The organism is Halomonas sp. DN3, from assembly GCF_024137905.1.
GTDB classification, from domain to species: Bacteria; Pseudomonadota; Gammaproteobacteria; order Pseudomonadales; family Halomonadaceae; genus Halomonas; species Halomonas litopenaei.
The window spans coordinates 863695-921365 of record NZ_CP099965.1 but is presented as its reverse complement, the minus strand read 5'-3'; the positions used below and the strand labels follow the sequence as shown (position 1 = coordinate 921365).

Sequence of the window (57671 nt, the reverse complement as noted above, 5' to 3'; positions counted from 1 at the left end):
AGACGTCCGTCTCGGCGTCCTTGCCAGCGCCACAGCCAATGGCGGCCAACGCGGTCGGTATCGGCCTCAAGTTTCAGCATATGCAGGCGCTGGTCCATCTGGCTCACTCGGCTCACTCAGTCCAGTCGCCCCAGGCCCCGGACTTTCTCGAACTGCACGCCGAGAACTACATGAACGCCGGCGGCCCCCTTCAGGATCGACTCGATGAACTGGCACGCTACTACCCGCTCTCGGTTCACGGCGTCGGCCTGTCGCTGGGCAGTGCCGAGGGCATCGACCCGGCCCACCTGGAACGTCTTGCACGCCTGGTCGATCACCTGAACCCCGCGCTGGTCTCCGAGCACCTGGCCTGGAGCCGTCTCGATGGCCACAGCTACAACGACCTGCTGCCGGTGCCGCTGACCGAGGAATCGCTGCGCGTCCTCGGCGACAATATCGCACGCACCCAGGACCGTCTCGGCCGCCGCCTGCTGGTGGAGAACCCGAGCCTCTACGTCAGCCTCGACAATCGCTTCAGCGAGACCGAGTTCCTCCAGCGGCTGGTGGACACGACCGGCTGTGGGCTGCTGTTCGACGTCAACAACGCCTATATCAGCGCCGCCAATCTGGGACGCGACCTGGATGCCTATCTGGACGAAGTTCCCTGGGCCGCCGTCGGCGAATGGCACCTGGCCGGCCACAGCCTCGATGCCGCCGGCGAGCTGTACATCGACGACCATGGCAGCGCCGTCAGTGAGCCGGTGTGGCAGCGCTACCGCCAGATGCTCGCCCGGCGTCCCGGCCTGCCCACTTTGATCGAGTGGGACAACCGGGTGCCGACGCTAGAGCGCTGGATGCAGGAGGTCGACCTGGCACGCCGGCATCAGCATGCTGCCCATGGCCCCGGCGCCGATGCGAGCACCGCCCTGGCAGCCAGCGCCTCGGCGCAAGCCACAGGGAGAGCGCCATGAGCGGCCTGCTAGATTGGCAGCGTAGCTTTATCGATGCCATGCATCGCCCCCAGGCGACGCCACCACAGCTTGGTCACAAGGCCGGGCTCGACGTCTACCGCAACAATATTCGCTCAAGCCTGATCGAGGCCCTGAAGGAAGCCTTTCCCCATACCCTGACCCTGCTGGGCGAGGGCTGCTTCAGCGCCGAGGCCGCGAGTTTCGTGGCCACAAGCCCCCCCGACGATCCCCGCCTGAGCAGCTACGGCCAGGGCTTTGCCGACGCTCTGGCGCGCGCACCGGCGCTTGCGCCCTATCGCTTCGTCGCCGATATCGCGCGACTCGAGCACGCCCGGCTTCAGGTCAGTCACGCAGCCGAGACAGCGCCGCTGGAGGCGTCCGATATCGGCGCCGTCCTTGACGACCAGCGGCTTGTCCAGGCCCGTCCGGCCAGCCGGGCCATCCGTTGCCAACATGACGTCGAAGCCCTGTGGCAGGCGCTGGAGCGCGGAGAGGGTGGCGCCCCCCTGGGCGAGCGAGGCGCCGGCCACTGGCTGGTGATCCGCTCGGGTCGCCAGGTCAGGCTTATGCCACTCGATGCGGCAAGCGCAGCCTTGTACGGCTTGCTGGACACACCGACCTCGCTGTCCCAGGCGCTGGGCGAACTGGCCGACAGCGGCGTGGCAGAGGATGCGCTCGGCCACGCTCTGGGCACCCTGGTCGGCCATGGCGCGCTCGCGGTACCGGACCCCGCCCCCACTTTGCTACGAGGCACCCCATGACACCGATGACAAACCTGCTGGACACTTACTATGGGCGACTGTGCCCCTGGCTCGAACGTCGTTCGCTGGATCTGGTGCTGGCGTTGATGCGCCTGGTACTCGGCGCCGTGTTCTTTCTGTCGGCGCTGACCAAGGTGGAGGGGTTCGGTATCGCCGACAGCACCTTCTTCCTGTTCGAGCACGAATACGCCCTGCCGTTGATTTCACCGGTGCTGGCCGCCTACCTGGCAACACTCGCCGAGTTCTCGTTGTCGCTGCTGCTGTGGGCGGGGCTTGCCACACGACTGGCGGCCTTGGGGCTGTTGATCATGACCCTGGTGATCCAGACCTTCGTCTATCCCGAGGCCTGGGTCACCCACGGACTCTGGGCGGCGAGCCTCGCCACCCTGATCCTGCGCGGCGGCGGCTGTCTCTCGCTGGAGTGGCTGCTATGCAGGATGAAGGGCAAAGGTCGCGAACCGGTGACGCAGCAGCAGGAACGCGTCGACGACGCATAGACGCATAAAAAACGACCCGCCGCCGAACAGGATTCGGCGGCGGGTCGATGTCGATGTCGGCTCAGCCTCGTCAGCGCAGCAGCAGCACCGGCAGCGAGGTGCGCCTGAGCACACTGGTGGTGGTGCTGCCCACCAGCAGATGACGAATCCGCGAGTGGCCATAGGCTCCCATCACCACCATCTCGATGGCGTGGTCCTTCTGGTAGGCGCGCAGGGTCTCCTCGACCTCTCCGGCGCGAATCTCGCCCTGGGCCTCGTGACCGGCGCCCTTGAGGCTGTCCAGCGCCCACTCCAGCTGGGTGCGGTTATCACCGGTATCGGCACCGACCATCACCACGTGACAGGCGATCCCCTTGAACAGCGGGCTCCTGGCCAGCAGCTCGACGCCCTTGCGGGTGGTCTTGCTGCCATCGAAGGCGATCATCACCCGGGTCGGCGGCGTGAAGCTCTCCGGCACCATCAGAATCGGCCGATGCAGACCGCGGACCACCCGCTCGAGATTCGAGCCCAGGTGCTCGCTGGCCTGCTGGGCGCTCTCGCCCCGCTTGCCGATCACCAGCAGGCGGATCTCGTCTTCCAGCTCCAGCAGTGTCTCCACCAGAGTGCCGTTGCGCTGTCGGCAATGCAGATCATCAACACCACTGGCGCTGGCGCGATCCTTGGCCGCCTTGAGCATCAGGCGGCCGTGCTCCTGGGCGACCTTGGCCCGCCGCTCATCGAGACTGGCCAGCTCCTCGAGCAGGTGCTCCCTGGCGCCGAGTCCCAGGTTACCGGACAGATCGGCCTCGGCGGTCTGGGGGTGGTTATCCACCACGTGAAGAAACGTCAGCGGCGCATCGAGGGCCTGACTGGCCCAGGCGGCAGAGTCGCAGACCCCTTCGGAAAACTGGGACCCGTCGATGGCGGCCATCACCTGTTCTGTCATGAAATCGTCCTGCCTGGCGTTGGGGGCGAACGCGCGTCCTCAGACGTCGCGTTCCATCGATTGTGGCCTTGTCGTCGCGCCCGAGCGGGGCGCGACCCTCAGACCTGTTGTCTAGCCCGATCCGGGTGTTACCTCCAGTTCTACACCAACTGGCACACACCCGTCACATCTTCGGCGCCTGCCTCAGTGACCACCCATCAGCTTTTCCACCGCCGCCGGGTTATCGTGGATGGCGTAGCGATCGACGATGGTGGCGCTGGCCTCGTTGAGCCCGATCAGCTCGACGTCGGTGCCCTCACGGCGGAACTTGATCACCACCATGTCCAGCGCCTGGACCGCGGTGATGTCCCAGAAGTGGGCACGTGACAGGTCGATGACCACCTTCTCGACGCTTTCCTTGAAGTCGAAGGCGGCGGAGAAACGCTGAGACGAGGCGAAGAACACCTGGCCGACCACGCGGTAGCGCCGTCCCTTGCCAAGCTCCTCTTGCTGTTCCAGCTCGTCACTGGCGATGTACAGGAAGTTGCCGACCTTGTTGGCGAAGTTGAGCGCGGCGATCAGCACACCGACGAACACACCGATCGCCAGGTTGTGGGTCCACACCACCACCGCCACGGTGGCGATCATCACCACATTGGTGGACATCGGGTGCTTCTTGAGGTCGCGCAGCGAACTCCAGCTGAAGGTACCGATGGACACCATGATCATCACCGCCACCAGCGCCGCCATGGGGATGCGCGAGACCCAGTCCGACAGGAACACCACCATCAGCAGCAGGAAGACCCCCGCCAGCAGGGTAGACAGGCGTCCACGCCCGCCGGACTTGATGTTGATCACCGACTGGCCAATCATCGCGCAGCCCGCCATGCCGCCGAGCAGACCGGTACCGATGTTGGCCAGACCCTGGCCCTTGCACTCGCGGTTCTTGTCGCTGGAGGTATCGGTCAGATCGTCGACGATGGTGGCGGTCATCATCGATTCGAGCAGACCGACCACGGTCAGCATGACCGCATAGGGGAAGATGATGCCGAGGGTCTCGAGATTCAGCGGCACGTCGGGCCACAGGAACATCGGCAGGGTATCGGGCAGCTCGCCCATGTCACCGACGGTGCGGATGTCCATGCCGGTCGCCAGGTAGACGCCGGTCAGCACCAGGATGCACACCAGCGGGGACGGCAGCAGCTTGCCGATCCTGGGCACGTAGGGGAACAGATAGATGATGCCGAGACCCGCCGCGGTCATCGCGTAGACGTGCCAGGTGACGTTGGTCAGCTCGGGCAGCTGGGCCATGAAGATCAGGATCGCCAGGGCGTTGACGAAGCCGGTCACCACCGAGCGCGAGACGAAACGCATCAGATCTGCCAGGCGCAGATAGCCAGCGATGATCTGCAGTACCCCGGTCAGCAGGGTCGCGGCCAGCAGATATTGAAGTCCGTGCTCCTTGACCAGGGTCACCATCAACAGTGCCATGGCGCCGGTGGCGGCAGAGATCATCCCCGGCCGACCACCGGCGAAGGCAATGATCACCGCCATGGAGAAGGAGGCGTAGAGGCCAATCTTGGGATCGACTCCTGCGATGATGGAGAAGGCGATGGCCTCCGGAATCAACGCCAGGGCCACGACGATGCCGGACAGCACGTCGCCCCTAATATTGGAAAACCAGTCTTGCTTGATCGATCGCATCATGAGGCGGTCCAGGGGGAGTGGTTGTGAGATATCGCGACAAGCGGCCCAGGGCCGACCGTTTCTCCACGACAGCAGCGCACCGGGAGGCGTTAGCCTGGCGCTGTCATGATGTAGTGGAGACACGGGAAGGGGCGCAGTTTACCAGAACCACCTGAGCAAGGCGACGCTGCTACCCAGCCTGTCTTTGCCTTGTCGCCGCCTTGTCGCCGCCTTGTCGCCGCCTTGTCGCCGCCTTGTCGCCACCCCAGTCTCGATTCGGCCAAGTCCGCCCGGTGGCATCTTCTGAAAAAAATGTGTAAGGATCGTTGCCCCCTGCCGACTCAGCTGACTACGTCCAAGGAACGCGACATGGAGCGATGCGCCTCGACGCCACCGTCATCGCGAACGGAGAGCCCATCGCCGGGCCCGCCGCTGATAGCGCTCGAGCATAGTCTCGCGCGCCATGGGTGGCCTCTGTCCGGGCATCGACTGGAACCGCTGGCCGATACCGGCCTGGCCCACTGGCATGTGCGCCTGGCCGGCGGCAGTGACAAGGGCGGCTGGCTGGCGCGGTTGCCCAAGCAGAGCCAGATGGGGCTGGACGCGGCGTCCAACCTGGCCTATCAGGTCGCCTGCTTCGATCGCGCCCAGGCCAGTGGCCATACACCCAGGCTCGATGACTGGCTGCCCTGCGACGACCTGCTGCCCAGAGGCGCGCTGGTGGTGGAGGCTATCGATGGCCGTCCCGCCAGCCTGCCCTCGGACCTGCCGGCCCTGACCTCGGCCCTGGCCAGCCTGCACCGGTTGCCGCTGCCCGATCAACGCGCCCCCCTGGCCTCACCGGTGGATCCCTGGCGAGAGATGCTCGACGAGATCGCCACCCAGGCCCGCTTTCTCCCCGGGGCCGGGCTGTCTCGCACCAGCACTGCCCTGATCGAACAGGCGCTGGCACAGCTCCCTGAGCGACTTCGCATCGCCGACGACGAGATTCACCTGATCAGCTTCGATGCTCACCCCGGCAACTTTCTGATCACGCCTCACGGACGCGCCGTACTGGTGGATCTGGAAAAGTGCCGCTATTCGCTACCCGGCTTCGACCTGGCCCACCTGAGCCTTTACACCTCCACCACCTGGGACCTCAACAGCCGCGCGGTGCTGTTCGTCGAGGATCTGGTGGCGCTGTATCGGCGCTGGCAGGAACTGATGGCCGAAGACAGTCATCACAGCGACTGGTCGACGCTGATCACCTGTCGTCGCGCCATGTGGCTATGGTCGCTGACCTGGTGTGCCAAATGGCGTGCCCAGCAGCGCCGCCAGGTCGACAGGCAGCACCGTGGTGAAGACTGGTCGGCACAGCTAAGCGACCATGCCTTGATCTCCCATGTGGCCGACCGCGTCGATCACTACCTCTCGGCCCCCATCATCAGGCGTGTCGCCGACGAACTCGAGGAACTCGCCCGTGCCGGATGACGCTCCCGGCGCTGTCCAAGCCTGCCCGGCACTATCCAACCCTGCCTATCCATCGTCACAAGGACGCGACCATGACCACGCCTTTTTCCTGTAGACGCCCGTTTGCCGACCTCCGCTTGACCTGGCTTCCCGGTGGCGCCTTCGTCCTCACCGCCCTGGCTGCCCTGGGGCTCGGCTCGCCCGCCTGGGCCCAGGATACGTCCACGCCTCTGAACCAGCCGTGGCAGGAGATCGAGCAGCAGGCCAGGGGGCAGACGGTCTACTTCAACGCCTGGGGCGGTGACCCCAACGTCAATGGCTATCTCGACTGGGTCGCCGGCGAGCTCGAACAGCGCCACGACATCGACCTGGTCCACGTCAAGCTCGACGACACCGCCGCTGCGGTCTCCCGGGTACTGGCCGAGAAGTCCGCCGGCAACGTCGACGAGGGAGCCATCGACCTGATCTGGATCAACGGCGAGAACTTCGCCGCGATGAAGGCCAATGATCTGCTGCTCGGGCCCTTTGCCCAGCGCCTGCCGAACTTCCCGCTGACCTCGCCGGACGCCAATCCCGAGATGACCACCGACTTCACCGTCCCCACCGAGGGATTCGAGTCACCCTGGGGCAAGGCCCAGCTGACCTTCTACTACGACAGCGAGCGTGTCGAGGCGCCGCCGACCAGCATGGCCGCCCTGCTCGACTGGACCGAGCAGCATCCCGGGCGCTTCACCTATCCACTGGTCCCGGACTTCCACGGTTCCACCTTTCTCAAGCAGGCGCTTATCGCACTGATCGACGACCCGGCGGTGCTTGCCCGCCCCGTCGGCGAAGCCGACGCCGAAGCGGCCATGGCACCGCTGTGGGACTATCTCGACGCCCTGCACCCCCATCTGTGGCGCCAGGGGCGGGACTTCCCCGCTTCAGGGCCTGCGCTCAGAAGCCTGATGGGTGACGGCGAACTGTCGCTGGCCTTTACCTTCAACCCTGCCGAGCCTGCCGCTGCGGTCAACAACTACCAACTGCCTCCCTCGATTCGCAGCTATGTGCTCGACGGCGGGACCATCGGCAACGTTCACTTTGTCACCATCCCGTTCAACGCCAGCCACCAGGCCGGCGCCATGGTCACCGCCAACTTCCTGCTCTCGCCCGAGGCCCAGGCGCGCAAGCAACGCCTGGACGTGTGGGGCGACCCCAGCGTGCTCGATCTCGCGCGCCTGAATGAGGCCGAGCGTCAGGCACTGACGCCCATGGATGACCAGCCAGCGCGACTGGCGCCACAGGCCCTGCAACAGACCCTGCCCGAGCCGCACCCGAGCTGGATGGAAGCGGTAGAGGCGGCCTGGCTCGAGCGCTATGGCAGCCGCTGATACCTCGGCCTTCTCCCGCCTGGTGGGGCTGGCGCCGGCGCTGACGGTACTGCTGCTGGTGGCCCCGGTGGTGGCCGGCCTGGCAGGCGCTGCGGCGCCGGCCTTCGGCTGGCTGCCGGTGCTCGGTGGAGAGCAGCTGAGCCTGGCGCCCTGGGTGAGTCTGGCGAACACCCCCGGGCTTTTCGAGATGCTGGTGCTCAGCTTCACCACTGGCCTGATCAGCACCGCCCTGGCCCTGACCATCGTGGTGCTGTTTCTCGGAGCCTTCGCCGACAGCGCCGCCTTTGTCTGGCTCAAGCGCCTGCTGTCGCCGCTCCTGGCGGTGCCCCACGCCGCCGCCGCCATCGGTCTGGCCTTTCTGCTGGCGCCCTCGGGCCTGGCTATGCGCCTGGTCTCCCCGGCCTTGAGCGGTCACACCACGCCTCCTGACTACCTGTTTCCCGGTGATCCCTTTGGCCTTGCGCTGATCGCCGGACTGGTGGTCAAGGAAGTCCCCTTTCTGCTGCTGATGAGTCTATCGGCGCTGCCTCAGTGCCAGGCCGACGATCGTCGGCACCTGGCACTGTCGCTGGGTTATTCGCCGGTGACCGCCTTTCTCAAGGCGGTCCTGCCGAGCCTGTACCCGCTGATTCGGCTACCGGTCTATGCGGTCATCGCCTTTGCCTCGTCGAATGTCGATGTGGCCATGATCCTGGGGCCGTCCACCCCACCGACCCTGGCAGTCAGCGTGGTCCGCTGGCTTGGCGATCCCGACCTGTCGATGCGCTTCATGGCCTCCGCCGCAGCGCTGAGCCAGCTCGGCATCACGCTGCTGGCACTGGCCTGCTGGTGGTGCCTGGAACAGGCCGTACGCTGGTGCGCCACGCCACGCCTGACCGACGGCCGACGCAACAGCGGTCAACGCCTCGGCAGCCTGCTGGGCGGCGGTCTGACCTGGCTCAGCGTCACCCTGCTCGGTGCCAGTCTGCTGGGGCTGACGCTGTGGTCGCTGGCGGCCTTCTGGCCCTTTCCCTCGGCCTGGCCCACGCCCCTGACCCTGGCCAACTGGGGTCGTGCGCTGCCAGGCCTGCTGCCGGCCGCCCTCGACACCCTGTGGCTGGCGCTGGCCGCCACCGCTCTCGCGACCATCCTGGTGATCGGCTGTCTCGAGAGCGAAGCGCTCAATCACCGCAGCATGGGAGCGAGCGCCACCCTGGTGCTCTACCTGCCGCTGCTGGTGCCACCGGTCGCCTTTCTCTACGGTCTGGTGCAGCTTCAGGCGCAGCTGTCGGTGGCACCGGGCTTCATGGTGGTGGTACTGGGACACTGCCTGTTCGTGCTGCCCTACGTCTTTCTGTCACTGGCCGAGAGCTACCGGCGGCTTGACCCCCGCTGGGCCCAGGTCGCCGCAGGGCTCGGCCATGGCCCGGCCGCCGCCTTTGTACGCGTTCGCCTGCCGCTGCTGCTGGCCCCCATCGCCACCGCCGCCGCCGTGGGGGTCGCCGTCAGCGTCGGCCAGTATCTGCCGACGTTGCTGCTGGGGGCCGGACGCCTGACCACCCTGACCACCGAGGCGGTATCGCTTGCCTCCGGCGGGGATCGTCGCCTGACGGCGGTCTATGCCCTGGCCCAGCTACTCTTGCCGGCACTCGGTTTCGCCCTCGCCATCGGCTTGCCGCGCGTACTGCATCGCCACCGACGCGCCCTGCTGACCTGAACCGCCTCAACGCCATCCGAGCCCACCATGTCACAGACACCAGACACACGATGCCACCTTCCCCCCACGTCTCCAGCGAACCCGACGGGCGCACTGGTCTTCGATCGGGTCGTGATCTCGCTGGACGGTGCCCCACTGGTATCACTGAATGCTCAGGTCGCCCCCGGCGAGGTGATCAGCGTCATGGGGCCTTCCGGTGTCGGCAAGTCCACCCTGCTGGCCTACGCTGCGGGCTTTCTCGCCCCCGCCTTTGACGCCCAGGGCGAGGTGCGCCTCGGCGACAGGCGAGTCACCGACCTGCCTGCCTCGGCCCGCCGACTCGGTCTGCTGTTCCAGGATGCGCTGCTGTTTCCCCACCTCAGCGTCGCCGGCAACCTGGCCTTCGGCATGCCGTCGTCTGCCAGCCGACGCGAGCGCCGCGAAGCCATCGAAGAGGCCCTGGCGGATATCGGTCTTGCGGGATTCGGTGAGCGTGATCCGGCAACGCTGTCCGGCGGCCAGCGCGCTCGCGTCGCGCTGATGCGCACCCTGCTGTCGCGTCCCCAGGCGATGCTGCTGGACGAGCCCTTCTCCAAGCTCGACGCCGCACTCCGCCAGGAGATGCGTGACCTGGTCTTCCAGCGCATCCGCGACCATCGTCTTCCGGCGCTGCTGGTCACCCACGACAGGGCAGACGCCGAGGCAGCGGCGGGTCCGATCGTCGAACTGGCGGCCGCCACCGAAGCCCCCGCCGGGGCCGCCTGGCAGGGTGCCCGCCGTGCCTCTCGCTGAACCAGGCTCCCCGACCGTCGCACCACGTCTGTGTGTGGTCATTCCCGTCCTCGATGAGGCAGCGACCATCGTCGCGGGTCTTGAGCGGCTATCCGAGTGGCGCCAGCAGGGCGTCGAGGTGATCGTCGTCGATGGTGGCAGCGAAGACGATACCCGGGCGCTTGCCCGTCCCCTGGCCGACCGGGTCATCGATGCCCCCCGCGGCAGGGCGCGCCAGATGAACCAGGGCGCCGCTGCGGCGAGTGCGCCGTCCTTGCTGTTTCTGCACGCCGACACTCGACTGCCCGCGGCGGCCATGCCGGCGATACTGAAGGCGCTGGAGAAACGCCATTGGGGGCGCTTCGACGTGCGCATCCTGGGCCGATCGCGCTGGCTATCATTGATCGCCGCCTGCATGAACCTGCGCTCACGCCTGACCGGCATCGCCACCGGCGATCAGGCGATGTTCATGCGTCGCAGCGCCTTCGACGCCGTCGGTGGCTTCCCCGACCAGCCGTTGATGGAAGACATCGAAATGTCCAAGCGCCTCAAGCGGCTGTCGCCGCCCGCCTGCCTTGGCTTCAAGGTGCTCACCGACGGTCGCCGCTGGGAGCAGGGTGGCGTGCTGACGACGATATTGCTGATGTGGCGACTGCGCTTTCGCTATTGGCGTGGGGCCGATCCCGTTCGCCTGGCCGAGGAGTATCGCCATGTGCGCTGACCACGATAGCGACGGGCTGGCAAGCAGCCTTGGCCAGGTTGGCCTGAAGCTGGCCATCCTGGCCAAGGCGCCGATTCCCGGCCTGGCCAAGACGCGGATGATCCCCGCCCTCGGCGCCGAAGGCGCCGCTCGTCTCCAGCACAGACTGATCGAGTACACCCTGAAGACGGCGCTGGAGACGACGTCCGCGCGCGACATCACGCTGTGGACGGCGCTTGAGCATGACCATCCGTGCTTTGTCGATATCCGCCAGCGGTTCGGCGTGACGCTGAGACCACAGCCTGAAGGCGACCTGGGGGTGCGCATGCACGCGGCGCTGTGCTCGGCAGGTGGCCCGAGCCTTCTAATCGGCACAGATTGCCCGATATTGGATAAGACATTACTAAAAACTTGTCATAAACGGCTTAAAGACGCAGATAGCGTCTTTCTTCCGGCCGAGGACGGCGGCTATGCTCTGGTTGGAGTTCGTCGCCCCGATCCCCGTCTCTTCCGAGGAATCGACTGGGGCACGTCCAGCGTCATGTCCCAGACGCGCACACGTCTTGCGGAGCTTTTGTGGACGCTGGAGTGTCCAACGACCGTATGGGACCTGGATACGCCCCAGGACCTGGCTCGCCTCGCCGACATGGAAGCCCTCGCCCTGGAGATTCTGCCGTGACCCAAGAAACGCTCACCGACCGCCACAAGAAACTCGCCGCCGTGCGCCCCCGCCTGGTGTCCTTCGCCCGCATGCACCTGCGCGATCATGCCGCCGCCGAGGACGCCGTGCAGGAAGCCATGATCGCCGCCATCGAGAAGAACGACAGCTTTTCGGGGCGCTCCGGCTACGAAACCTGGGTATTCGGCATCCTCAAGTACAAGCTGCTCGACCAGATGCGCCAGCAGAAGCGTCATGGTCGCTGGGAGCCCTTCGATGAAGAGCACAGCGACGACGCCATCGACCGCATGTTTCAACAGGATGGGCACTGGGCCGCCGACGCCAAGCCCCAGGCATGGAGCACCCCGGAGCAAGCGTTCGAGAACGAAAATTTCTGGAAAGTATTCGACGCTTGTATGCTGAGTCTTCCAGAAAACGTGGCTCGCGTTTTCTCCCTGCGCGAATTGATGGGCCTTTCCACCGACGATATTTGTAAGGAAGTGGGCATCAAGGAAAACAACGCTTGGGTGATCCTGCATCGGGCTCGCCTCAAGCTTCGCGCTTGCATTGAAAAGGGATGGAAGGAGGACGCGGCATGATGATGTGCAAGGCCGCTACGCGGCTGATGTCAAAGCAGTTGGATGCCCCCCTGACGGCCAGGGAGCGTATTTCGCTGCGGTTTCACTTGATGTTGTGCTCGGCCTGTCGCAACTGCGAAAAGCAGTTCGGCATGCTGCACCGGGTCGGCAATGCCTATAACGGCACAATTGATAAACCCCAGGACGGTACGTCCCCTGGCGCGACTACCGACAACGTCGCCAGTGATCAGGACCTGCTGAAGGTAAAGGAAGCGATGGCCGAGGCGGAGACCCGTCGCCAGAACTGAAGGACTCGGCTGACGGACTTGGCGCAAGGACCTCGACTGCCAGACCTCGACTGCCCTACCTCGAGGGGAGCATCTCGCTGGTCAACCCACCATTCTGCCTCCCCCTGGCGGGCCACCAAGGCAGCCCGCCGACGGGGCGCCAGTTACCCCCCACCTGAGTCAGCCTCAAGCGATTGCGTGCCAGATCCCCGGTAAAGAGGTCCCGAGCCGGACCCGGTGAGCAAGGCTCGGGAGATGCCTGGGCAAGACCAGGCCATCACTGCTGGCCCGCTGCCTCCCGCGCCAGCCCGGTCAGGGCCTCGGCGATCTTGTCCACGGGCAGCTCGCAGTCCTGCAGGCCGTGGCGCTCCACCAAGTAGTGAGGGTCGTTCCACTCGATCACCAGGTGATCATCCTGCTGGCGAACCAGCATCTTCTGGGGAAGGTCCAGCGCGACACTGCCCTCGCACTGCATCAGTCGAGTGCCCACCTCGGGCTTGCCGAAGATGTAGGTGCGTGTCGCTGGCAATTCCAGCTCCACCCCGGCGGCGTTGGCCTGGTGGTCCACGCTTGCCATCAGTCCCATTCCCCGTTTTTCCAGCCCCTCCTTGAAGCGAGATTCCACCGCCTCCAGGCTATCGGTCGACGTCAGACTGGCGATACCGCTGTCGCTCACCTCGACCTCGCCCTGCGCCCAGGCCATGGTCGCCATCGATCCCGCCAGCACGCTGCCCAGGCACAGGGTGAACATCTTGCGATAGCACTGCTTCATGATGGAGCTTCCTTTCCAGGTCAATGTGCCTACAGCATGGTCGCCGGTCCCCGACCACCACAAGGGGAAATCTCTCACAATCCGGGTTGACGCTGTGTAAGGTTCAACGCCGGGGCGACGACCCAGTACCCATAGCCGACGCGACTGGGCATAGTGCGCGCAATGCAGCTACACGATGTGCGCACAGCCGATGGCCGCCCACACGATTTGCACCTGATGGTTCATATCGTTCATATCGTTCGCGTCGTTTCAGCCGCTTCCCCGATTGCCGACGACAGGAGCCTGCATGGCCCGGATTCTTCCCCTTCGCCACCTCGCTGCCCCACCGCCGCGTACCCTGACCTGCGCCCTTGTCTCGGCTGCGGTCCTGATGGCCTCCTGCGCCCAGGCCCAGACCTTCAGCCCGCGCGCCATGCTCGACTGGCCAACCAAATCCTTCGCCGGCGAAACGGCCTACCGACTGGTCGAGCGCGATGGCGTCAGCGTGCTCGAAGCGCGCTCCCGGGGGCAGGCCTCGGCCCGCTATCTGGAGCGCGACATCGACCTCGGCGAGACGCCCTACCTGCGCTGGTGCTGGCAGGTATCCGGGGTCTATTCCGGGGTCAACGAACGCACAGAGAGTGGTGACGACTATCCCGCCCGGGTCTACGTGGCCAGACGCACCGGCCTTCTGCCCTGGCAGGTGGAGTCGGTCAACTACGTGTGGTCATCGAATCAGCCGGCAGGCACCAGCTGGCCCAATGCCTTTACCGACCGCGCCGTCCTGCTGGCGCTGCAAAGCGGAGGCGCCAAGGCTGGGCAGTGGGTCGGCGAGGTGCGCGACGTGGCCGCCGACTATCGTCGACTGTTCGGCGCGAGCCCCGACGGCGTCGATGGCCTGGCGCTGATGAGCGATGGCGACAACGCCGGAGGCGACGCCACCGCCTGGTTCAGCAAGATGGAGTTCAGCGCCTCGTCGTCGCCGCCTGTCTGTCCCTGACATCAGCGCTGGAAGACCACCGTGCGCGAGCCGTTGAGAAACACCCGACGCTGCAGGTGCAGGGTGACCGCCCGGGCAAGGGTGATGCACTCGATATCACGCCCCCGGGCCACCAGGTCCTCGGCGGTATCGGCGTGGGTGACCGGCTCCACCCCCTGGGTAATGATCGGGCCTTCGTCCAGGTCATCGTTGATGTAGTGGGCGGTCGCCCCAACCAGCTTGACGCCCTTCTCGAAGGCCTGGTGATAGGGCTTGGCGCCCTTGAAGCCAGGCAGCAGCGAGTGATGGATATTGATCGCTCGACCGGCCAGGCGTTCGCTCATCTCGCTCGACAGCACCTGCATGTAGCGCGCCAGGATCACCAGCTCTGCGCCACTGTCCTCGACGATCCGCCACACCTCGGCCTCCTGCTCGGCCTTGGTCTCGGCGCTGATCGGCAGATGGTGATAAGGCAGCCCGTGCCACTCGGCCAGCGGCGCCAGATCGGGGTGGTTGGACACCACCGCCTTGATGGCCACCGGAAGCTGGCCGGTACGATAGCGATAGAGCAGGTCATTGAGGCAGTGATCGGCCTTGGAGACCATGATTACCACCGGCGTGAGGCGCTCTGGTGAGGTCAGCTCGAATGCCATGGAGAACGGCGCCGCGCGCTCGGCAAAGGCCGCCTCGAAGGCGCCTGCATCGAACTCGCCCTCCTCGGGAGGGCGAAACTCGGTGCGGATAAAGAAACGACAGGAGCTGCTGTCGTCAAAGGACTGCTGCTCGGTGATGTAGCAGCCCTGCTCGCGCAGAAAGCGGGTGACCACGTCCACGGTGCCAAGACGACTGGGGCACTGGGCGGTCAGGATCCAGTGGGTCGTGCGCACGGCGCTCACGCTGATCGTCATGTCGTCTCCCCGGCGGTGACGTCACGCTCGACGCCGATGGCGAACTCCTCACCGGCATCGAGCAACCAACGATAAACGTAGTCGGCGAAACTGCGCCGCACCACCAGCTCCCAGCGTCGCTCGTCGGGGCGACGCAGGATGACGCTGGTCTTGGCAAGCACCGTGGTCACCCCCTTGCCCACCGCAAAGTGGCGCGGGTGGACGTCGTAGACCACCGACTTCATCAACAGCTCGCGCATGGCCTGGTCATCACCGGTCAGCTCGATCACCGTCTGACCGGCGCTGACGTCGGAGAAGGCCACGCTGGCGTCGCCCAGGGCGCTGCGCAGCGCCGTCTCCACGCGGAAGGCGTCACCCTGGGGCAGCACGGCAAGCCACTCGTCGGGACTTAGCCACTGCAGCGAAGCCCTATCTCCCTGACTGAGTTCCAGCGGACGCGCCGGCAACGACAACCCCAGCACCGCGCGCACCGCCTCGTCGAGCACGATGGCGCCTCCGCGCAGGATCAGATGGTCGTGCTGGCGTTCGCGCATCACTACCCGCGAGTGGGTGCCGGGCGCCGGGCAGCCGACGTGCTCAAACGACCAGGCCAGCGGCGACTCCAGGGGGATGCCTTCGTCCGGGAAGGCATCAAAGGTACGGGCACGTTCTATAGCTTCAGACATTCTGGCGCTCTCCCTTGGGGTCGAGAAAAAAGGGGGTGGAGGCGATGTCGGCCTCGTGGACCTTGCCGCTCAAGAGGCGGGAAGCTGGTACATGCCTAGACATTCTGGCGCTCCCCCTTGGGGTCGAGAAAAAAGGGGGTGGAGACGATGTCGGCCTCGTGGACCTTGCCGCTCAAGAGGCGGGAAGCTGGTACATGCCTAGACATTCTGGCGCTCCCCCTTGGGGTCGAGGAAGATGGTGGAAACGATTTCGGCCTCGTGGACCTTGCCGTCGACACAGGGTAGATAGACGGTCTCGCCCATCCGCTGGTGGCCACCCTTGACCACCGCCAGGGCGAAACCGGTTTCGAGCGTCGGGCTGTAGTAGCTCGAGGTCACGTGGCCGACCATCGGCATGGGAATCGGATGGTCAGGGTCGAGCACGATCTGGGCGCCCTCCTCCAGCACCACCGACGGATCCCTGGGTTTCAGCCCCACCAGCTGCTTGCGGTCCTGGCGCGCGGTGTCGCTGCGGGTCAGCGCCCGCTGGCCGACCCAGGAGAATGGCTTGTCGTAGCCTACCGCCCACTGCATGCCCAGATCCTCCGGGGTCACCGAACCGTCGGTGTCCTGACCTGCGATGATGAAGCCCTTCTCGGCACGCAGCACGTGCATGGTCTCGGTACCGTAGGGTGTCAGGTCGTACTTCTCGCCGTGGGCGAACAGCGCCTTCCACACGTGCATGGCGGCGTGGGCCTGGACGTTGATCTCGTAGGCCAGCTCGCCGGTGAAGGAAATCCGGAACACCCGTGCCGGCACCCCGGCCACCTTGCCCTCACGCCAGTCCATGAAGCGAAACGCCTCGCGATCCAGATCGATGCCCTCGGTAAGCTCGCTCATCAGCTCCCGCGCCCTGGGGCCGGTGACGGTCATGGTGGCCCAGTGGTCGGTGACCGAGGTAAAGCTCACGTCGAGCTCGGGCCACTCGGTCTGGTGCCACAGCTCCAGCCACTCGAGCACCCCCGCGGCGCCACCGGTGGTGGTGGTCATCAGGAAGTGATCCTCGGCCAGACAACTGGTGGTGCCGTCATCCATGACCATGCCGTCGTCCTTGCACATCAAGCCGTAGCGCACCTTGCCCACGCCCAGCTTGGCCCACTTGTTGGTGTAGATCCGGCCAAGAAACTCGCGGGCGTCCGGTCCCTGGATATCGATCTTGCCCAGGGTCGAAGCGTCGAGGATGCCGACGCCTTCGCGCACCGCGCGGCATTCGCGCATCACCGCCTCGTGCAGGGTCTCGCGCTTGCCGTTGACGGTTCTGGGGAAGTACCAGGGCCGCTTCCACTGGCCCACGTCCTCGAACTCGGCGCCCTGCTCGACGTGCCACTGGTGCAGCGCGCTGTAGCGCTCGGGATCGAACAGCGCACCGCAGTGACGACCGACGATGGCACCGAAGGTGACCGGGGTATAGTTGGGCCGGAACACGGTGGTGCCGACCTCGGGAATCGAACGCCCCAGGCAACGCGCGGCGATGGCCATGCCGTTGATATTGCCAAGCTTGCCCTGATCGGTACCGAAGCCCATGGCGGTGTAGCGCTTGACGTGCTCGATGGACTCGAAGCCTTCCCGGGTGGCCAGCTCGATCCCGGCAGCGGTGACGTCATTCTGCAGGTCGACGAACTGCTTGGGCGCCCGCAGGGTCGGCTTTTCGTGGGGCACCTGGAACAGCGCCACCGCCGCACCGTCGCGCCGCGAGGCCACCGCCGGCAAGGTAAGCTCGGTACCCTCGAAGCCGGCCTGGCTCGCCGCCTCGAGGCCGGCATCGTGGCCTTGTGCCAGCACCTCGGCCAGGCCAAAGGTGCCGCCGGCGGCGCCGGCCACCAACATGCCCCTGGGCAGATTGGGCACGAAGGCGATCAGGTCGTCGCGCCAGCTCGGCCGCGTCCCGGTATGGGAGGCCAGGTGAATCACCGGACTGAAGCCGCCGGAACTGGCCAGCGTGTCGCAGTCGAGCGTCTCGCTGGCGCCGATGACGCGAAAGGCCTCGATATCGATGGGCGCGACCCGCGCTGAGGCAACCCGCTGCTCGCCCCTGGCCTCGACCACGGCAGAGCCCGGCAGGATGCGAATACCGCGCGCCCGGGCGATCTCGACCAGTTCACCGTCGGGTGCAGGCCGGGCGTCGGCCACCGCCACCACCTCGCGGCCGGCGTCCAGCCAATCGAGCGCGGCACGGTAGCCGTCGTCGTTGCTGGTGGACACCACCAGCCGCTTGCCCGGCACCACACCGTAACGGCGGATGTAGGTGGACACCGCCGAGCACAGCAGATTGCCCGGCACGTCATTGCCGGCGTAGACCAGCGGACGCTCGTGGGCACCAGTAGCCAGCACCACGCGCGCGGCCCGCACCCGATGCAGGCGCGAGCGCGACTGACGGCGTCCCTCCACTCGAGGCGCGCAGTGGGCCAGGTGCTCGCTGCGCCGCTCGTGCAGGGTGACAAAGTTGTGGTCGTGATAGCCGTTGGCGGTGGTGCGCGGCAGCAGCGTCACCTCGGGATTGGCGGCAAGCTCCTCGAGCACCTCCTCGACCCACTGCAACGCTGGGCGATCATCCAGCAATTCCTGTCCGTCCAGCAGCGAGCCGCCAAAGCGCTCCTGCTCGTCGCACAGGATCACCCGGGCGCCGCTGCGCGAGGCGGCCAGGGCCGCCGCCAGTCCCGCCGGCCCTGCCCCGATCACCAGCACCTCGCAGTGGCGATTGATGTGGTCGTAGATGTCCGGATCGCGCTCTAGCGGACTGCGCCCCAGCCCCGCGCTCTTGCGGATATAGCGCTCGTAGGTCATCCACAGCGAGGCCGGCGCCATGAAGGTCTTGTAGTAGAAGCCGGGGGGCATCAGCTTGCCGCCAAGCTTGCCGATGGTCCCCATCAGGTCGCACTGGACGTTGGGCCAGCCGTTGGTGGAACGCGCCGTCAGCCCCTCGAACAGGGCCTGCTGGGTGGCGCGCACATTGGGTACCTGCTCGGCTTCGGCCTGGCCGAGCTGAACCACCGCATTGGGCTCCTCGGCGCCGGCGGCGACGATGCCCCGGGGACGCGAATACTTGAAGCTGCGATTGACCACGTCCACCCCGTTGGCCAGCAGCGCCGAGGCCAGGGTGTCCCCGTGAAAGCCGGTGTACTCCTTGCCGTTGAAGGTAAAGCGCAGGGGCGTGCTGCGATCGATCAGGCCCCCGGTGTCGAGGCGATTGGGCTGGCTCATGCGCGAACCTCCTGGGCGGCGGTGGCGATATCGCTGTCGTCAAGGGACTCAGGCGTTACGGCGCCAATCCCGTCGGGGTTGTCGCGGGTAAAGCGCGGTCGCTCACCGATGCGATAGGTCTCGAGGATCTCGTAGCTCTGGGTGTGGCGCGTCACATTGAAAAATTTGCGACAGCCCACCGCATGGACCCACAGCTCGTGGTGGATACCGCGGGGGTTGTCACGAAAGAACAGATAGTCGCCCCACTGCTCGTCGGAGCATCCGGCCGGGTCCTCGGGGCGTGCGATGTGCGCCTGCCCCCGGGGATGAAACTCTTCTTCCTCGCGCCACTCGTCGCAGTAGGGACAATGGATATGGAACATGTGAACCTCCTGAATCAGTGGGCGACACCGGCGGCGCCGTGTTCGTCGATAAGTGCGCCGCTGTGGAAGCGGTCGATCGAGAAGGGGGCGGCCAGCGGATGCATCTCGCCCTTGGCCAGGCTCGCCGCGAACACATGCCCGGAACCGGGGGTCGCCTTGAAGCCACCGGTGCCCCAGCCGCAGTTGAAGTAGAGCCCCTCGATCCGGGTCTTCGACATGATCGGACAGGCGTCCGGGCAGGTATCGACGATGCCGCCCCACTGCCGGTTCATGCGCACCCGCGAGAAGATCGGGAACATCTCGACGATGGCCTGCAGGGTGTGTTCGACGGTGGCGTAGCTGCCACGCTGGCCATAGCCGTTGTAGCCGTCGATACCCGCGCCGATGACCAGGTCACCCTTGTCGGACTGGCTGATATAGCCGTGCACGTGGTTGGACATCACCACGGTATCGAGCACCGGCTTGAGCGGCTCCGACACCAGTGCCTGCAGCGGATGGCTCTCCAGCGGCAGGCGCAGCCCCGCAAGCGATGCCATCACCCCGGAGTTGCCGGCGGTCACGCAGCCTACAGTGCTAGCCTCGATATCGCCGCGATTGGTATGCACCCCGAGGATTCGGCCGTCACGGATCTTGAACCCGGTCACCTCGGTCTGCTGCAGGATGTCGACGCCGAGGGCATCGGCACCACGGGCGTAGCCCCAGGCCACGGCGTCGTGGCGGGCGACCCCGGCGCGGGGCTGCCAGGAGGCCCCCATCACCGGGTAGCGCGCGTTCTTCGAGCAGTCGAGGATCGGCACGATCTCCTGCACGCCCCTGGCGTCGAGCACCTCGCCGTCGATGCCGTTGAGCCGGTTGGCGTTGACCCTGCGCTGGATGTCGCGCATGTCCTGCAGGGTATGGCCAAGATTGAGCACGCCACGCTGGGAGAACATCACGTTGTAGTTGAGATCCCGGGACAGCCCTTCCCACAGCTTCATCGAGTGCTCATAGAGCGCGGCGGCCTCATCCCACAGATAGTTGGAGCGCACGATGGTGGTGTTGCGGGCGGTGTTGCCGCCGCCCAGCCAGCCCTTCTCGATCACCGCGACATTGCGCACGCCAAATTCCTTGGCCAGGTAGTAGGCGGTGGCCAGGCCGTGGCCGCCACCACCGACGATGATCACGTCGTAGGCGGCCTTGGGGGTCGGGTTGCGCCACTGGCGCTGCCAGTTCTCGTGGTGACTCAGGGCGTGGCGGGCCAGCGCGAATCCGGAGTAGCGTTGCATAGGGTGTCCCTCAAAACTCTGGGCTAGAGCGTGTCTGAAAAGTGCCTGGGCGGTCGCACCGTGCGTCACGACCGCCGGGGGATCATCAGGCCGGCTCGGCAGCGGCTTGCCGAGGCGCCGGATAGACCGGGTGACGCGCGCATAGCTCGCCGACCCGCTGGCGTACGTCGGCCTCGATGGCGGCGGTGTCGTCGCCACGGGCCAGCACATCCAGCACATCGCAGATCCAGTCGGCAAGCCGCTCGCACTCTTCGGCATCGAAGCCTCGGGTGGTCACCGCCGGGGTCCCGATGCGCAGGCCCGAGGTGACGAAGGGGCTCTGCGGGTCGCCCGGTACCGCATTCTTGTTGACGGTGATGTGCGAGCGACCCAGGGCCGCGTCGGCGTCCTTGCCGGTGACGCCCTGGCGGATCAGCGAGACCAGAAACAGATGGTCTTCGGTGCCACCGGAGACCACGTCGTAGCCGCGCTCGAGAAAGGTCTCGGCCATGGCCTTGGCATTGGCGATGACCCGCTCCTGGTAGCGCACAAAGTCCTGATTCATGGCCTCGCGGAAGGCTACCGCCTTGGCCGCGATGACATGCATCAGGGGACCGCCCTGCTGGCCGGGGAAGACCGCGCCATTGAGCTTCTTGTACAGCGCCTCGTCACCGCTGGCGGACAGAATCAGGCCACCGCGCGGTCCGCGCAGGGTCTTGTGGGTGGTGGTGGTGACCACGTGGGCGTGGGGCAGCGGGCTTGGATAGAGCCCGGCCGCCACCAGACCGGCGACGTGGGCCATGTCCACCAGCAGCCAGGCGCCGACGCTGTCGGCGATGGCGCGAAAGCGGCGCCAGTCGACCACCTGGGAGTAGGCCGAGAAGCCGGCGACGATCAACTTGGGGCGATGCTCCCTGGCCAGACACTCGACCTCGGCGTAGTCGATCTGGCCGGTGGCCTCGTCCAGACCATACTGCACCGCGTGGTAGTGCTTGCCGGAGAAGTTCGGTGCCGCGCCGTGGGTCAGGTGGCCGCCGTGGGCCAGGCTCATGCCGAGCACGGTATCGCCGGGGGATACCAGTGCCATGAAGGCGGCGGCATTGGCCTGGGCACCGCTGTGGGGCTGCACGTTGGCGTAGTCGGCGCTGAACAGCGCGCAGGCCCGCTCGATGGCCAGCCGCTCCACCACGTCGACGTGCTCGCAGCCGCCGTAGTAGCGCTTACCGGGATAGCCCTCGGCGTACTTGTTGGTCAGCTGGGTGCCCTGGGCCTCCATCACCGCGGGACTGGCGTAGTTTTCCGAGGCGATCAGCTCCACATGATCCTGCTGGCGAACGACCTCGTCGGCGATGGCCTCGGCGATCTGCGGATCGAACCGGGACAGTGACGAGCTGGACAGATGAGCGCTGGGCATGGGGTATCTCCAGTAACGGCGAGGCGCCTCTTCGCGGCCGCTTTCGCCTGATCGATGTTGTCGTTGTGATGGCTGACGAAGACGGGCAGTCCCCCGCCTCCAAGGTAAGCCGCTATCCCGGCGCCGACATTCTGGAAACGACATCGGCGTCGCCGTCAGGGACATCGACGCTGCCGGGACCGGCCCAGACGGGCCCAGATGGGCAGAGCCCGGCCCAGACAAGCGCAGACGCCCGGCGGGATAAGGTCATTGAAGCCGAGCGGCCCCTCAAGAACTTGAACAAATGCGACAGCTTTGTTGGACGCAGGCATGATCCGGGCGCTGTGGACGAGCGCCAGAATGACGTTGCCAGCGGCACGTTCAGGGGAACTATCAGCGGCACGATCAGGGGCATTATCAGGGGCAATTGCGCCAGCGGGAGGCGCTCAACGATGTCCCAGGCGTGCACCGACATGCAGAAAGAAGGGATCGACGCCGGCCTCCTCGCGACCGACAGGATCGCGACGCAGACGTGAAGGTGACTGGCCGAAGGCGCTGCGGAAGTGGCGGGAAAAGTGGGCGGTGTCGGCGAAACCACAGCGCTCGCCGATCTCGGTGACGCTATGGTCGGTGAAGTACAGAAGCCACAGACCATAGCGCAGGCGCAGATCCCGGGCGAACTTCTGCGGGCCGACACCGAAGGCCTCGCGAAACTTGCGCTCGAGGCCTCGACGCGAGGCGCCGGCGCGCGTCGCCAGCTCATCCACCGACAGCGGCTCGCCCAGATGCTGCTCGAGAATCGCCACGGCGCGGCGTACGATGCGGTCCTCGATGCGATCGAAGACCACCGGCTGTGGCTGGGAGTGGTCGCCGCTTCGGTGGCCATCCAGCAGCATGATGTGCAGGCTCTTGCGTGCCCAGGCGCGCCCCAGGTGGCGCTCCACCAGATAGGCCGCCAGGTCCGCCGCCGCCGCGCCACCGGCACAGGTCAGGCGGTCGCCATCGTCGACATAGAGACGGTCGGCCACCGCGCTGACGGCGGGAAAACGCCGGGTCATATCCAGGTGGTGATACCAGCTGACGCAGCAGCGCCGCCCTTCCATCACACCAGCCTGGATCAGCGAGTAGACCCCGGTGCACACCCCCACCAGCGGCACGCCCAACGCCGACGCATGGCGCAGATAGTCGAGGGTGCCTCCATCTCGCTCAGGGCGGTTTCGCTCAGGGCGATCAGGTTCCTCGCCATCCCCCAGCACCCCGCCGATAACCACCAGGTAGTCGAACTGGCGGGGATCACAGAAAGGCTGCCCATGGCGTCCGCCAATCGGTTCGCAGGGCGAGATCACCGCACCACAGCTCGACGCAACCTCGGCGCCATCCTCTGACAGAAAGCGCCAGCGGCAACGTAGCTGACGACTGCGATCGCCCTCGTCGGACGCCAGCCGTAGGCAGTCGACGAAGGCAGCAAAGGGCAGCAGGGTAAAGCGCGACAGCAACACAAAGCCCACCGACAGCGCCGGCGTGAGCGGCTCGCCGCCAGAGACATCGGCCTGCCCTTGCTGTGCTGACGATGGTGCCGGCGATGGCCGTGATGGATGGAGCGGGTGCAGGGGCGAGGATGGCATGGCGTCCGAATACCAGCAAAAATCAGACTCCAGCCTAACCGAATTTCTCACGGCCCTCCTATTTATCAACGCCATACGGAGTCACCTGCACCGGACGGTTACACCACTGCCGCGCTGGGTGGCCTACGACCCTCCTCCGCCGGGAGCCACCGCCGCTACCAGTCCACCGTGACGTTACCCTTGGGCCGACTGCAGCAGGACAAGATGAAGCCCTCGGCCACGTCCTCGTCGGTGATGCCACCGTTGTGTTCCATGTCCACCTCACCGGCGACCAGTGGCACCCGGCAGGTGCCGCAGATGCCCATGCCGCAGGCCTTGGGAATATGCAGTCCGAGCTTTGAGGCCGCGGCGTGCACGGTCTCGCCCGGCTGGATGCGTACGCTCTTGCCCGCCGAGGCGAACTCGACACAGTGCATGTCGGCCGCCACGAGCTCCTCGGCCTCCGCCTCGGCCTGCTCCGCCAGCTCGTGGACGTCTTCCTGGACGTCGACCGGCGTGGCACCGAAGGATTCCTCGTGGTAGCGACTCATGTCGAAGCCACGCTGGGTCAACAGACGCCTGACCGCCGACATGAAGGGCGTGGGCCCGCAGCAGAAGACCTCTCGATCCAGAAAATCAGGCGCCATCAGCTCCAGCATGGGCTCCGACAGGAAGCCGCGGAAACCCGACCAGGCCTGGTTCAGCTCGTTGTCCCGCTCACACACGATATTCAGCCGGAACTCGGGAATCCGCGAGAAGATATGCTCAAGCTCACGGTGAAAGATGATGTCCCTGGGGGTCCTGGCGCAGTGGATAAAGGCCAGGTCCACCGCCGCATTGGTATCGAAGAACCAGCGGGTCATCGACATCAGCGGCGTGATGCCGACACCGCCGGAGAGCATCAGCACCTTGTCGGCGGTGTGGTCGATGCAGTTGAAGTCCCCCACCGGACCGTGCACCGCCAGTTCGTGGCCCACGTCCATCTGGTCATGCAGCCAGTTGGAGACGCGCCCCCCCGGCACTCGCTTGACGGTGATCGAGAAGCTGTAGGGGATGGAGGGTGAGCTGGCGATGGTGTAGGAGCGGAAGACGCACTCGCCGTCGATCTCCATCTCCAGGGTGACGAACTGCCCCGGCTTGAAGAAGAACATCACCGGCTGCTCGGCCATGAAGCAGAAGGTTCTGACGTCCCAGGTCTCCTGAATGACCTTGACGCAACGCACGACGTGGCGGCCATTGGCCCAGGTCTGGGTGGTCACCGGATTGAGAAAATTCGTCACCATGGCGGTTTCGCTCGCAGGCAGTCGGCGGTTCACCCAGGCCCCGAACGCCGCTCGAGGCCTGGTCATTGAGCGCATTCTGCCCCTCGCGCCTCGCGCGCCACTTGTCTGATCGCGACATCAGCATACTCGAATCCTCCGGCCACGCTCGCTGCGGCGACAAAGAGGTCGCAACGGCATCATCTGGTGTCGCCGCCAGATACCCAGCGTCATACCGCTTGCCCCAGACTGCGCTGCATGACAACCGCGACGCACGCCAGTTGATAGCGCCGCTCATGCTTTCCCCTGATCCATAGCGGCGCCCCTTGCCATGGGCCACCGCGCCCATCGACACCGCATCTATCGCATCACGAGGAGTGCACCATGGAGCCCATCGCCCATCTCAACCTTGAGGATCCCCTGGGGGACGCCCGCCGTTTCGCCCTGGAGACGATGTCACACCACCCCCACGGCTTCTCGCTGCCGCAGCCGTTCTACAACGATGAACGACTGTTCCAGCTCGACATGCAGACCATCTTCGAGCGCGAGTGGATCTTCGCCGGCATGAGCTGCGAAATTCCGGCCAAGGGCAACTTCCTGACCCTCGACATCGGCCACAATCCAGTGGTCATCGTGCGCGGCGATGGCGACGCCATCCACGCCTTCCACAACACCTGCCGCCATCGTGGCTCTCGCCTGTGCTCCACCGAAAAGGGCAAGCTGGCCAAGCTGGTGTGCCCCTACCACCAGTGGACCTACGAGCTGGACGGACGCCTGTTGTTCGCCGGCACCGAAATGGGCGAGGACTTTCGACTCGAGGACTACGGACTCGCCCCGGTCGCACTGACCGAGGCCGGCGGCTACCTGTTCGTCAGTCTCGCCGAGAATCCACCTGACGTGGGCGACCTCAAGGCCATCTTCGACAGCTATCTGAGCTTCTACGACATGGCCAACCTCAAGGTGGCCGTGACCACCACCATCGAGGAGCAGGCCAACTGGAAGCTGGTACTCGAGAACAACCGCGAGTGCTACCACTGCAACGGCTCCCACCCGGAGCTGATCAAGTCACTCTACGAGTTCGACGACACCGAGGACCCGCGAGCCACGCCGGAATACCGCAGCCTGGTGGCACGCAAGCAGCAGGAGTGGGATAGCCTCGGCATCCCCTGGAAGATGCGCTGGGCGGGAGGCAAGCGCAATCGCCTGACCCGCACCCCGCTGGTCGAGGGCACCGTGTCCATGACCATGGACGGCAGGGCCGCCTGTCGCCGTCCGCTGACCCATCAGGGCATCGAGGACATGGGCTCCCTGCGCATCCTGCATCTGCCCAACAGCTGGAATCACTTTGTCGGCGACCATGCCGCGGTGTTCCGGGTACTGCCGCTGGGGCCCCAGCGCACCCAGGTCACCACCAAGTGGCTGGTGCACAAGGACGCGGTGGAGGGTGTCGACTACGACGTCGAGAACCTGAGCCGGGTATGGGACGCCACCAACGCCCAGGACCGACGGCTTGCCGAAGAAAACCAGCGTGGCATCAACTCCCTCGCCTATCGCCCGGGCCCCTACTCCCCCACCTACGAATATGGGGTGATCGACTTTATCGACTGGTACCGCACCACACTGGCGGCCAACCTGGGCAGCAGCCCGGCGCTGAGCCTGGCCAGCGGCTAGGCACTGGCGGAAAAGCCCCTACGCTCGGCCCCCTGGGTGTCTCTCCGTCACGACCTGGTGTCTCGACCTGCTGACATAGCCTGTTGAAATAGCCTGTTGAAATAGCCTGCCCTGAAGCCCACCCCCGCGTCGTCTTCGAAACGACGCCGGGGGTGGTATTCAGGACCTGACGGCCGTTCACTCTCGGCGCGCCCCAGCCCCCGACAGTACCTGCCGATCCGTCGAGGCCTCCTGCTGCGGCGCCAGATGGGGGCGCCGCAGCAGGCCGGCAAGCTCCCGGAATGGCACCGGTCGAGCGAACAGATAGCCCTGGAAGGTGGTACAGCCCAGGTCCTTCAGGGCGGCGCAATGATGCGGTGTCTCGACCCCTTCCGCCAGCACCTCGAGGCCCAGTTCCTGGGCCAGGGTGATCACGCTACGACAGACCGCCAGGTCGGGCTCGCTGTCCAGGCACTGGGCAACAAAGCCACGGTCGATCTTGATCTTGTCGATGGGCAGCGACTTGAGATAGTCGAAGCTCGAGTAGCCCTTGCCAAAGTCGTCGATCGCCGTGGTGACCCCGCGGGCCGCCAGGGCCCCCAGCGTACGGGCCACGCGTTCCTGGTCGTCCAGCAACATGCCTTCGGTGATTTCCAGCTCCAGGCACTCGGCATGCAGGTGGGTCTGGTCCAGCGTCTGGCACACGCTGGAGAGAAAGTCCATGCGATGAAATTCCAGCGGTGACAGGTTCACCGCCACCCGACCTGGCTTGAGCCCGCTTCGCCACAGCCGCTTGGCGTCGTAGCAGGCCCTGCGCATCACCCAGCGACCCAGATCGATGATCTGACCGGTTTCTTCGGCCAGCGGAATGAACTCCGACGGTGGTACCCAGCCGAATTCGGGGTGGGACCAGCGTATCAATGCCTCCAGGCCGGTGACCCTGCCCTCGCCATCCACCTGGGGCTGATAGAACAACTGCAGTCGCTGCTGCTCCATGGCAATACGCAGCGCGTTGCGCAGAGTCACATGACGACCGGGAAGACCGTCCAGGGTGCGTGTGAACAACTGATACTGGTTTCGCCCGCGTTGCTTGGCCTGGTACATGGCGAGATCGGCCTGCTGGATCAGCCGCTGTGGCGACAGGGTGGTCCTGGTATCCAGCAAGGCAATCCCGATACTGGCGGATATCTGCAGTTGGTAACCGTCGACGCGGCAGGGTTCACGCAATTGGTCCAGCAGACGCTCAGCCACCGCGATGGCCTTGTCCTTGCCACCGATATCCACCAGCACCAGCACGAACTCATCCCCGCCCAGGCGCGCCAGGGTATCCGAGCGTCGCTGCCCTCGGCTCAGGCGCTTGGCGACCTGGACCAGTACGCGATCACCGACCTCATGCCCCAGGCTGTCGTTGATCGGCTTGAACGCATCCAGATCGATGAACAGCACCGCCAGCCCCTGCCGATGACGTGTCGCCAGGGCCACGTCGTGCTCCAGCCGGTCGGCCAGCAAGGTACGATTGGGCAGACCCGTCAGGGCGTCGTGGGTGGCCTGGTGGGCCAGCATCTCCTCCTGAACCTTGCGCTGGCTGACGTCATCGACGATGCCGATGTAATGACTCACACCTTCGCGCAGCGCGTGCACCGGCGAGAGCGTCAGGTCATACCAGCGACCGCCTCCCCCTTCCAGGCTGGCCTGCGCAGTGACCGACCCCGCCTGCTGGGACTTCATCCAGTGGCAGATCTCGGCTTCCGTCACCGGGTCCAGCCCCATGGTCCTGGCAAGCTCACTCGCCAGCAGTCCGGTCACCGCGGATGCCGGAACATCCAGCATGCGGCACAGGGCAGCATTGGCGTACATCACGGGCCCTCCCCTGGCCTGGGCGTCGAAGATCACCACTCCATTGCTGCTCTCCCTGAGACAGTGCTCCATGATCGACAGCCTGGCCTGCTCGCGCTGACGCAGGCTGATATCGGCGAAACTGGCGAAAAGCCCCACACAGGCCACCCCCACCCGGACCTGCTGCAGGCGTAGCCGGAAGGTGGAATCCGCGATCGAGCACTCGAACACTACGGACCGCTGTCGCCCGGTCATGACATCATCGAAGTGCTTCATCAATTCATCGGGCGCGTCACCGCATCCCAGCAAGCGACCGGCTACCTCGGCGAAGGGTCGAGCGATAGCCTCCCCTGCCCTGTCACCCAGCGCGTCGATGGCAGAGTCGTTGAGCGCACCGACCAGGCCCGAACGTCGAACCTGCAGCATCGGCACGGGGTTAAGTCCGAACAGGGACTGAAACTCCTGTTCACGCGTCGCCAGGGAGATCGCCTGCTCGCGACGCAATCGCGCCAGCGCAATCCAGGTCATCAGTTGATAGGTGACAAACAGGCCCAATGCCAGCAACAGCGCCGGCAACAGCACCCATTGAAGTGACAGCGGCTTCGATGCCTGAATCCGCAGCAGCGTACCGCCGGCCAGGGGAATATCGTCCCGCATCACGCCGGCCAGCCTGCCGCGCTCTACCCAGACCTCGCGGGCAGCATGGTCCAATACCTCTGCTTGTCGGCGCTCCAGCAGCGACAGGTTCGCCGACAGTCCTTCACTCAAGTGCTCAAGCCACAGCGTCGTGTCGACAAGTACCACCAGCCTGGGGCCCGCCACACCGAAGCTGTTGACCTCCAGCAGCGCCGCGCCTTTGTCCACCATCCACCAGCGCATGGCCTCGTCCTGGCGCTGATCAAGCCAGCCTCGAACCTCGTGCAGCGCCAGCACTTCTCCGAGGCGTGTGGTTGATTCGTGACCATCAGCGCGGTCCCAGCGCAGCGCGCCGTTATCCTGCCACCAGACGTAGGCAAGCACCTCTTCCCGGACCCCGGGACCGGTGGGTTCCGGGGAGCCTCCGGCCTGGGCCAGCGGAAGGCTCCACTCGCTCCAGCCCAGGCGGTAGCGCTCTTCCCAGTTGACGATGCGCTCGCCCAGGGCATCCAGCTGCGTGCTCAGATCCTGCTTCAGATCGAGTGAATAGAGGTGGTAGCCCCCGAAGCCCACCAGCATGCTGAGACTGGTGCCGATAAGCCCGACCTTGATCACCCTGGGCGCCAGCCGTCGCAAGCTCAAGCTGCGCTGGCGGGCGACCAGCCAGAAGATGACGCCGTAGGTAAACACCATGACGGTGCCAAGCGGTCGAGACTCGAACAGCACAAGGCGCCAGCGTGGAGCATCCTCCGTTGTCCACAGAATTGAAAATCCCAGCGCACCCGCCACCATGCACACTAGCCCCAGGGCAGCGTAGCGTCTGCGCCCGGCGCCTCGACCGTGCCACAGACAGAAGGCGAACAGCAGCATCAGCAGCAACGACATTGCCGGCAACGCCTCGATGCTCACCTGACGATTGACTTGATCAAGCAGCCACATGGCTTGCCCTAGGCTGAACGCCAGCAGGGCCAGCGAGGCCAGCTGCCTGACCCGACCACAGCCGATGACCAGCGCCAGAATACCGAGCGTTGCCAGCAACGACGCCACCGCTCCCGAGCGGCTGAAGGTAAGAAGGTCAAACAAGAACAACGAAGACGAGGAGGAGGCGAACAGGGTATGCAGTGCCATCAGTGCACCGAAGGTCAGCACCACCAGCAGCAATGGCGGGAAGCCCAGACTCCGTTCTTCCTCGGACTTCCAGTCACTCATCGGCCGGCCTCAGTGGTGAAGGAGCGTCCAGATGGGCGGCGCAAGCCTCCTGGGGGAACGGCATATATCGGCCCGCCACAGGGGAAAGCTGCACAGATTTGTCTCCCTGCTAATTATCCTGCACAAAATGCCGTGGCGACTCTTGGTAACTAATGCGTAATTTAATGTAAGAAAAAAACGACAACCGCAACGCTGCGGCTACCGTTCCAGGTCGCGGAAACGACCTGCCGACAGGGACAGCCGCGACCATCAGCGTGGCCACAGAGACCAGGCAGGCGCGATGCCCCACCCTGCGACAGGGGGACGGCTGGCGTCATGGCACTACCTCGCATGCGATAACTCGCACGCGATCGCCTGCTCGCGACAGCTCATAAGCCACCGCTCGCCACCAGCGAGAAAGATCGGCCTTGGGGTATCAGCGAGCGCTGTTGCCGGAAGACAGCTCCAGACCGAGGTACAGCTCCACCAGGCCGGTAAAGCGATGGGGAGAAAGGCCGGTGATCTTGTGGATGCGATCCAGCCGATAGCGCAGGGTGTTGCGATGGACATGCAGGGCATCGGCGCAGCGGCTCAGGTTGCCCTCGTGCTCGATCAGCATCGCCAGGGTCTTCAGCAGTCGCCCCTGGCTGTCGGCGCCACGGATGCGCTCGACCGCCTCGCGCAACTGTTCGCCTTGCCAGGCCTCGTTCAACGGTGACAGCAGCACCGGCAGGCGCAACTCATCGTAGTGATAGATCATTCGCTCGGGATACTGGCGCTTGCCGGTTGCCAGCACCTGCCGGGCGCTCTCGAAGGACAGGTGAAGGTCGCCTGGTGCGTCGAAGGCGCGCCCGACGGCAACCTTGACCCCGTGGATAGCGAGCAGTGCCAGGCGCGCCAGCAGGGCATCGATAGCCTCGCCAAGGCCTGGATGTGCGCCCGGCTGACGCTGTCCAGCCTGATCCGCCACAGGCTGAAGTACCAGAACGCGATGGGGTGACACCTGGGTGACCAGGCTGTCACGAGCCATTAGCTCCATCAGCCGCTGCATGGCGTCCAGGTCTGCGCTGGGCGACCCCCTGTCCAGCTCGATCAGTACCGCCAGGCGCTGACAGGCGACGTCGATCCCCAGACGCTCGGCCCAGTCGTGAAGCTGCTCGGAAGAAAGCTCGGCGTTGACCCACGACAGGATAAAACCTTCCCGATGGCGCTTGGCCCACTCAAGCTGACTGAGCATGTCGGCCTGCTCGACCAGCATCTCGGCGGTCACCTTGACCAGCCTCGCCGCCTGTCGCACCTGCGGTGGCGGACCGGTGATGCCGAGCACCCCCACCGTCTCGCCGGCGCACTCAAGCAGCAGATTGATGCCCGGCCGAGCCCCCTTGAAGGCATCGACGTCATGCTCGGATATCTCGAGTTCGCTGCCACGCTGAAGCGCCAGCACCGCACCGTCGTGCAGGGTACCCAGGCGAGCGTGATCACCGCTGGCGATGATCACCCCACGCGCGTCCATCACGTTGATGTTGGCGTCGAGAATATCCTGGGTCTTGTCGATGATCTGCTGTGCGAGCTCAGCGCTCAGAATCATGGGGCCACCTGCCGCCGCTGGCGAAGAAACGCCATCTTCGCCTTGCGACTGAGAGGCTGCAAGCCGGCGGTCTAGGCTGAGCCCTTCCCTGCAGCCCTGGATTCGCCGCTATCATCGAGCCCCATCAGGTGGGCCTGGATGGCCTGTTGGACCGACGGCAGCAGCACCTCCTGTTTGTCCATCAACTCGCGTACCAGCGCCGCAAGACCGGGCAGACCGACCTCACGGGCCTTGAGCCGGGCCATCCTGGCGCAGGTCTCCGGGCAGGCATCCTCGGGCAGGCGCACTCCCAGCGCCACCAACCGATCACGAAAGTCACGACCGTCGATCAACTCGGCAATCATCATGGTGGGTGACTCCTTGTTGCTGTGTCTTACGTTCAGATTAGGGCTTGTCTGAAAAGTGCCTGCGCTCGGTAATACGGCGTTAAAAATCGGATCAAAATGCTCATTTACACCCCGTAAACTGCGCTTTCTCACCGATTTTTGCCTTGTCTAACCTTCGCTCGTCGACTTTTCGGACAGCGCCTAGGTGACCTGGGCCGGCTCGGCGCGACTCAACCGACAGGCGGCATACTTGAACTCCGGAATCTTGCCGTAAGGGTCCAGCGCCGGATTGGTCAGCAGATTGACCGCCGCCTCCACATAGCAGAAAGGCACGAATACCATGCCGTCAGGCATACCGTCGTCAACCCGCGCCACCAGGGTGATGGCGCCACGCCGGGTGGTGATGGTCACCCGCTCGCCCGGGCGCAACCCCAGTCGGGCGAGCTCCCCCGCCGACAGGCTGGCCACCGCCTCGGGTTCCAGATCGTCGAGTACCTGGGCCCGGCGGGTCATCGAACCGGTGTGCCAGTGCTCGAGCTGGCGCCCGGTGGACAGCACCGTCGGGTAGTCGCGGTCGATGGGTTCGTCGGGTGGCAGCGGCAATGCCGGCGAGAAACGCGCCTTGCCGCTCGCGGTGGGGAAGGCCTCGGAGAACACCACGTCCTCGCCGGGTGCCCCTTCCGCCTGGCAGGGATAGGTAACCGCGCCCTCGCGCTCGAGTCGCTTCCAGTCGATATGGTTCAGCGAGGCCATCCCCTTCTGCATCTCGGCATAGACCTCGCGCGGGTGGCCATAGTCCCAGTCAAGGCCAAAGCGCCGCGCCATCTCCTGGATGATCCACCAGTCCGGCCGCGCATCACCGGGCAGCGGCAGCGCCTGGCGCCCCAACTGCACCTGGCGATTGGTGTTGGTCACGGTGCCGTCCTTTTCCGGCCAGCTCGAGGCCGGCAGGATGACGTCGGCGAACTGCGCCGTCTCGGTGACGAACAGATCCTGCACCACCAGATGGTCGAGGCTTGCCAGTGCCCCACGGGCGTGGGTCAGGTCCGGGTCCGACATGGCCGGGTTCTCGCCCAGAATGTACATGCCGCGAATGGTGCCGGCGTGGATGGCGTCCATGATCTCGACCACGGTGAGGCCTGGCTCGGGATCCAGGGCGTCGCCTCTGCCCTCGCGGCTGGTGCCAGCGTTGCCCCAGAGCTCCTCGAAGGAGGCCCGCACCTGGGCGTCGGACACCGGCTGATAGTCCGGCAGCACCATCGGGATCAGGCCGGCGTCGGAGGCCCCCTGGACATTGTTCTGGCCACGCAGCGGATGCAGGCCAGTGCCGGGGCGCCCGGTGTGGCCACAGGCCAGCGCCAGCGAGATCAGGCAGCGGGCGTTGTCGGTGCCGTGGGTATGCTGGGAGATTCCCATGCCCCAGAAGATCATCGCCCGTTCGGCGTTGGCGTATTCCCGCGCCGCCGCACGGATCTCGTCGGCGGGCACACCGCAGGCCGCGGCCACCGACTCCGGCGTCTGATCACGCACCGACGCCTTGAGCCGCTCGAAGCCCTCGGTGTGCTCGCGGATATAGGCCTCATCGAAGAGTTGCTCGTCGATGATGACGTTCAGCATGGCGTTGAACAGCGAGACGTCGGCCCCCGGGGTAAAGCGCAGTACCCGATGGGCATAGGCCCCCATCGCCTGGCCCCGAGGGTCGATGATGATGAACCGGGTGCCGCCCTTGGCCGCCTGCTTAAAGAAGGTCGCCGCCACCGGATGATTGACCGCCGGATTGCAGCCGGTAAGGATCACCACATCGGCGTTCATCGCCTGCATGAAGGAGGCGGTCACCGCGCCGGAGCCAATGCACTCCATCAGCGCCGCCACCGAGCTTGCATGACACAGTCGGGTGCAGTGGTCGACGTTGTTGGAGCCGAAGCCGGTGCGTACCAGCTTCTGGAACAGCCAGGCCTCTTCGTTGGAGCACTTGGCACTGCCGAAGCCTGCCAGCGCCCTGGGGCCGCGGTCGGCCTTGAGCCGGGTCAGCCCCCCGGCGGCCAGCGCCAGCGCCTCGTCCCAGTCGGCCTCGCGAAAATGGGTCAGTGGCCGGGCGGGATCGAAGCCCTCGTCCATGCCCTTGGGCACACCCTCGCGCCGCACCAGCGGCCGGGTCAACCGCGACGGGTGGCGACCGTAGTCGAAGCCGAAACGTCCCTTGACGCACAGCCGTCCCTGATTGGCCGGGCCGTCACGGCCTTCCACGTAGAGAATGGCGTCATCCTTGACATGGTAGGTCAACTGGCAGCCGACACCGCAGTAGGGACACACCGAGTCCACCTTACGCTCGGCGCTGTCACTGCTGCCGCGGCCCTGGGCATCGATCAGGCTGGTCGGCGACAGGGCGCCGGTAGGACAGGCCTGGACGCATTCTCCGCACCCCACGCAGCTGCTCTGGCCCATGGCGTCGTCGAAGTCGAACACCACCTTGCTGGCGGCGCCGCGATGGGCCATGCCGATGACGTCATTGACCTGTACCTCGCGACAGGCGCGTACGCACAGGGTGCAGTGGATACAGGCGTCCAGGTTGACCGTCATCGCCGGATGGCTGGTGTCGTGGCCTGCTGTAGCGGAAGCACGGCGAGTCCCGCTGGCATCATCTGCGATCGGTGAGCGCTCACCGGGCAGACGCGCGCCGGGCGCATGACGCACGACGTCGGGCCTGCGCCTAGGGTAGCGAGCACGGGCGCGGGTGGCGTCCACCGCCAGGTGATCGGCCATCTGCCACAGCTGGCTTGCACGATCCGGGCTATCGTCGCGCGGCGGCTGGTCGCTGAGCAGCAGCTCCAGCACACCCTCGCGGGCGACCCGGGCGCGCTCGGACGACTGGCTTCTGACCACCATGTCGGGGCGCGCCTCCCTCAGGCAACTGGCGGCGAGCGCCCGCTCGCCCTCGATCTCCACCATGCAGGCGCGGCAGTTGCCGTCGGCCCGGTAGCCGCTGGCGTCCTTGAAGCACAGGTGGGGTATGGTCTCCCCGGCGCGCCTGGCCACCTGCCACAGGGTCTCGCCGGGCCAGGCGCTCACCTCGACACCATCCAGCGTCAGCGTGAAGATCTCGAGCGTCGGATCATCAGCGACGTGGGAGACAAAAGCGTTCCGGGATCGGGTCATCAGCGCGCTCCCTCGGCGGTATCGGTGACGATGATGTCGTGGCGACCCAGGTCATCGCGGAAGTGGCGCAGCAGACTCAGCACCGGATTCGGCGCCGCCTGCCCCAGGCCGCAGATCGAGGCGTCCTGCATCACCCGGGACAGACGCTCCAGGTCCTCCACCACCCATTTATCGCGCTCGAGCAGGCTCAGCATCTTCTCGCTGCCGACCCGACAGGGGGTGCACTGACCGCAGGATTCGTCGGCGAAGAAGGCCAGCAGGTTGGTGGCCACCGCGCGCAGGTCGTCCTGTTCGGACAGCACGATCACCGCCGCCGAGCCGATAAAGCAGCCCTCCGCCTGGAGGGTGTCGAAGTCCAGCGCGATATCCGCCTTGGCGGCAGGCAGGATCCCCCCGGAGGCGCCCCCCGGCAGATAGCCGGCCAACCGATGACCCGGCGCCATGCCGCCGCCGTACTCGTCGACCAGCTCGCGCAGGCTGATGCCGGCGGGCGCCAGATAGACGCCAGGCCGCCGTACCCGTCCGGACAGCGAGAAACTGCGAAGGCCGCTGCGCTCGCGTCGGCCCTGACCGGCGTACATGGCCACGCCCTCGCGCCACAGCACCGGTATCCAGTACAGGGTCTCGACGTTGTTGACCAGCGTAGGCCGGCCGAACAGGCCCTTGTGGGCGACCAGCGGCGGACGATGCCTGGGCTTGCCTGGCTTGCCCTCCAGCGACTCGATCATCGCCGACTCTTCGCCGCAGATGTAGGCCCCGGCGCCACGCCTGAGGATAAGCTGGCCCGGCTGTGCGATACCGGCGTCTTCGAGCTCCTCGATGGCCTCGATCAGCACCCGGTGGACGCCGGGATACTCGTCGCGCAGGTAGATATAGACGCCTTCTGCCTGAACCGCCCAGCAGGCCACCAGGGCGCCTTCCAGCATCTGGTGGGGGGCACGCTCCAGGTAGTAGCGATCCTTGAAGGTGCCCGGTTCACCCTCATCGGCGTTGACCGCGCACCAGCGAGGCCCGGGCTCGGCGCGAACGCTCTGCCACTTGCGATGGGTCGGGAAACCCGCGCCGCCAAGACCCCGCAGGCCCGCTCGCTCGAGCATCGAGGTCAGCGCATCGACCGTCACCTGGCCTTCCCGGCAGCCGCGCAGCAGCTCGTAGCCGCCCTCTCGGCGATATTCATCGAGGTGCTGCCACAGCACCGCCTCGGGGTGGACCTTGCCGGTTTCCACCAGCACCTCCACCGCCTGCGGGGTGGCGTGGCCCAGGTGGTGGTGCCCCACCTCGACCACCGGCGCCAGGTCGCAGCGGCCCATGCAGGGGGCGCGGGTGACACGCACCTGCTCGGGGTCGAGGCCGCCTGACAGCGCCTCGGCCAGACGCTCGGCCCCGGCCAGTTCACAGGACAGCGAGTCGCACACGCGCACCGTCAGTGCGGGTGGCGGCGCCTCGCCGTCATGCACCACATCGAAGTGAGCGTAAAAGGTCGCCGTCTCGTAGACCGCCGCCATCGGCAGCGTCATGTAGCTCGCAAGCGCCCTCAGCCAGTCAAGCGCCAGATGACCATTGGCGTCCTGGATAGCGTGCAGGTGCTCGATCAAGAGATCGCGCCGCCGCAGCTCGGGGTACTTGCGTTCATCGCCCAGCAACCGACGCAATGCCTCGAGGAGGTCGGGGTCGGTCTGGCGCCCCTTGAGGGTCGCCCGGGTACGCCGGGATCGGCTGGCGTCGGAAGTCACGGTGGTATCGGGTTCGACGGTCATTGCTTGACTCTAGTTATGTCCATGTAAGGCAGCGGTGCGGACTTTGCCGGGTCGACGCGCCCTGCCACTGGCGGTCCCTGTCTTGATGCTGGCACCGCTTGGCGTCAGCGTCCATCGCCTTGTGGACTACCTTGTTGATCGTAACGGGCCCCGCCGGTCGGCAGGACACCTTCTGCCTCGAGCATCGACAGGATGGCGGTGGCCCCTTCTTCGGCCGAAACATCCGCAAGCACCCGACCGCCACCGCTTTCGGCCTTGGAAGCGGCGGCCTTGAAGCGATCCCGGGCGCTGGTGGCGGTGACGATCTTGAGCCGCTTGGGACGTGCCCGGGCCGGTATCAGCGGCCACTGCTCCACCGCCGGGTCCAGCACCAGCTCTTCGCCTGACTCGACCAGACGCAGTTGACCACGCTGGGCCGGACCGAAGGCGCTCTGGCGCGCGGCCGGTGCCGCACTGTCCACCCCCAGGATCGCCGGCAGGGTCACCGCCAGACGACGTCGCTGTCCCTGCGGCAGCGCCTGCAGCACGATGGCCCGGAACAGCGCGGTCTCCTCGCAGTCATTGACCTTGCCTGGCTCGCCGTCCTCAGCGTGCCGATGGCGACCCTCGATCGCTTCAATACGCTCGAGGGCCACCACCCCAGGCACCCAGGCCCAGCCGAGTTGCTCGGCCAGCACCATGGGCAGCATGCCGGTGCCCTCGCCCTGCTCGGCACGCATCCCGCAAAGCGCCAGGCGCGCCTGACGGTGGTAAGCGTCCTCCGCCGAGGGCGATGTCAGTGACGCCCGAAGTGGCGCCATGGCGTCCGCCGCCGCCGGTGCCTTGATCCAGCGAATGACGTCCAGGCCCATCCCCAGATAGCCACGCAGCGCCGCTTCGGTGTCGTCGTCCTCCGGCCCCAGGTGCCAGGGAATCAACTCCACCTCGGGAGGGGTCGTCTTCTTGGTCTGCAACGCCTGTCTCAGCGACAGCGCCATTTCCAGCGCCCGGGCATCGCCATCGGCACGCTGGGCGCGACCGGTCAGGCGATGGCGCCCCACCGACAGCAGCACATCCAGGCGAAGCGAGGTGATGGCGCTGGCTTGCGGGTAGGTGGCGTCTGCGCTGGAGGCCTTGGCTTTGTTTTTGACACCGCCGTTGGCATCGGCACTGGCGCCGATCTTGGCCTCGCCATGGGGGGAGGAAGATTCAGGCAACATTCAGGGCCTCCTTCGGGGATGTTTCCGCTGGCCGGGACTCGTGGGTATCGCCACGCTCGCTATCACCTTTGCCTCCACGTTCCCCCCCGGCCTCGACCAGACGTACCAGTTCGGCGAGGATCTCGTCGCCATTGCCGATCACTGACAGATCGGCCCGCTTGACCATATCGCAGCCGGGGTCGCGGTTGACGGCGATGACCTTGTCGCAGCGCTGGATCCCCTGCAGGTGCTGGATCGCCCCGCTGATCCCCACCGCCAGGTAGACCCGGGCGCTGACGAAGGTGCCGGTGGCCCCCACCTGGCGATGGCGTGGCATATGGCCGTCGTCCACCGCCACCCGGGAGGCGCCTTCGCTGGCGCCCAGCGCCTGGGCGGCCCGGTGAAAGCCGGGCCAGTCGCCAACGCCATTGCCGCCGGACAGGATAAAGGGCGCCTCGTGCAGCGCGATTTCGGCAGGGTCCACCGCCACCGCACCAAGATCCTCGAGCCTTGCTTGGGGTGCTTGGGGCGCGTGCGGTGGCTCCAGGGCCATCGCTCTCGCCTCATGGCGGGTCTCGACCACCGGCTCGGCGCACTCGGCTAGCGCCATCAGGATGCGCGGCAGCGGACGGGGCTGGTCCTCGCGCCCGGACCCGGTCCGACAGACGCAGGACCCGCCGGTATCGAGCCCGCCATCCGCCTCGACGCGCCACACCCCGCAGGCGGGCCGCTCGCCCAGCCGCACCGCCAGCCTGCGCCCCAGATCGCCGCCGTCCAGGACGGTATCCGGGAACAGCCAATGGCGCGGGGCCAGCGCGTCGTCCACTCGGGTGCAGGCCGCCAAACGTGCCTCGGGGGCATAACCCTCCGCCACCGCCAGGCAGACCACCCGATCGGCCCCGGCCTCGCCGAGCGCCTGCTCCAGCGCGGGTGGCGGCGAATCCCCGAACAGGATGGCCACCACGGCCAGTTCAGTTCCCTCTGGCTTGGAACCGCTATCGGCCAGTCGACGGGCCAGGCCGAACAGATCGCGATCGTGCTCGGTCAGCCTGCCGGTGGCGGTATCCGGGACCACCGCGATCCAGCCGGCCGGGGCTTCCAGCGTCACCGCGCGGCGCCGGTCGCGGGCGGCCTGAACGTCTGCGGTCTGGGCGCGACCTGCAGGCGACGCGGTGGCTCCCGCCTGGACGCCGCTGCGATCGATACGACGGCGACCGTTGGGGCCAATAAAGCCCACCGCGTGCGGGTTCCGGCGCAACCGTCCCTGGGGACCCATCCACGCCGGTGGCGAGGTGGCGCCCTCCAAAGCGGCCAGCACCGACTGATGCTGCGGATGCAGACGGTTGCGGGCGATCCACTCTTGCCGGGGATCGCGACGCCGCCGAGCCGTCTCTACCGGGGTGCTGCCTCGCGTCGCTTCATCGGACGTGCTCATTGGCTCAGCTCCTCTACATCATGGCCCACGCCTCGGTCCACGGCGGGGTCGGCGCCTCTTGCCACACCTCCTTTTGCGGCGACCGTCCTGTCGTGTGCTGGCGCCTTGCGCGCTTGGCGCTTGCCAGCCGGCGGCTCGATCAGCGCCTCCGCCACCAGCTCGGCGATATCGCGTACCTGGGCGGTGGCATCGACTACCCCTTCCAGCATGGCGGTGCATTGGGGGCAGCCCACCGCTACCAGCTCGGCGCCGGTCTCGGCCACGTCGGCCATGCGCATGTCGGGAATCCGCCGCTCGCCAGGTACGTCGGTGATCGGGGCGCCGCCACCGCCACCGCAGCAGCGCGAACGGAAGCCGGAGCGCTGCATCTCGGCAAGCTCTATGCCGAGCGCCGCCAGCACATGGCGCGGCGCCTCGTATTCGCCGTTGTAGCGCCCCAGATAGCAAGGGTCATGGTAGGTAACACGGCCACGCTGACGGGACTCGAGCGTGAGCCGTCCGTCGGCGATCAATTCCTGGATAAAGGTGCTGTGGTGGCGTACCCGATAGTCGCCGCCGAAGGCGCCGTACTCGTTGCCGAGCACGTGGAAGCTGTGGGGGTCGCAGGTGACGATGGTCTGAAAGCGATAGTGTGAAAGCGTCGCCACGTTGGCCCTGGCCAGACGCTGAAAGGTCGCTTCGTCCCCCAGCCGGCGCGCCACGTCGCCGCTGTCGCGTTCCTCGTTACCAAGCACGGCAAAGTCTACCGACGCCGTCCGCAGGATCTTGACCAGGGCGCGCAGAGTGCGCTGGTTACGCATGTCGAAGGCGCCGTCCCCCAGCCACAGCAGCACATCCACCTGGCCGTAGTCGCGCATCAGCGGGAGCGCCAGGTCAGCCGCCCAGTGCATGCGCGACCCGGGGGCAAAGCCGCCGGGATTGTCGGTGGCGATCAGATTGTCGAGCACCGCCGCGCCCTTGCCCGGGGTCTTGCCGCGCTCCAGGGTCAGGTGACGGCGCAGGTCGACGATGGCGTCCACGTGCTCGATCATCATCGGGCACTCTTCCACGCAGGCCCGGCAGGTGGTGCAGGACCACAGGGTATCGGCATCGAGCAAGGCGCCGCCCGCCTCGACGACGATGGGTCCTCCCGGCCGGCCCTGGTTCTGAGACTTGTCTTGACCTCTATCTTGAGTGAGCGGCCGGCCGGGATAGGGCGAACCGTGGTAGCTGTCGGCGCTGGCGCCGGTCATGCCCCGCACCATGTCCTGGATCAGCTTCTTGGGATTGAGCGGCTGGCCGGCGGCGAAGGCCGGGCACACCGCCTCACAGCGCCCGCACTGCACGCAGGCATCGAAGCCCAGGCGCTGGTTCCAGGTGAAGTCCTCGGGACACGCCACCCCCAGCGGCGCCTCGGGGTCGTCCAGATCGAGCGCCTTGAGCCCGGTGGAGCGCGGCGTGCGCCCCTCGCGCTCGCTTGAACGCGTGGAAAAGCGCTCTGCCCGGCGATGCCAGGCCAGGTGCAGTGCACCGGCGAAGGCGTGCTTCATCGGCCCGCCCCAGGTCATGCCCAGCAACATCTCGGCGAGCCCCAGTGCGAGCCCCACCAGCAGCACACCAGCCAGCGTCCAGCCGAGGATGCCGCCGAGCCAGCCTGGCGGCAGCAGCGAGGAAAGCAGACTGACCAGTGCAACGCCGGCAAGGCTTGCCGAGAAAACCGTGAGGCTCCTGGGCAGGCGCATCCAGGGGCCACGCGACAGCCGCGCCGGCGGCGAGCGCCGCCGCCTGGCGACCAGCCTGGCACCGACCAGCATCAGCACGCTGGCGGCCAGCATCAGGCCGGTCAGGCCGAGCCTTAGCCCCGCCGGCATCGGCACCAGCAACACCAGCAGCATCAGCAGCGCGGCGGCGACGAAGCCCCCGGCGGTGGCCACGTGGGTGTGGGCGAAGGCCTTGTCCCGGGCCACCACGTGGTGCAGATCCACCAGATAGCGTCGTGGCATCGCCGCCAGGCCCGCCAACCAGAGCACCGGCGAGGGCCGCCCGCGTCGCCAAAGGGTGAAGCGTCTGGCCCCACCCACCAGGGTCAGTGTCAGCACGGCCAGCACCAGCACGGCCAGCAAGTCAGGAAGAACGGTTGCGGGCATCTTCTATCTCCTCTCGACGAGGGTCAGGCGGGCGGCGACTGGGCCGCCCTCGTGGCTCGCTCAAACGTCCTTGCACAGACGCAGGGCGTCATAGATGGCGGCGTGCACATTGCGCGGGGCCACCCCGTCGCCCAGTCGGAACAGCACGAAACCGGCGCTGCGATCTCCAGCGCTGCGACCTTCTGCGTCCAGGTGCGCCAGGCAGGGCTGCGGCCTGGCCGCGTAGAGCGCTTCCAGATCGACCTGACCGCGATTGAGCGAGGCCTCCTTCATCTCGAGGTAGAGCCGCTCGTCCGGGCGCACGCCGTTCTCCACCACGATCTGGTCGACAACACGCTCTTCCTGCACCCCGCTGTACTCGTTCTCGAGCACCGCCACCAGCGACGCCCCCTCGCGGTAGACCTCGTGCAGCATCAGGTCCGAGGTCATGATGACCTCCTTCTCGTACAGGCTGCGGTAGTAGGTGGGGAAGGTAGTGCCCCCCACCGCGGCTCCGGGCTTGATGTCGTCGGTGACGATCTCGACCCGGGCGCCCTTGTCGGCCAGAAAGTCGGCAGCGGACACCCCGGAGAACTCGCAGATGGAATCGAACACCAGCACGTTCTGGCCCGGTGCCACCTTGCCCGAGAGGATGTCCCAGGTGCTGACAACCAGGCTCTTTTCCGGGTCAGGGTCGAAGCCCCAGTCGGCGTACTGGTCGAGAAACGGCCGCCCGCCGGTGGCCAGCACCACCAGGTCGGGCCTCAGGTCGTCGATGGTGGGCACATCGGCCCGGGTGCCCAGGCGCAGGTCCACCTTGAGCCGGGCAAGTTCGAGCTGATACCAGCGGGTAATCCCGGCGATCTGGTCGCGACTCGGGGCCCTGGCCGCCAGGGTGATCTGGCCGCCCAGGCTGTCCTCGGCCTCGAACAGGGTCACTTCATGGCCGCGTTCGGCCAGCACCCGGGCGGCCTCCATGCCACCGGGACCGCCACCCACCACCACCGCGCGACGCCTCGGGCCTTCGCTCTGGCTGATGACATGCGGCAGGCCCATGTACTCCCGCGATGTCGCCGCGTTCTGGATGCACAGCACGTCGAGGCCCTGGTACTGGCGATCGATGCAGTAGTTGGCGCCGACGCACTGACGGATCTGGTCGACCTGGCCCATCTTGATCTTGGCGATCAGGTGGGGGTCGGCGATATGCGCCCGGGTCATCCCCACCAGGTCGACGTAGCCGCCTTCGAGGATGCGGTTGGCCTGGGTCGGGTCCTTGATGTTCTGGGCGTGGATCACCGGCACGCTGACCACTTCCTTGATGCCTGCTGCCAGGTGCAGGAAGGGCTCCGGCGGATAGGACATGTTGGGAATGACGTTGGCCAGGGAGTTGTGGGTGTCACAGCCGGAGCCGACCACGCCGAAGAAGTCCACCTTGCCGGTGGCGTCGTAGTAGGCGGCGATAGCCTTCATGTCGTCGTGGGTCAGGCCGTCGGGGTGGAACTCGTCGCCGCAGATGCGCATGCCCACCACGAAGTCGTCGCCGACCTCGGCACGCACCGCCTTGAGCACCTCCAGGCCAAAGCGCATGCGGCCCTCGAAGGTGCCGCCCCAGGCGTCCTCGCGCTTGTTGACTCGGGGGCTCCAGAACTGGTCGATCAGGTGCTGGTGCACGGCGGACAGCTCGACCCCATCGAGACCGCCCTCCTTGGCCCGGCGCGCGGCCTGGGCGAAGTCACCGACGATGCGCCAGATTTCCTCCTCCTCGATGGTCTTGCAGGTGGAGCGATGGACCGGTTCGCGGATGCCCGAAGGCGACACCAGGGTGGGCCAGTCGTGGCCATCCCAGCGCGAACGACGCCCCATATGGGTAATCTGGATCATGATCTTGCCGCCGTGACGGTGTACCGCCTCGGCCAGATTCTGAAAGTGCGGGATGATGCGGTCGGTGGACAGGTTCACCGAACTCCACCAGGCCTGGGGGCTGTCGATGGAGACCACCGAGGAGCCGCCGCAGATGCATAGCCCGCAGCCACCCTTGGCCTTCTCCTCGTAGTAGCGCACGTAGCGCTCCGTGGTCATGCCACCGTCGGTGGCGTGGACCTCGGCGTGGGCGGTGCTGACCACACGATTGCGAATGGTCTGACTGCCGATGGTGATCGGCTCGAAGATCGCGTCAAAGGCCATGGGGAAACTCCTCTGCCCGGACGAAGGTGGAACCACGACAGACGCCTTGGCCTGCGGTGGTCGCTGACGGTGGTCGCTGACGTGAGTCGCTGGCTGGGCTCGCCGACGGGGGTTGCTGTCTGAGCTCGCCGACGGGGGTTGCTGTCTGAGCTCGCCGACCGGGTTCGCCAAACAGCGTCACCCAACAGGGAGACCAGGGCGGCGCGCCGAATCGACGGGATAGCGCAGCTCAGCGAGGCACGGGGGTGAGCGGCTGGACCTCGAAGCGGCCTACCTCGCAGCCCGGCTCGGCGGCGCTCTGGGTCTGCTCGGCCCGGGTGCGCAGTGTCGACCCCGAGGCCGCCAGGATCTGGTCCATGGCACCGGCGAACCAGCCGGTGAACATGTACTCGACCCGGTAGCCAACCTTGCCCAGCTGGTAGACGAAGGCGCTGTGTTCCAGTCGCACCCGGGCGGTACCCGCCTCCAGGTCGATGGCCTCGGTGATGAAGCGGCCCCAGCCTCGCTGGGACAGACGCGTCATGTAGTGCTCGAACACCGCCTCGCCGGCCAGACCGTGCAACTCGGCCTCCTTCTCGCACCAGTGCCAGGCGCTCTTGTAGCCGGCGTGGTAGAGAATCTCGGCGTAAGCCTCGACGCCCAGCGCCTGCTCCACGGCGATATGGTTGTTGATAAAGAAGTGTCGCGGCACATACAGCATCGGCAGGGCGTCGGTGGTCCAGACACCGGTCTCGACGTCCACCTCTATGGGCAGTTCAGGCGCCATCTTGGTCACGGTCGACTCCTTGGCAGGCGTTATTGTTGTGGTGGTTGTGTGCTATTCGCCCCAGACATCGGCCAGCACCCGTACCCAGTTCTCGCCCATGATCTTGCGCACCTGGGCTTCGCTGAGGCCGTGGCGCAGCAGCGCCTCGGTGAGGTTGCCGAACTCGCCGATGGTGCGAATGCCCTTGGGATTGATGATCTCGCCAAAGGAGGTCAGGCGACGGGCGTAGCCCTTGTCGTGGGTCAGCCACTCGAAGAAGGCCTGATCGTGGCCCTGGGTGAAGTCGGTGCCGATACCGATGGCGTCTTCGCCGACGATATTCATCACGTAGACGATGGCCTCGACGTAGTCGTCGATGGTGGCGTTGACCCCGGCCCGCAGGAAGGGGGTGAACATGGTCACGCCGACGAAGCCGCCGTGGTCGGCGATGAACTTGAGCTCCTGATCGGACTTGTTGCGCGGATGCTCCTTGAGCCCGGAGGGCAGGCAGTGGGAATAACAGACCGGCCTGGACGACTCGAGGATCACCTCGCGGGAGGTGTTGGCGCCAACGTGAGACAGGTCACACATCACCCCGACCCGGTTCATCTCGGCGACGATCTCGCGACCGAAGCCGGACAGGCCACCGTCGCGCTCGTAGCAGCCGGTGCCCACCAGGTTCTGGGTGTTGTAGCAGAGCTGGACGATACCGACGCCGAGCTTCTTGAAGATCTCGACGTAGCCGATCTGGTCTTCAAAAGCATGGGCATTCTGAAAGCCGAAGATGATGCCGGTCTTGTCTTGCTGCTTGGCACGCCGGATGTCTGCGGTGGTGCGCACCGGCAGCACCAGGTCGCTGCACTCTTCCATCAGCGCGTTGGTGGCCACGATATTGTCCACCGTGGCCTGGAACCCCTCCCACACCGACACGGTGCAGTTGGCCGCCGACAGCCCACCACGGCGCATGTCCTCGAGGAGTTCACGGCTCCACTTGGCGATGATCAGACCGTCGATCACCGTGGCCTCGCGGTGAAGCGCCCGGGCGTCGATGGCACCAGTTTCGGTTTGCGTCAGAGGGGAGTTCATCGCTGTTGTCCTTACCCGCTTCAGGGAGAGCGCCAGCAGCAGAACGCTGGCGTTGTGCGGGCAGGATAGCGCCGCCCCGGGGGGCCACGACGCCTGATTGCGACGACGAGAATTCCAAAAGCGTCACCGCCGTTCCGGCAGCGACAAAAGGCACCCGTGGGCAAAGGAAAGAAGCGAAACGACGCGCCTCAAAACACCGCGGAGACGTGCCGGGAGCAAAGGGGCGAAGAGGGAAAGAAGTGAATGGACAGAACCCAAAGGATCAAGGACTGCGACGCCTGCCGGCTACAGCTTCTCCAGGTAGCCAAGACCCAGGTTATTCATCTGTCGCTGAATCCAGGCGGCGTGACGGGCGGTGCGCGGCCCCGGGTGCGAGGCGCTGCGCTCTCGCGGGTTGGGCAGCACCGCCGCCAGGCGGGCCGCCTGGGCGGCGCTCAACTGATCGGCACCGACACCGAAGTAGTGGCGGCTGGCGGCCTCCAGGCCAAAGACTCCCCGATCGAATTCGACGATATTGAGATAGACCTCGAGGATGCGCTCCTTGGGCCACAGTAGTTCCATCAGGGTGGCGAACCAGGCCTCGAACACCTTGCGCACATAGTCCCGCCCGGTCCACAGAAACAGGTTCTTGGCGGTCTGCTGGGTAATGGTGCTGGCCCCGCGCAGCGAGCCACCATTCATCGCAGACTCGATGGCACGCTTCAACTCCACCAGGTCGAAGCCATGATGATCGGGGAAGCGCTGGTCTTCCGCCGCGATTACCGCCAGCTTGGCGTTGTCGGACAGCTCATCCCAGGGACGCCAGCGCTGCTGGATGTCCAGCGACTCGCCGGAGAACCAGGACGAGACCTCGCGCTCCAGCATCACCATGGAGCCGAATACCGGCACCACGCGAAACACCAGCACCAGCACCACGGACCCCAGCGCAAAGGCAAGGGTGGCGCGTAGCAGAAGTCGGCTGAGAGGGCGCCACCAGTTGCGCATGCATCGGGCTCGGTTGGAATCGATCCGGGGAGTATATCAAGGCCTTGGGTGGGGCGGGCAATCGCCGCTGTCAGCATTTTACCGGTGTGGCCAAAGGCTCTTCTGCCGATATCTGGCGTCCAGGCATGCCGAAGCCTGGTCCCTGGCTTCGTCCAGCAAATTCAGCCAGCGAAGGCGCATTGTTCAACACGCTCTTCGCTACTTGGGCAACACCTTGAAGCTGCCGTAGGTCGGCTCCCCGCGCGCTTCTTCCAACGCCGACAGCGCCCGGGACACCGGTTCGTCAGGGGCGGCCGCCAGCAGCGGGGATACGGTGCTACCGGCCACCACCGGTGAGAAGGCGCTCCAGCCCAGGCGTTCCTCCCGCGGCGGCAGGCCGAAGCACTCGCGGTAGCACTTGGAGAAGTGCGGGGTGGAGACGAAGCCACAGGCGGCGGCGATATCGATGATCGACATCGAGGTCTGCTTCAACAGCTGACGCGCGCGATTGAGCCGCAGGCGCATGTAATAGCGCGACGGCGAGCAGTGCAGGTTGCGCTGGAACAGCCGTTCCAGCTGGCGCCGCGACAAGCTGACATAGCGGGCCAGTTCGTCCAGGTCGATGGGCTCTTCAAGGTTGTTCTCCATCAGCGCGACGATCTCCTGCAGTCGCGGCTGGGTGGTGCCGAGCATATGCTTGAGCGGCACCCGCTGCTGGTCCTGCTCGCCACGCACCCGATCGCACACGAACATGTCGGAAATGCCCGCCGCCAGCTCGCGCCCATGGTCACGCCCGATCAGCGTCAGCATCATGTCCAGCGGCGCGGTGCCGCCGGAGCAGGTGAAACGGTCCCGGTCCATGGCGAAAAGCTTCGAGGTCAGGCCGATGCCCGGGTAGGCCTCCTGCAGCGCTGCCTGGCATTCCCAATGGGTGCTGACCTCATAACCCTCGAGCAACCCGGCCCGGGCCAGCGCCCAGGCGCCGGTACACACCGAGCCAAATCGCTTGAGGTGGCGTGCCTGGGCTTTCAGCCAGCTGACGTGGCCCTGGTGCACATGCCGGGTCGGCGCCACGCCGCCGCAGACCACGACCATGTCCAGCGACAGCGGCACCGTGATCGACGAGTCCGGCGTCACGGTCAGACCGTCGCTGGCCTGAAGCGGCGCACCATCCAGGCTCAGGGTGAACCAGCGATAGAGTTCCTGGCCCGATAACTGGTTGGCCATGCGCAGCGGCTCGATGGCCGAGGCCAGCGAGATCAGGGTGAAATGCTCGAGCAGCAGAAAACCTACGGTCTGTGGCCCCTCGGGCCGGCTAGGCAGGGTCATGGTCATCTTCTCCACAGCGTCGGCCTCCTCGTCGCAAGCCACGAGGTACCGTCACGTCCATTTGTTGTTATCGCGACGTCGTAAACGGAACAGGACTCGCGCATGGTGTCGACACCCTCGACGTTGCCAGCGTCGCTACGGGTATCGCAGGCAGGAGCGTCCGTGCTTTTCTCCGACGACTTTACGCCTGGCGACTGAGTCTCGGCATCACAATAATCGCTATCGGCTGCCGCTTGACCAGTCGTCTCCGACAATGATGTCGCTGGTGACTATGACGAGGTCGCATCTGTCACCTGACAAGGCAAAGGATCGGCCATATTTCCCCATTCACGACAGGGCTATCTCTCCAGGCGACCCGTCGATGCCTTGCCGGGACGCCGCCTTTGGCTCGCCAGCCAACTCATGCCCGGCCCCCTGCCCGGACACGCCAAAACCCAGCACTCTCTTCCCCCACTCAATGGTTCGGAAGTTCAGGCCGCAGAAATCTTGGACCCAAGAATCAAGCGCCCAGAAACGCCACGGCCCCCGATGATCGGGGGCCGTGGCGGATACCTTGGAGGGTACTACAGGTTGGCGAGAAGTCTCGCTCAGCGCTTCGCGTAGAGCTTCTCGGCGTGGTAGCGCAGGTGATCCTCGATAAAGGTCGCGATGAAGAAGTAGCTGTGGTCGTAGCCGGGCTGGCGACGCAGGATCAGCGGGTGATCGCGCTCGGCACAGACCGCCTCGAGCCGCTCTGGGCACAACTGCTCATCGAGGAAGTCATCGGCGTCGCCCTGGTCGATGAACAACGGCTGACGCGAGGCGCCACGGGCCACCAGCTCACAGGCGTCGTACTGGGTCCACTTGCTGGAATCCTCGCCCAGATAGGCCGAGAACGCCTTGCGCCCCCAGGGGCACTGGGTCGGATTGACGATCGGCGAGAACGCCGACACCGAGCGGTAGTGCCCCGGCTTGCGCAGCGCCAGAATCAAGGCACCGTGGCCTCCCATGGAGTGACCACTGATGGACTCGCGACCGTTGAGCGGGAAGTGCTGACGAACCACCGAAGGCAGCTCTTCGGTGACGTAGTCATACATCCGGTAGTGGGCCTTCCACGGCTCCTGGGTGGCGTTGACGTAGAAGCCCGCCCCTGAGCCCAGATCATAGCTGTCGTGCTCACCCGGCAGGTCAGTCCCCCGGGGGCTGGTGTCGGGGCAGAGGATGGCGATGCCCAGTTCCGCCGCCAGCCGATGGGCACCGGCCTTCTGCATGAAGTTCTCGTCGGTGCAGGTCAGCCCCGACAGCCACCACAGCAGCGGCACCTTCTCCGTCTCGGCCTGGGGCGGCAGATAGATGGCGAAGGTCATCTCGCAGTCCAGCGCCCGCGAGTGATGACGATAGCGCTTGTGCCAGCCGCCGAAGCTGCGGTTGGCGCTGACCAGTTCCAGATGTTCGCTCATGGACATGGCGACTTCCCCTCAACGATGAAGCCCCGAGGTCCGGGGCGGATAAAACGACGCGGTTCGTTCTGGCGGACGACGCGGCCGTCTGGCGGTGGGGCGAGCTGGCATCAATACTGCGCCAGCATTCGACTCACCGCCAATCGGCGCCCGCCTGGCCCATCGCTTGGGTCAGGCGGGCGTGGCCTCATCAGCGCCGTCTCGATGCTACCGGCTCAGTAATGCAGTACGGTGCGGATGCTCTCGCCGGCGTGAAGCAGGTCGAAGGCTTCGTTGATCTTCTCGAACTCCATGTTGTGGGTGATGAAGTCGTCGATGTTCAGCTCGCCCTTCATGTACTGCTCGACGTAGCCCGGCAGCTGGCTACGGCCCTTGACGCCACCGAAGGCGGAGCCCTTCCATACCCGACCGGTCACCAGCTGGAAAGGCCGGGTGGAGATCTCTTCGCCGGCACCGGCGACACCGATGACGATCGACTCGCCCCAGCCCTTGTGACAGCACTCCAGCGCCGAGCGCATGACGTTGACGTTGCCGATGCACTCGAAGGAGTAGTCGACGCCGCCGTCGGTCAGGTCGACGATCACCTGCTGGATGGAATCGCTGTAGTCCTTCGGATTGACGAAGTCGGTGGCGCCAAACTGCTTGGCCAGCTCGAACTTGTCCGGGTTCACGTCGATGGCGATGATACGACCGGCCTTGGCCATCACCGCACCCTGGATTACCGCAAGGCCGATGGCACCGAGACCGAACACAGCCACGGTGGCGCCCGGCTCGACCTTGGCGGTGTTCATCACCGCGCCGATCCCGGTGGTCACCCCGCAGCCGAGCAGGCAGATCTTGTCCAGCGGCGCTTCCTTGGACACCTTGGCCAGCGAGACCTCCGGCACCACGGTGTACTCGCTGAAGGTGGAAGTGCCCATATAGTGATAGAGCGGCTTGCCGTCCAGCGAGAAGCGCGTGGTGCCGTCAGGCATCTGGCCCTTGCCCTGGGTGGCACGGACCGAGCTGCACAGGTTGGTCTTGCCCGAACGACAGAACTTGCACTCGCCGCACTCGGCCGTGTACAGCGGGATGACGTGGTCGCCGGGCTTCAGGCTGGTGACGCCCTCCCCCACTTCTTCGACCACACCGGCACCCTCGTGACCCAGTACCGAAGGAAACAGCCCCTCCGGGTCGGCCCCGGACAGGGTATAGGCGTCGGTGTGACAGACACTGGTGGCGACCACCCTGACCAGCACCTCGCCGGCCTTGGGGCCTTCGACGTCGATTTCGGTCAGGGTAAGCGGCTTGCCGGCTTCAAGGGCAATGGCGGCGCGAGACTTCATGGCAATCTCCTCGGATCGGGGGCTGCACGACAGGCAAGAACGACCAAGCCTGGCGCACTGACGTAAGGGGCACGGGTCATCCTGACCCGGTGGATGATGACCACAGTCTAGACCTCGCTACGGACTGGGATAAAGCACGCATTCGGCATAACATTGTTGCTGTCTCGCAACAATGGAGAGCGCCATGCATCCTTGGGCCGGCATCGAAGCCTTTATCGAGGTGGTGCGCCTGAAGTCCTTTGCCGCCGCCGCCCGACGCCTGGGTGTATCCAGCTCCCACGTCAGCCGACAGGTGGCCGCCCTGGAGAGCCGCCTCGATACGCCGCTTCTGTATCGCACCACCCGCCAGATAAGCCTGACCGAGGCCGGTCGGCTCTACTATCAACAATGCGAGGCACTGGTCGACGGCTTTCGCGAGGCCGACGCCGTGGTCAAGGACTTCGAGGCTCACCCCAGGGGCGAGCTGGCGCTGACCTGCGCCACCACCTTTGGCGAGCGCTACGTGGCGCCTCTGATTAATGACCTGTTGATCCAGTACCCCCAGCTCGGCGTGCGCCTGCACTTCACCAACCGCCAGGTGGACCTGATCGAGGAAGGCTTCGATATCGGTATCCGCATGGGCACGCTGGAGGACAGCACCATGATCGCCCGTCGTCTGGCAGATCGTCGCGAGTACGTGGTGGGCTCCCCCGACTACTTCCAGCGCTACTCGCAGCCCCACGCCCTGTCCGAGCTGAAGCACCACCGCTGCCTGCATGGCTCACGCGATCGCTGGCGCTTCGCCGTCGACGGCATTCCCCGGGAAGTGGCGATCAAGGGGCCCTGGCAGGGCAACTCCGGCCCGGCCCTGCTCGACGCCGTGCTGAAGGGCGTGGGCCTGGGTCAGCTTCCCGACTACTACGTCGAGCATCACCTGGCCCGGGGTGAGCTGGTCTCGGTGCTCGACACCTACCGTCACAGCGATACCGGCGTCTGGGCCGTCACCCCCCACCACCGCCACCGCTCCCCCAAGGTCCGCGTGGTCATCGACTACCTGGCCGAACATCTCGCAGAGCGCCTGCCACCGCGATATCGCGACAGGCGAGGCACCGACGAGCCAGCGACATCCGACTAACCCCAGCGACAAAAAGGCCCTCGATACGTTTTGGTATCGAGGGCCTTCGACAGCTGGTCACCAAAAGCCTTGCCTCCTATTGCCTGCCACCTGCGACTACTGAAAGGTCCCATCCTCCTGATACTCCAGGCCGTAGTAGCTGGAGACAAAGATATTGTGTTCTTCCTGCCACAGGCGAGAAAGGCGGATCGCCTTATGGATCTGCTCGGGGGTCATCTTTTCTTCGATGCGAGCTTTGTCGGGAGCGCTGCCGGGGGAGAGGAGATCGTAGTATTTGTAGGCTTGGACGAGGTCGATATCCGTACCTATCCCTTCTTCGTAGGCTTTTGCCAAGCCAGAAAAACCATCCAATTCATCACCGTGTGGTAGCCTTTCAGCAGCCAGAAGCCATTCAAAAGCTTTTTCATCACTTTGCTTAACTCCGAGCCCTTCATAATACAGCCAAGCTAAATTTACCGCAGATAATTTATCGCCTTGCTCAGCCGACCTACTAAACCAAAGATGTGCTTCATAAAAATCGTCGTCAACAAGATTTTCAGGATCACTTCCACTATAGAGATGACCTAACTTTCGCTCCGAGCGTAAGAAGCCAAGATCTGCAGATGACACTAAATATAGCATTGCGACCTCCTTGTTCTTCTTAACACCTACACCGTTTAAAAAAATAGTATACAGTTCGAACCCCGCATCTACCGCTCCCCGTTTCCAAGCCCTTACTAATTTATTCCTACCGAGATCAGGGTCTGCATCAACATTGACCCCTGTCATTCTACCAAAATATGCAACACCAGTATAATACTCACAAAACAAAGTTCGCTCTTCTACAGAGTTTCGGAAGCAGTCAAAGTTTCTATTTTCATAATGACGAATCAGAAACAACTCATCCCCAACCGTATTAAAAATAACGGGTTCACCTTCCATTGAAACAAAAAAACGTTCGCTTACAAGATTTTCTTCGTCATAGCAACCGGATATGAGAAAAAGGAGACAAGACACCAAGACCTTCAAAAAATTGCGCATCACCAACTCATCCTAAATGGTGCAGAATCAACGTTCCCCGATGTATCATTAAAAATTTTTACGCGCAGTTCTGCTCCACTATCTCCTAACTGGGAGGACATATATGAGTGAGTCTCACTAATAGTGTAAAAACCATCTTTCTTTTCAGCAAAACCATTATCACCTATCGAGCTTGCACTCTTTTTCTCTAGTACGGTTTCGCTTTGATTCACTTCGTACACAGAACTAAAAAGCTTTTCCACTCCGCCTAATGACTTTTCCCTATAAAGTGAAAACTCCAACCTCATCTTCCCCAAATCCGGCACCAGCACTTTAATATTAAACCTCTTCCCGTTCGGCGGAAACATCATTCCCGAAGCGGAATGGGGGTCGGACACAGCCTCAACAATCTTTTCCCCGAACAATCCATCACGTATATTGACGTGCTCCCAAGTAATATCCACCGTCAGCCCCTTGAATACCAAACCGAGTGAAGCCAGCTCCTCTTCACCTGAGCGAAACGGTTCAATTTGTCCGAGATGATTGCCGAAGAAACTTCGATTTATCCACATTCTGACCGCTTTGGCGACGAGCTCTACATAAAGGTAAGCGAAGAAAAGTGCAATTCCTCCAACCACAAGCCCGACAAAGGCCACGGGAAGACCACCAACGAAAAGACTTATCAGACCTATCGCCCCACCGGCGATGGTTAGACCAGATTGCAGATTGCTTCTTCCCGCTGCCTCTTGCGACAACCCAAGCATCTTCTCCTAGGGCGTCTCACTTAGCTTATTCAGACCGTCAAAGATACTAATGACATCACCGACGGTGCTGAATATCGTCAAGTTCTGCAGCCGTATTCTCCAAAACCCGGTTGGAGGATAGCCGGAGAGTAGGTTGCCAAAGCATCTGTAATGGTAACGGAGCTATTTTATTGCGGCCTCAAAAAAGCAGGCCCTCAGCTCGGATGTGGCGGAGGGCCAGCTAATTTAGAAACCTAAATATCGCTTTCGGGAAGTGCATCACTGAAAGGTCCCATCCTCCTGATACTCGAGGCCGTAGTAGCTGGAGACAAAGATATTGTGTTCTTCCTGCCACTGCCGGGAAAGGCGGATGGCCTCACGGATCTGTTCGGGGGTCATTTGTTCTTCAAGGCGGGCTCTATCGGGAGCGCTGCCGGGGGATAGAAGGTCGTAATATTTGTAGGCTTGGACGAGGTCGATATCCGTACCTATCCCTTCTTCGTAGACTTTTGCCAAGCCAGAAAAGCCATCCATCGGATTTCCATAAGGAAGTTCTTCGACCTTTGAAATCCATTCAAATGCAGTTCTATCATCACGTTCAACTCCTTTGCCAGCGTGATAAATCCCAGCTAAATTAACTGCTGCTATTTTATCACCCTGCTCTGCAGCTTTTAAAAACCAAAATATCGAGAGATCATATTCTCTACCCAACAAACCGTACCGGCCTCTTCCAGCATACTCGAACCCCAGTTCCCGCTGTGATTTAATATATCCGTTCTTTGCTGATTCTTGAAGATAGTAAAGAGAGACATCACCATTTATATCAACGCCAAGCCCAAGGCTATAAATCTCATAAAGATGATAACCTGCATCAACAACTCCCTTTCGCCACATTTCAGTTAACAGTTTCACTCCTTCAGGTTTGTTTTTTTCCCTTTCATAACCTCGAAATACAGAAACAGCAAAAAGATAACCTTCTTCGAGGTCTCCAGAAAAATATCCTTTCTCCAAATCCTGAATTGATCTATTGGCGAAAAACTGGCTTAGCGAAAATGCACCACCATCATTATTAATGATAACAGGTTCGCCTTCAATCAAAACGGCATTACTTTCACTTGATCCGCCACTGCAACCACACAACAATACTGTGGAAAAAATTAGAAAGAAAATGAAAAATCTCAAGGATCATTCTTCCAAGACAAAAGTATATTGATAACCTCTCGACGAGGATGAATCACTCAACCACCAGCACCAATGACATTTAGTAATGTCAACTTCTCTGGTGTATTCTCCAGAATCCGGTTGGACGATAGCCGTAGAGTAGGTTGCCAAAGCATCTGTAATGGCAACGGAGCTATTTTATTGCGGTCTCAAAAAAGCAGGCCCTCAGCTCGGATGTGGCGGGGGGCCTGCTAATTTAGAAACCTAAATATCGCTTTAGGGAAGTGTATCACTGAAAGGTCCCATCCTCCTGATACTCGAGGCCGTAGTAGCTGGGAACAAAGATATTGTGTTCTTCCTGCCACTGCCGGGATAGACGGATAGCTTCTTGGATCTGCTCAGGTGTCATTTGTGCTTCCAGGCGGGCTATATCTGGGGCGCTGGCAGGTGTTACCAGATCATAATACTTATAAGCTTGAACAACATCAACTTTTGTTCCAATACCAAGTTCATAAAATTCCGCCAACTTTCTTAGTCCAGTCACCTCATCACCATATGGCATGTCTTCTACTTTCGACAACCACTCAAAGGAAAGCTCGTCATCTCTCTCAACACCAAGGCCTTCATGTAACATTAATGAAACATTCACGGTAGAAAGCTTATCTCCTTGACTCGCCGCCTTCATGAACCAAAAAAAGGATTGAGCATAATCTTCATCAAATGAATCTTGCAACACCTTACCACCGTACGCCTGCGCAAGAACTTCTTGTGATTTTGCATATCCAGAACTTGCAGAAGAAACTAAATACTGAACACCCAACTCTCTATCGATGCAAACATCTATTCCATTATAGAAAATCTTATAAAGATCGTACCCTGCATCAACGACCCCTAGCCCCCATGATGTTTCGAGCAGTTCTACTGCACTTACATCCAACTCCAAAGCATCGTAACCTGGCATTCTCTGATAAAGTAAAACTCCACCCAAGTACATATAGTAAGGATCTTTTCCCTCCAACTTTTCTTCCAAAATTGGTGGAGAGATTTCTCGAACTACATCAACATAAGATAACGGGCTTGAGTCAGGATTGTATACTTTCCCTCCATCACCCAAAACTACAAAATTATATTCGTTATCACATATTCCACAGCCAGAAAAAAAAACGAACACCCCGCCCCACCACCACCAACCAAACCTCGAAACCACCTGTATCATGGCTCTTGTATATCGCATACAAAAACTCCAGAAGCACTACCAGGGTTATTCCCAGGAGAGTCAATCTTGACTTTCAACTCAACTTCACTATCTAGACTTCCACTTTCATAAACACCAACAATATCAACCTCAAAATAATCTCCATTTTGTGTTGCCTCATTAGAAAAAGACATAGAGTAGTTATTTTCAACCGCTATCGCTTTAACCCCCTCTTGTTTAGAGACAAACTCATGAGCCGTTGAAAACAGTCTAGTGTCAAGAAGACCTCCAGTAGATAGAAAATCAATAGTCAGTCTAGCTTCATCTATACTCGGAGCGATGACCTTTACTTTAAACCTCTTCCCATTCGGCGGAAACATCATTCCCGAAGCGGAACGAGGGTCGGACACAGCCTCAACAACCTTTTCCCCGAAAAATCCATCACGTATATTGACGTGCTCCCAAGTAATATCCACCGTCAACCCTTTGAATACCAAGCCTAGTGAAGCTAGCTCCTCTTCACCTGAGCGAAACGGTTCAATTTGTCCGAGATGATTGCCGAAGAGACTTCGATTTATCCACATTCTGACCGCTTTGGCGACAAGCTCTACATAAAGATAAGCGAAGAAAAGTGCAATTCCGCCAACCACAAGCCCGACAAAGGCCACGGGAAGGCCACCAACGAAAAGACTTATCAGACCTATCGCCCCACCGGCGATGGTTAGACCAGATTGCAGATTGCTCCTTCCCGCTGCCTCCTCCGACAATCCAAGCTTCTCTTCATGATTGGTTTCAATTAACTGATTCAAACCATCGTAGATGCTGATGACATCACCGACGGCGCCAACGGCGCTGAACACAGTCAACTTCTCCGGGCGAATTTTGAAGATACTACTGGCAGTCGAAGTAGCGAGTGACCCGGCTGTATCCAATGCATTAACGATGCCACGAAGCTCGAGAATGGCATCATACATACCTTTTCCTGCCTTCACTAATATTCCAATAGCTGAGGCAATCTTGGCTTTGTCAGCGTTTTCATCTTCCGATCGGCCAAGAAGCTCGTCGATAAGCACATTAATCGACAGAATAACACTAATGCTAGAGGCCAAATATTTTCCGAGAGGTTCCGCGACTGAAAACCTGGATATCTCCTTTACCGTTGCCAGTTCAATAAAAGACGTGCCAACAGATACGAAAGACCTCATGTTTTCGGTTTTCCATTGTTCAATATCCTCATCATCCACGGCATCGATATTGGCGTTTTCCAGATTAACAACCGGGATATACAACGTAATATCTGAAGTTCCATCGAGAGGGGTACCACCTACATAGATGTTTCCTCCTTCGCCATCTGGAAATGCCATGGAGTTATCAACGATCGGCGTTTTTGCGTCCGGCTGATTTTGGTTAGCCATATGGACAAGCCATTGTTGAAAGTCGTTAGGTTTAAGCCTCACCTTCATTAATTGCAATGGCTCTTGTCGATATTCCTGATCCTCCTCACCACTCCCACGAACAGCAAGCTGAGCACAGTAGAGCATCTGAGTATACCGAACGAAGGTCTCCACCGGAGGCCTATCACCTTCACCTCCTTGAAGCCTTACTGATGCCATGGAATTGCTTACCAAACTGATCAATGGTGGTAGTATTGATTGCACTCGGCGTTCCAGCTCATCTTGAAGATGACCGTACGGCCTTAACAGGTCGTTAAATCGCCCAATCCACTCGTCCAACCTCGCTCTTCCTAAATAGACACCTCTAGACAAACTCGTCGCTTGAGTTACCGCATTATTGATCAGTAGTTCATTATTACAGAACAAGGATTTAACGATCACCGAATCT

General features: G+C 63.8%; 45 protein-coding genes (2 of these 45 only partly in view). 14 read left to right on the top strand and 31 right to left on the bottom strand.

The annotated features are described in order from the left end of the window. The 3 genes in view from NKF27_RS04165 to NKF27_RS04155 are tightly spaced (each overlapping or abutting the next) and all read left to right on the top strand, a layout consistent with a single transcriptional unit that may run on beyond the window. On the top strand, nucleotides 1-950 hold the 3' portion of the coding sequence (locus tag NKF27_RS04165) for a DUF692 family multinuclear iron-containing protein (protein ID WP_253555447.1). Its footprint begins 43 nt before the window's first position; the window shows 950 of its 993 coding nt (coding positions 44-993); the start codon falls outside the window, past its left edge; it ends in the stop codon at nucleotides 948-950. Next, the gene (locus NKF27_RS04160) at nucleotides 947-1711 is read left to right on the top strand and encodes a DNA-binding domain-containing protein (RefSeq protein ID WP_253555446.1); all 765 of its coding nucleotides are present in this window, start codon (nucleotides 947-949) and stop codon (nucleotides 1709-1711) included. Before NKF27_RS04165 ends, NKF27_RS04160 begins: the two co-directional genes overlap by 4 nt. Beyond that, nucleotides 1708-2208, top strand: a complete 501-nt coding sequence (locus NKF27_RS04155; RefSeq protein ID WP_253555445.1) for a DoxX family protein — start codon at nucleotides 1708-1710, stop codon at nucleotides 2206-2208. Before NKF27_RS04160 ends, NKF27_RS04155 begins: the two co-directional genes overlap by 4 nt. A gap of 70 nt (nucleotides 2209-2278) precedes the next feature. Here the strand turns inward: NKF27_RS04155 and NKF27_RS04150 are convergent, their stop codons facing one another. Together NKF27_RS04150 and NKF27_RS04145 are read right to left on the bottom strand one after the other, a co-directional pair. Next, nucleotides 2279-3133: a universal stress protein gene (locus tag NKF27_RS04150; protein WP_108448124.1), complete on the bottom strand. Its 855-nt coding sequence runs from the start codon at nucleotides 3131-3133 to the stop codon at nucleotides 2279-2281. A 183-nt stretch (nucleotides 3134-3316) separates the two neighbouring features. Then, nucleotides 3317-4819, bottom strand: a complete 1503-nt coding sequence (locus NKF27_RS04145; protein ID WP_045991010.1) for a SulP family inorganic anion transporter — start codon at nucleotides 4817-4819, stop codon at nucleotides 3317-3319. Between the two features lie 348 nt (nucleotides 4820-5167). Between NKF27_RS04145 and NKF27_RS04140 the strand changes: the two genes are divergently transcribed. The 8 genes from NKF27_RS04140 (at nucleotide 5168) to NKF27_RS04105 (ending at nucleotide 12307) form a co-directional block, all read left to right on the top strand. Continuing rightward, on the top strand, nucleotides 5168-6268 hold the full coding sequence (locus NKF27_RS04140; protein WP_253555444.1) for an aminoglycoside phosphotransferase family protein: 1101 nt from the start codon (nucleotides 5168-5170) through the stop codon (nucleotides 6266-6268). Nucleotides 6269-6477: 209 nt separating this feature from the next. Then, on the top strand, nucleotides 6478-7617 hold the full coding sequence (locus NKF27_RS04135; RefSeq protein WP_253556406.1) for an ABC transporter substrate-binding protein: 1140 nt from the start codon (nucleotides 6478-6480) through the stop codon (nucleotides 7615-7617). Further along, complete coding sequence (locus NKF27_RS04130; RefSeq protein WP_253555443.1) at nucleotides 7604-9313, top strand: ABC transporter permease; 1710 nt, start codon at nucleotides 7604-7606, stop codon at nucleotides 9311-9313. The genes NKF27_RS04135 and NKF27_RS04130 overlap by 14 nt, the downstream gene beginning before the upstream one ends. 27 nt (nucleotides 9314-9340) lie before the next feature. Then, the gene (locus NKF27_RS04125) at nucleotides 9341-10084 is read left to right on the top strand and encodes an ATP-binding cassette domain-containing protein (protein ID WP_253555442.1); all 744 of its coding nucleotides are present in this window, start codon (nucleotides 9341-9343) and stop codon (nucleotides 10082-10084) included. Continuing rightward, a complete protein-coding gene (locus NKF27_RS04120; RefSeq protein ID WP_253555441.1) occupies nucleotides 10071-10784 on the top strand; it encodes a TIGR04283 family arsenosugar biosynthesis glycosyltransferase in 714 nt (237 codons plus the stop codon). The genes NKF27_RS04125 and NKF27_RS04120 overlap by 14 nt, the downstream gene beginning before the upstream one ends. Then, nucleotides 10774-11442 (top strand): TIGR04282 family arsenosugar biosynthesis glycosyltransferase, encoded by a 669-nt coding sequence (locus NKF27_RS04115; protein ID WP_253555440.1) that lies wholly within the window; start codon nucleotides 10774-10776, stop codon nucleotides 11440-11442. The genes NKF27_RS04120 and NKF27_RS04115 overlap by 11 nt, the downstream gene beginning before the upstream one ends. Beyond that, nucleotides 11439-12020 (top strand): sigma-70 family RNA polymerase sigma factor, encoded by a 582-nt coding sequence (locus NKF27_RS04110; RefSeq protein ID WP_045991008.1) that lies wholly within the window; start codon nucleotides 11439-11441, stop codon nucleotides 12018-12020. The genes NKF27_RS04115 and NKF27_RS04110 overlap by 4 nt, the downstream gene beginning before the upstream one ends. Then, a complete protein-coding gene (locus NKF27_RS04105; RefSeq protein ID WP_045991007.1) occupies nucleotides 12017-12307 on the top strand; it encodes a zf-HC2 domain-containing protein in 291 nt (96 codons plus the stop codon). Before NKF27_RS04110 ends, NKF27_RS04105 begins: the two co-directional genes overlap by 4 nt. A gap of 256 nt (nucleotides 12308-12563) precedes the next feature. On the opposite strand, the gene NKF27_RS04100 is transcribed toward NKF27_RS04105, so the two are convergent. Then, complete coding sequence (locus NKF27_RS04100) at nucleotides 12564-13058, bottom strand: DUF302 domain-containing protein (protein WP_052704195.1); 495 nt, start codon at nucleotides 13056-13058, stop codon at nucleotides 12564-12566. A 286-nt stretch (nucleotides 13059-13344) separates the two neighbouring features. Here NKF27_RS04100 and NKF27_RS04095 point away from each other — a divergent pair, with 286 nt between their 5' ends. Further along, entirely contained in the window at nucleotides 13345-14037 is a 693-nt protein-coding gene (locus tag NKF27_RS04095; protein WP_253555439.1) for a DUF3047 domain-containing protein, read from the top strand. A gap of 2 nt (nucleotides 14038-14039) precedes the next feature. Here NKF27_RS04095 and purU read toward each other — a convergent pair whose 3' ends face one another. The 8 genes from purU to NKF27_RS04055 all read right to left on the bottom strand — a co-directional run bounded on the left by purU (nucleotide 14040) and on the right by NKF27_RS04055 (nucleotide 24715). Then, nucleotides 14040-14924, bottom strand: coding sequence for a formyltetrahydrofolate deformylase (purU, locus tag NKF27_RS04090; protein ID WP_108131361.1), 885 nt, complete (start codon nucleotides 14922-14924; stop codon nucleotides 14040-14042). Continuing rightward, a complete protein-coding gene (locus tag NKF27_RS04085; RefSeq protein ID WP_253555438.1) occupies nucleotides 14921-15589 on the bottom strand; it encodes a sarcosine oxidase subunit gamma in 669 nt (222 codons plus the stop codon). The genes purU and NKF27_RS04085 overlap by 4 nt, the downstream gene beginning before the upstream one ends. Before the next feature lie 198 nt (nucleotides 15590-15787). Then, complete coding sequence (locus NKF27_RS04080; RefSeq protein WP_253555437.1) at nucleotides 15788-18829, bottom strand: sarcosine oxidase subunit alpha family protein; 3042 nt, start codon at nucleotides 18827-18829, stop codon at nucleotides 15788-15790. After that, entirely contained in the window at nucleotides 18826-19191 is a 366-nt protein-coding gene (locus NKF27_RS04075; protein ID WP_253555436.1) for a sarcosine oxidase subunit delta, read from the bottom strand. Before NKF27_RS04075 ends, NKF27_RS04080 begins: the two co-directional genes overlap by 4 nt. A gap of 14 nt (nucleotides 19192-19205) precedes the next feature. Then, nucleotides 19206-20456, bottom strand: coding sequence for a sarcosine oxidase subunit beta family protein (locus NKF27_RS04070; protein ID WP_253555435.1), 1251 nt, complete (start codon nucleotides 20454-20456; stop codon nucleotides 19206-19208). 85 nt (nucleotides 20457-20541) lie between these two features. Next, nucleotides 20542-21849, bottom strand: coding sequence for a serine hydroxymethyltransferase (gene glyA, locus NKF27_RS04065; protein ID WP_253555433.1), 1308 nt, complete (start codon nucleotides 21847-21849; stop codon nucleotides 20542-20544). Nucleotides 21850-22274: 425 nt separating this feature from the next. Continuing rightward, nucleotides 22275-23453, bottom strand: coding sequence for a GlxA family transcriptional regulator (locus tag NKF27_RS04060; RefSeq protein ID WP_253555431.1), 1179 nt, complete (start codon nucleotides 23451-23453; stop codon nucleotides 22275-22277). Between the two features lie 155 nt (nucleotides 23454-23608). Then, on the bottom strand, nucleotides 23609-24715 hold the full coding sequence (locus NKF27_RS04055; protein WP_253555429.1) for a hybrid-cluster NAD(P)-dependent oxidoreductase: 1107 nt from the start codon (nucleotides 24713-24715) through the stop codon (nucleotides 23609-23611). A 360-nt stretch (nucleotides 24716-25075) separates the two neighbouring features. On the opposite strand from NKF27_RS04055, the gene NKF27_RS04050 reads away from it, so the two are divergent. Further along, a complete protein-coding gene (locus NKF27_RS04050; RefSeq protein ID WP_253555428.1) occupies nucleotides 25076-26362 on the top strand; it encodes an aromatic ring-hydroxylating dioxygenase subunit alpha in 1287 nt (428 codons plus the stop codon). Nucleotides 26363-26539: 177 nt separating this feature from the next. Here NKF27_RS04050 and NKF27_RS04045 read toward each other — a convergent pair whose 3' ends face one another. From NKF27_RS04045 to NKF27_RS03975, 15 genes are all read right to left on the bottom strand, one after another. Further along, a complete protein-coding gene (locus tag NKF27_RS04045) occupies nucleotides 26540-30022 on the bottom strand; it encodes a bifunctional diguanylate cyclase/phosphodiesterase (protein WP_253555427.1) in 3483 nt (1160 codons plus the stop codon). Between the two features lie 415 nt (nucleotides 30023-30437). Further along, nucleotides 30438-31589: a sugar diacid recognition domain-containing protein gene (locus NKF27_RS04040; RefSeq protein ID WP_253555426.1), complete on the bottom strand. Its 1152-nt coding sequence runs from the start codon at nucleotides 31587-31589 to the stop codon at nucleotides 30438-30440. A gap of 71 nt (nucleotides 31590-31660) precedes the next feature. Beyond that, on the bottom strand, nucleotides 31661-31936 hold the full coding sequence (locus tag NKF27_RS04035) for a hypothetical protein (protein ID WP_253555425.1): 276 nt from the start codon (nucleotides 31934-31936) through the stop codon (nucleotides 31661-31663). A 180-nt stretch (nucleotides 31937-32116) separates the two neighbouring features. Further along, entirely contained in the window at nucleotides 32117-35071 is a 2955-nt protein-coding gene (gene fdhF / locus NKF27_RS04030) for a formate dehydrogenase subunit alpha (protein WP_253555424.1), read from the bottom strand. Then, nucleotides 35071-36828 carry an NADH-ubiquinone oxidoreductase-F iron-sulfur binding region domain-containing protein gene (locus NKF27_RS04025; protein WP_253555423.1) on the bottom strand — a complete coding sequence of 586 codons (1758 nt, stop codon included), beginning with the start codon at nucleotides 36826-36828 and terminating at the stop codon, nucleotides 35071-35073. Before NKF27_RS04025 ends, fdhF begins: the two co-directional genes overlap by 1 nt. A 104-nt stretch (nucleotides 36829-36932) precedes the next feature. Beyond that, on the bottom strand, nucleotides 36933-38027 hold the full coding sequence (locus NKF27_RS04020) for an electron transfer flavoprotein subunit beta (RefSeq protein ID WP_253555422.1): 1095 nt from the start codon (nucleotides 38025-38027) through the stop codon (nucleotides 36933-36935). Next, complete coding sequence (locus NKF27_RS04015; RefSeq protein ID WP_253555421.1) at nucleotides 38017-39441, bottom strand: electron transfer flavoprotein subunit alpha/FixB family protein; 1425 nt, start codon at nucleotides 39439-39441, stop codon at nucleotides 38017-38019. The genes NKF27_RS04020 and NKF27_RS04015 overlap by 11 nt, the downstream gene beginning before the upstream one ends. Then, nucleotides 39438-41567 carry a DUF3483 domain-containing protein gene (locus NKF27_RS04010; protein ID WP_253555419.1) on the bottom strand — a complete coding sequence of 710 codons (2130 nt, stop codon included), beginning with the start codon at nucleotides 41565-41567 and terminating at the stop codon, nucleotides 39438-39440. Before NKF27_RS04010 ends, NKF27_RS04015 begins: the two co-directional genes overlap by 4 nt. 60 nt (nucleotides 41568-41627) lie before the next feature. Next, on the bottom strand, nucleotides 41628-43730 hold the full coding sequence (locus NKF27_RS04005; protein ID WP_253555417.1) for an NADH:flavin oxidoreductase: 2103 nt from the start codon (nucleotides 43728-43730) through the stop codon (nucleotides 41628-41630). Between the two features lie 229 nt (nucleotides 43731-43959). Further along, on the bottom strand, nucleotides 43960-44505 hold the full coding sequence (locus NKF27_RS04000) for a DUF5943 domain-containing protein (protein ID WP_253555416.1): 546 nt from the start codon (nucleotides 44503-44505) through the stop codon (nucleotides 43960-43962). Nucleotides 44506-44547: 42 nt separating this feature from the next. Next, complete coding sequence (locus tag NKF27_RS03995; protein ID WP_253555414.1) at nucleotides 44548-45561, bottom strand: dipeptidase; 1014 nt, start codon at nucleotides 45559-45561, stop codon at nucleotides 44548-44550. 285 nt (nucleotides 45562-45846) lie between these two features. After that, nucleotides 45847-46545 (bottom strand): monofunctional biosynthetic peptidoglycan transglycosylase, encoded by a 699-nt coding sequence (gene mtgA / locus NKF27_RS03990; protein ID WP_253555412.1) that lies wholly within the window; start codon nucleotides 46543-46545, stop codon nucleotides 45847-45849. A gap of 198 nt (nucleotides 46546-46743) precedes the next feature. Continuing rightward, a complete protein-coding gene (locus tag NKF27_RS03985; protein ID WP_045994991.1) occupies nucleotides 46744-47859 on the bottom strand; it encodes a GlxA family transcriptional regulator in 1116 nt (371 codons plus the stop codon). Between the two features lie 581 nt (nucleotides 47860-48440). Then, nucleotides 48441-49298 (bottom strand): S-formylglutathione hydrolase, encoded by an 858-nt coding sequence (gene fghA / locus NKF27_RS03980; RefSeq protein WP_045994979.1) that lies wholly within the window; start codon nucleotides 49296-49298, stop codon nucleotides 48441-48443. A 209-nt stretch (nucleotides 49299-49507) separates the two neighbouring features. Continuing rightward, complete coding sequence (locus tag NKF27_RS03975) at nucleotides 49508-50617, bottom strand: S-(hydroxymethyl)glutathione dehydrogenase/class III alcohol dehydrogenase (protein ID WP_045994980.1); 1110 nt, start codon at nucleotides 50615-50617, stop codon at nucleotides 49508-49510. Nucleotides 50618-50801: 184 nt separating this feature from the next. Between NKF27_RS03975 and NKF27_RS03970 the strand changes: the two genes are divergently transcribed. After that, nucleotides 50802-51731, top strand: coding sequence for a LysR family transcriptional regulator (locus NKF27_RS03970; RefSeq protein ID WP_253555410.1), 930 nt, complete (start codon nucleotides 50802-50804; stop codon nucleotides 51729-51731). A 96-nt stretch (nucleotides 51732-51827) separates the two neighbouring features. On the opposite strand, the gene NKF27_RS03965 is transcribed toward NKF27_RS03970, so the two are convergent. The 5 genes from NKF27_RS03965 to NKF27_RS03945 form a co-directional block, all read right to left on the bottom strand. After that, on the bottom strand, nucleotides 51828-52751 hold the full coding sequence (locus tag NKF27_RS03965) for a tetratricopeptide repeat protein (RefSeq protein ID WP_253555408.1): 924 nt from the start codon (nucleotides 52749-52751) through the stop codon (nucleotides 51828-51830). After that, nucleotides 52751-53494 carry a hypothetical protein gene (locus NKF27_RS03960; RefSeq protein ID WP_253555406.1) on the bottom strand — a complete coding sequence of 248 codons (744 nt, stop codon included), beginning with the start codon at nucleotides 53492-53494 and terminating at the stop codon, nucleotides 52751-52753. The genes NKF27_RS03965 and NKF27_RS03960 overlap by 1 nt, the downstream gene beginning before the upstream one ends. Before the next feature lie 258 nt (nucleotides 53495-53752). Further along, complete coding sequence (locus NKF27_RS03955) at nucleotides 53753-54655, bottom strand: tetratricopeptide repeat protein (protein ID WP_253555405.1); 903 nt, start codon at nucleotides 54653-54655, stop codon at nucleotides 53753-53755. Nucleotides 54656-54923: 268 nt separating this feature from the next. Continuing rightward, nucleotides 54924-55868 (bottom strand): tetratricopeptide repeat protein, encoded by a 945-nt coding sequence (locus NKF27_RS03950; protein ID WP_253555404.1) that lies wholly within the window; start codon nucleotides 55866-55868, stop codon nucleotides 54924-54926. After that, on the bottom strand, nucleotides 55847-57671 hold the 3' portion of the coding sequence (locus NKF27_RS03945) for a T6SS effector BTH_I2691 family protein (protein ID WP_253555403.1). The gene runs 1703 nt beyond the window's last position; only the last 1825 of its 3528 coding nucleotides appear in the window; its start codon lies off the right edge, out of view; its stop codon occupies nucleotides 55847-55849. Before NKF27_RS03945 ends, NKF27_RS03950 begins: the two co-directional genes overlap by 22 nt.

Bases quoted from the DNA above. Each gene is read 5' to 3' on its own strand.
- NKF27_RS04160 (WP_253555446.1), top strand. From the start codon at position 947: ATGAGCGGCCTGCTAGATTGGCAGCGTAGCTTTATCGATGCCATGCAT.
- NKF27_RS04155 (WP_253555445.1), top strand. From the start codon at position 1,708: ATGACACCGATGACAAACCTGCTGGACACTTACTATGGGCGACTGTGC.
- NKF27_RS04150 (WP_108448124.1), bottom strand. From the start codon at position 3,133: ATGACAGAACAGGTGATGGCCGCCATCGACGGGTCCCAGTTTTCCGAA.
- NKF27_RS04145 (WP_045991010.1), bottom strand. From the start codon at position 4,819: ATGATGCGATCGATCAAGCAAGACTGGTTTTCCAATATTAGGGGCGAC.
- NKF27_RS04140 (WP_253555444.1), top strand. From the start codon at position 5,168: ATGGAGCGATGCGCCTCGACGCCACCGTCATCGCGAACGGAGAGCCCA.
- NKF27_RS04130 (WP_253555443.1), top strand. From the start codon at position 7,604: ATGGCAGCCGCTGATACCTCGGCCTTCTCCCGCCTGGTGGGGCTGGCG.
- NKF27_RS04125 (WP_253555442.1), top strand. From the start codon at position 9,341: ATGTCACAGACACCAGACACACGATGCCACCTTCCCCCCACGTCTCCA.
- NKF27_RS04115 (WP_253555440.1), top strand. From the start codon at position 10,774: ATGTGCGCTGACCACGATAGCGACGGGCTGGCAAGCAGCCTTGGCCAG.
- NKF27_RS04105 (WP_045991007.1), top strand. From the start codon at position 12,017: ATGATGATGTGCAAGGCCGCTACGCGGCTGATGTCAAAGCAGTTGGAT.
- NKF27_RS04100 (WP_052704195.1), bottom strand. From the start codon at position 13,058: ATGAAGCAGTGCTATCGCAAGATGTTCACCCTGTGCCTGGGCAGCGTG.
- NKF27_RS04095 (WP_253555439.1), top strand. From the start codon at position 13,345: ATGGCCCGGATTCTTCCCCTTCGCCACCTCGCTGCCCCACCGCCGCGT.
- purU (WP_108131361.1), bottom strand. From the start codon at position 14,924: ATGACGATCAGCGTGAGCGCCGTGCGCACGACCCACTGGATCCTGACC.
- NKF27_RS04085 (WP_253555438.1), bottom strand. From the start codon at position 15,589: ATGTCTGAAGCTATAGAACGTGCCCGTACCTTTGATGCCTTCCCGGAC.
- NKF27_RS04080 (WP_253555437.1), bottom strand. From the start codon at position 18,829: ATGAGCCAGCCCAATCGCCTCGACACCGGGGGCCTGATCGATCGCAGC.
- NKF27_RS04075 (WP_253555436.1), bottom strand. From the start codon at position 19,191: ATGTTCCATATCCATTGTCCCTACTGCGACGAGTGGCGCGAGGAAGAA.
- NKF27_RS04070 (WP_253555435.1), bottom strand. From the start codon at position 20,456: ATGCAACGCTACTCCGGATTCGCGCTGGCCCGCCACGCCCTGAGTCAC.
- glyA (WP_253555433.1), bottom strand. From the start codon at position 21,849: ATGCCCAGCGCTCATCTGTCCAGCTCGTCACTGTCCCGGTTCGATCCG.
- NKF27_RS04060 (WP_253555431.1), bottom strand. From the start codon at position 23,453: ATGCCATCCTCGCCCCTGCACCCGCTCCATCCATCACGGCCATCGCCG.
- NKF27_RS04055 (WP_253555429.1), bottom strand. From the start codon at position 24,715: ATGGTGACGAATTTTCTCAATCCGGTGACCACCCAGACCTGGGCCAAT.
- NKF27_RS04050 (WP_253555428.1), top strand. From the start codon at position 25,076: ATGGAGCCCATCGCCCATCTCAACCTTGAGGATCCCCTGGGGGACGCC.
- NKF27_RS04045 (WP_253555427.1), bottom strand. From the start codon at position 30,022: ATGAGTGACTGGAAGTCCGAGGAAGAACGGAGTCTGGGCTTCCCGCCA.
- NKF27_RS04040 (WP_253555426.1), bottom strand. From the start codon at position 31,589: ATGATTCTGAGCGCTGAGCTCGCACAGCAGATCATCGACAAGACCCAG.
- NKF27_RS04035 (WP_253555425.1), bottom strand. From the start codon at position 31,936: ATGATGATTGCCGAGTTGATCGACGGTCGTGACTTTCGTGATCGGTTG.
- fdhF (WP_253555424.1), bottom strand. From the start codon at position 35,071: ATGACCCGATCCCGGAACGCTTTTGTCTCCCACGTCGCTGATGATCCG.
- NKF27_RS04025 (WP_253555423.1), bottom strand. From the start codon at position 36,828: ATGACCGTCGAACCCGATACCACCGTGACTTCCGACGCCAGCCGATCC.
- NKF27_RS04020 (WP_253555422.1), bottom strand. From the start codon at position 38,027: ATGTTGCCTGAATCTTCCTCCCCCCATGGCGAGGCCAAGATCGGCGCC.
- NKF27_RS04015 (WP_253555421.1), bottom strand. From the start codon at position 39,441: ATGAGCACGTCCGATGAAGCGACGCGAGGCAGCACCCCGGTAGAGACG.
- NKF27_RS04010 (WP_253555419.1), bottom strand. From the start codon at position 41,567: ATGCCCGCAACCGTTCTTCCTGACTTGCTGGCCGTGCTGGTGCTGGCC.
- NKF27_RS04005 (WP_253555417.1), bottom strand. From the start codon at position 43,730: ATGGCCTTTGACGCGATCTTCGAGCCGATCACCATCGGCAGTCAGACC.
- NKF27_RS03995 (WP_253555414.1), bottom strand. From the start codon at position 45,561: ATGAACTCCCCTCTGACGCAAACCGAAACTGGTGCCATCGACGCCCGG.
- mtgA (WP_253555412.1), bottom strand. From the start codon at position 46,545: ATGCGCAACTGGTGGCGCCCTCTCAGCCGACTTCTGCTACGCGCCACC.
- NKF27_RS03985 (WP_045994991.1), bottom strand. From the start codon at position 47,859: ATGACCATGACCCTGCCTAGCCGGCCCGAGGGGCCACAGACCGTAGGT.
- fghA (WP_045994979.1), bottom strand. From the start codon at position 49,298: ATGTCCATGAGCGAACATCTGGAACTGGTCAGCGCCAACCGCAGCTTC.
- NKF27_RS03975 (WP_045994980.1), bottom strand. From the start codon at position 50,617: ATGAAGTCTCGCGCCGCCATTGCCCTTGAAGCCGGCAAGCCGCTTACC.
- NKF27_RS03970 (WP_253555410.1), top strand. From the start codon at position 50,802: ATGCATCCTTGGGCCGGCATCGAAGCCTTTATCGAGGTGGTGCGCCTG.
- NKF27_RS03965 (WP_253555408.1), bottom strand. From the start codon at position 52,751: ATGCGCAATTTTTTGAAGGTCTTGGTGTCTTGTCTCCTTTTTCTCATA.
- NKF27_RS03960 (WP_253555406.1), bottom strand. From the start codon at position 53,494: ATGCTTGGGTTGTCGCAAGAGGCAGCGGGAAGAAGCAATCTGCAATCT.
- NKF27_RS03950 (WP_253555404.1), bottom strand. From the start codon at position 55,868: ATGCGATATACAAGAGCCATGATACAGGTGGTTTCGAGGTTTGGTTGG.